Below are 57,330 nucleotides of genomic sequence, written 5' to 3'. Positions count from 1 at the left end.
CATCATGGCATTTCATAATATGCGTTAATTGTTCTTTTTTATATTCTCTGAGGGAAATATGTTCCTGGACTATTTTGCACTGGGAGTGCTTATTTTTGTATTTCTGGTGATATTCTATGGGATTATTATTTTACATGATATTCCCTACCTGATTGCTAAAAAACGTAATCATCCTCATGCCGACGCCATTCATGTTGCTGGTTGGGTGAGTCTTTTTACGCTGCATGTTATCTGGCCATTTTTGTGGATTTGGGCCACGCTTTACCGCCCGGAGCGGGGATGGGGAATGCAAAACCATGACTCCTCCGTTGTGCAACTACAACAGCGTATTGCCGGGCTGGAGAAACAGCTCGCCGACATCAAATCCTCTTCTGCCGAGTAATACTTATGGATTTACTGATTATTTTGACCTATGTGGCTTTCGCATGGGCAATGTTTAAGATCTTCAAAATTCCTGTAAATAAATGGACCATTCCCACCGCGGCCCTGGGTGGCATATTTATTGTCAGCGGTCTAATTCTGTTAATGAACTATAACCATCCGTATACCTTTAAAGCGCAAAAAGCGGTTATTTCTATTCCTGTTGTCCCGCAGGTGACAGGCGTGGTGATCGAAGTGACGGACAAGAAAAATACGCTGATTAAAAAAGGTGAGGTGCTATTTCGACTGGACCCGACGCGTTATCAGGCGCGGGTGGATCGGCTGATGGCGGATATCGTTACCGCAGAACATAAACAGCGGGCGTTGGGCGCAGAGTTAGATGAGATGGCGGCGAATACTCAGCAGGCAAAGGCCACGCGGGATAAATTCGCTAAAGAGTACCAGCGTTACGCACGCGGCAGCCAGGCGAAAGTAAACCCGTTTTCAGAACGCGATATTGATGTGGCGCGGCAAAATTATCTGGCGCAGGAAGCCTCCGTAAAGTCATCGGCGGCGGAACAAAAACAGATCCAGAGCCAGCTGGATAGCCTGGTGTTGGGTGAACATTCTCAAATCGCCAGCCTGAAAGCGCAGCTCGCGGAAGCAAAATATAACCTTGAGCAGACGATAGTGCGTGCGCCGAGCGATGGTTATGTGACCCAAGTGCTGATTCGTCCGGGTACCTATGCCGCATCGCTGCCGCTACGTCCTGTGATGGTGTTTATACCCGATCAGAAACGACAAATTGTGGCGCAGTTCCGTCAGAACTCCTTGCTGCGACTGGCTCCCGGCGATGATGCGGAAGTGGTGTTTAATGCTCTGCCAGGTAAGGTATTCAGCGGTAAGCTGGCAGCCATTAGTCCAGCTGTTCCCGGCGGAGCTTATCAGTCGACCGGCACCTTACAGACGTTAAACACAGCACCGGGTTCAGATGGCGTTATCGCGACCATTGAACTGGATGAGCACACTGAGTTGAGCGCTTTACCAGACGGTATTTACGCCCAGGTGGCGGTTTACTCTGATCATTTCAGCCATGTCTCGGTGATGCGCAAAGTGCTGTTACGCATGACCAGTTGGGTGCATTACCTTTATCTCGATCATTAATCTTCGCTTTCCGCCGCTTGTTCAGGCCGCAGTTGCTGCGACTGAGCAAGCTGGTGGCGAATTTCACGCAGCATTTCATCCAGCACATACTGGACCCGCCAGGGCTGGTATTCCCGTTTACGGAAGATAGCCACCAGATCCAGCCACCATTCATACGGTTGCTGAAAGCAGGGCACCAGCGTGCCGTCTTGCAGGTCGCTCTGCACACTTTTGTCTGGCGCAAACACAATCCCCAGGTGATTTCGTGCCAGCTCCAGCGCCGATTGCGTGTTGTCGCAAACGTAATTTCCCTTCACGCGATAATCCCGCACCTCTTTACTCCCGGCGACGTTGAAGCGCCAGATATTCGCGTCGTCGATCATCATCGAGTCGATCAAAATACAGGAGTGATGTTCGAGTTCGTCAGGACGGCTAATGGGATGTTTCTCAAGATAGCGCTGACTGGCATAAGCGGTTACGGCATATTGCGTAATAAAACTGGCAACCAGCGATTCATCTTTTGGTGGAGCATAGCTGATTAAAACATCACAATCATCGGGAAATTCGACACCTTCATAAAAGGCATTACGCTCAAGATTGCAGGTTTTTAGCGATAAGGTGATATCACCGATATCTTTAATTTTATCGATAACATGTTTGGATAAATAGGTAATTATGCCGGTTGGGGCGTAGATGGTGACCCGACCACGTTTCTCATGCTTATAATCTGCAATAAAATTATTAAGTTGCTCGTTTCTGTCCAGCATGTCGTTGATGTACGGTAACAGCGCGGTACCAAAAGGTGTGAGCATCAGCTGCCGGGTGGATCGGTCAAAGACTTTTAAACCTACTTTTGATTCAAAATCAGCAAGATATTTGCTGACGTTGGCCTGTGCGAATCCAAGTACAGTCGCGGCATGGCTGATATTTTCACTGGCAGCGATTACCGAGATAATTTTTAACTCCCGGTACTTAAGTTGTAATTTTGTCATCGCAACAGCCCAATTATATATAATTTTATATATTACTATATAAATATGAATCTTGCACCGGAGAAATTGTAAGCATTATTATGCCGACTCTTTTTTATCTTATTTTAAAATGGAATACCGGACATGTTAATTAACCGCAATATTGTGGCGTTATTTACGTTGCCTTTTATGGCAAGCGCTACTGCTTCTGAATTATCCATTGGTGCTGGTGCAGCTTATAATGAATCGCCTTATCGTGGTTATAATGAAAATACAAAGGCAATTCCGCTGATTAGTTATGAAGGTGATTCTTTTTATGTTCGTCAGACCACGTTAGGTTTTATTCTGTCGCAAAGTGAAAAAAATGAACTTAGCCTGACCGCATCCTGGATGCCGCTGGAATTTGACCCTGCAGATAATGACGATCATGCCATGCAACAGCTTGATAAGCGTGATAGTACGGCTATGGCGGGGGTTGCCTGGTATCACCACGAGCGTTGGGGAACCGTGAAAGCCTCTGCGGCTGCGGACGTTCTGGATAACAGCAACGGCTGGGTGGGGGAGCTATCGGTATTTCACAAAATGCAGATAGGTCGCCTGTCGCTGACACCTGCACTGGGCGTTCTCTATTATGACGAGAATTTCAGTGACTATTACTATGGCATTTCAGAGAGTGAGTCCCGTCGTAGCGGTCTGGCAAGTTATTCCGCGCAGGATGCCTGGGTGCCCTATGTCAGCCTGACGGCAAAATACCCGATAGGAGAGCACATCGTATTGATGGCGAGTGCCGGATACAGCGAGCTGCCGGAAGAGATTACCGACAGCCCGATGATTGATCGTAATGAGAGTTTTACCTTTGTCACCGGCGTGAGCTGGCGTTTTTAATTTACCGATGGATGTCGGTGCGGCTGGCCTACGCTCTCGCACTGACCTTCAGGCTTGATAAGACGCGTTAAGCGTCGCATCAGGCAATGTGCACCCTACGTTGGATGCGGCGCGAGCGCCTTATCCAACCTACGGATGGCAATGCTTTTCCTCATTCACCCAGATCCGCATTTCGCCTTCACCCCGGTTAGCCCAGCTAAACCACGGGATAAATGTCAGAGTTTGCGGCTGGCGTTTGGCTGGCGCGCTGTCGTAATGCCACAGCGGTTGCTGCTCTGGATAGCTCTGTTCATACCGGTAACCCGGTGCCTGGATTAAGATCTTATGGCTGAACAATCCCTTACCTTCAAATGTCGTAAATGGCGCATCGGTGGGCAGCCACAGATTATGCAGTGACTCGCCGTTGTCGGCCTGTTCCAGGCAATACACCAGCGGGCCGCGCTGAATCGCCACTTTTCCGGCGACGTGACGCACCAGCGGGTTACCGTAAACGCGACGTACCGGCATTGGCAACGTCAGATTCAGCGTGTCGCCCTCCTGCCATTCGCGGGTAATGTGCAAATACCCTTTACGAATATCCTGCTCGACCTCTTCCCCATTCAATGTAATCTGCGGCTGTGTGCACCAGTCCGGCAGACGTAAAGCCAGCGTATGACGCACCGGCTGGGGCGATTCAACCGCAATTGTCACCTGTTCCTGCCACGGATAGTTTCCGCTAACCCGCAGACGCAGCGTGCCATTTTCTACCGGCACTTCCATGCTGTTTCCTGCGTAGATGTTGATATACAACGCATCTTCACGCGGCGTGTAGAGATAATGACCAATCGAGGTTAGCACGCGGGCGATATTTGGCGGACAACAAGCGCAACCAAACCAACGCTGGCGGATCGGCTTAACGTGATCGTAGATATGGTTGAATTTCAGCGATTTTGGATGTACTTCCAGCGGATTCACATAGAAGAAATGTTTGCCATCCAGCGCCATGCCGCCGAGCACGGTGTTGTACAGTGCGCGCTCCATCACATCGGCATATTGACTGTCGCCTTCCATTTCCAGCATTCGCCGGGCGAACATCATCAGGCCGATGGAAGCACAGCTTTCGGCGTATACCGTGTCATTCGGCAGATCGTAATCGCTGCTGAACGCTTCGCCGCTGCTTTGTGAGCCAATGCCGCCGGTAATATATAACTGACGCTGGGCCATATTGTTCCACAGCCGCAGGCAGTCCTGACGCTTGCTTTCATCGTGACTTAAACGCGCGAGATGCGCGACGCCGGTCATCAGGTAGACAAAACGTACCGCGTGACCAATGGCAGTTTGCTGCTGTGCGATGGGCAAATGTGCCTGGCTGTAGGCTTTGTCTTTCACCATCCACGCCGGGCCGTAGGTGTGCCAGTGCGAGGTCTGCCCGCGCTTTTCATATTCCTGGTCGTAATAGTGCGGTTGCGCACCACGCTGTTCGACAAAATAGTTCGTCAGCGCCAGGTAGCGCGGCTCTTCGGTCACTTCATATAGGCGCATTAGTGCCAGTTCAATTTCCGGGTGACCAGGATAACCGTGTAACTTACTTTCACCTGGACCAAATACGCTGTCGATATGATCGGCCAGACGGCAAACCACTTCCAGCAAGCGCCGCTTGCCCGTGGCCTGGAAGAAGGCGACTCCGGCTTCAATCAGATGACCGGCGCAGTAAAGTTCATGACACTCCGCCAGATTGCTCCAGCGTTCTTCGGGCGCTTTTACCGTAAAGTAAGTATTGAGATAGCCATCTTCGCACTGGGCGGAAGCGACCAGTTCGATTACCTCGTCAGCAGTTTTTTCCAGTTCGGCATCCGGCTTCTGGCACAGCGACCAGGCTACCGCTTCCAGCCATTTGGCGACGTCGCTGTCCTGAAACACCATCCCGTAAAATTCACCGTCTTGCAGTCCTGCGGCAATGCGAAAGTTTTCAATCGCATGGCTGGGTTCCGCTTCTGGGATACGATCGTTCAAGGCATCCCACTGATAAGGAATCACCACGTCGCGGACCAGTTGTTGGTACTGACCGAGGAACGGATCGCTGACCGTCAGTTTATGCAGATCGACTTCCGAAATGTTCATCTTGTGCTCCTTAAGGCTGTACATGACGCTGACGCAGGTCGCTAGCAATGCGTGACATCATAGGGTTATTGAGTTTGCAAAAGCGGATCGCCATCGCCAGCAGCAGGTGGAACAGCGCAGGCAGCAATGTTTCCATCGCCGCGATCCCGCCAAGCGAACTGGCGGTCTGGTTTTCCACGCCTGGCTGGTAGGCGACAAAAATAAACAGCAGGCTGATGATCCCGGCGCTGGAGGCCCAGGCCAGCTTGATGAAAAACAGATTGAAGGCGAAGTTCATGCCGGAAGAACGTACGCGGGTTTTCCACTCGCCGTAGTCATCGGCAAAGGCCATCAATGAGAAGTGCAATGGCAATGTGAAGCCAAGAATCACGCCATTACCAAGGATCACCGCCAGCCACAGCGTTTGATAAGCCGGGCCAGAAGGCAGGAACCACATCAACACCGCCAGCGCGGCGAGGAGCAGGTTGGTGTAGTAGTAAATTTTGACGGTATCGAAACGTCGCGTTAACGGGCTGACAATCACCGAGCCGATAATGGAGGCGAAGGTGACCATAGTGAAGAACAGCGACGTGTAGCCCGTACTGCCTTGTAAGACGTAGGTAATGAAGTACATATACCCACCGCCGCGAATATTAAAGACGTTAATCAGCAGGAAAGACATGACCAGCATCAGCAGCAGTTGGTCGTTGTTTCGCAGCCCGGCAAGATGTTCGCGCAGGGTAAATTTCCCCATTGTGGAGAGTGGCACCCGTTCACGAACCCAGAAGAAACAGCACAGGAACATCACCACAGCGATGGCGCACAGCACGCCGACGCCCAGTTGATAGCCGCGTGCCGCGTTGCCCTGACCGAAGAGATCCACCATCCACGGCAAGCCAACCGAAACCAGAAATCCCGCTACGCCGCAGAGAACGAATCGCCAGGACTGGCAGGAGATCACTTCATTGTGGCGGGTGGTCATGGTGTTGATCAGCGCGCAGTACGGCACGTTGATGGCGGTATAACCGACTGAAAGGAGCAGGTAAGTGCCGAACGCCCAGGCGATTTTTACTCCCATGCTGGCATCTGGCACGGTGAACGTCAGGATGCCGATAATGCCGATGGGAATGGCAATCCACAACTGCCACGGACGAAAGCGCCCCCAGCGACTTTGCGTCCGGTCGGCAATGACGCCCATCACCGGGTCGGAGATGGCATCAAACACGCGCAGTGCAATAAACAGCGTGCCGACCAGCGCCGGAGTTAAGCCAAAAACGTCGGTGTAGAAAAAGGTGAGAAAGTTCATGATCAGGCAGGTTATGACGGTGCCGCCAGCGTCACCCAGGCCGTAGCCTATTTTTTCCCGTACAGATAACGCGTCGTCAATTTTACCTTTAGCGATATCAGCGGTGGTAATCGGTGTAGAGGTCATAGATATTCCTCGCAAATAGAGAGCATTTTTTTGTTTTATTGCAATGACCTGATTAATTTCGCCGTTATCTGGAATATCAACAAGGCGAGAAAAGAGTAAAAAAAGGTGACGATTCCGACCTGAATTTAAAAGTGTGAATTGGATCAGGTGAAATTAATGTTTTTGATTAATAATCAAAAGGTAATGTGTTTAATCATTAATGAATAAGCGGGAAATTACATATCAATGCTCGAATTATCCATGACGTTACCGATTAAAGTGCAAAATGGTGGATTATTTATTTCCCGTGGCGTAGGGAGGCATCCGGCAAGGCGGCTGGAGTCATGGGAAATTATCTTTGTCGAAAAAGGTCGATTAGCGATTCAGGAAGAAGAGCGGATATTTCTGGTCGATGCGGGAGAGAGTTTATTACTCTGGCCGAACCGACAGCATGTTGGGGTAGAGGATTTTCCCGCCGATCTCAAATTTTACTGGCTGCATTTTGAGGTTAAAGCGCCGGATAGCGACCCGCGCTGGCTCACTCATCTTAGCGTGCCGCAACAAACGAAGGTTGCCGATCCGCAGGCGCTGGTGGCCCTGTTTCGCCAGTTCTTAAGCGAACAGGAAAAGCATCAACGCACTCCGGCGCTGGAGTTTATTGTGCTGCTGATTTTGCAGCAACTCACCCGTGACGCGCGTCTTGATGAACAGGCCGATGCCGCAGGTACCACGCTTGCCTGGAAAGCGCAGAAACTGATCCGCACGCAATATCATCGCCCGCTTTCCACGGCGCTTTTAGCCCGCGAGCTGTACTGCAATGCCGATTATCTTGGGCGCGTCTATCGGCGGGTGTTTCATCTGACGTTAACAGAAGCAATCCACCGCCAGCGGGTGCGCGAAGCCGAAAAGCTGTTAATTAGCGAAGCGCGATCGCTCACGGAAGTGGCGGCGTTGTGCGGGTTTAATGACGTTGGCTATTTCCGGCAGATTTTTCGCAAACACACCGGTTTAACGCCAGCTGCGTGGAAGCGACGTTACAGCAAGGAACATATCAATTCGTAGTGCCGGGGCAATGAAGCCCCGGCGTGAGAGATTACTGCCCGTAATAGGCATTGGCCCCATGTTTACGCAGGTAGTGCTTATCCAGCAGTTCGTTTTGCATCGCAGGGAGCTGCGGCGCAAGCTGGCGCGAGAACAGGCCCATATAGGCGCACTCTTCCAGCACTACGGCATTATGCACCGCATCGGCGGCGTTTTTACCCCAAGTGAACGGGCCGTGAGAATGCACCAGCACCGCCGGGATTTGTGCCGGACTCCTGCCGCGTTCTTCGAAAGTTTCAATGATCACTTCGCCGGTCTGATATTCATATTCGCCGTTAATCTCCTCTACGGTCATCTGTCGCGTGCAGGGGATGGCACCATAGAAATAATCGGCGTGCGTGGTGCCCCAGGCGGGGAGATCCAGCCCGGCCTGCGACCAGATGGTGGCGTGGCGCGAGTGGGTATGCACAATACCGCCAATTTCTGCATAGCGACGATAAAGCGCCAGATGCGTTGGCGTATCGGACGAGGGCTTTTTGCTACCTTCCACCACCTTGCCGCTGGCTATCTCAACCACCACCATATCGTCGGCGGTCATCACGTCGTACTCGACGCCGGAAGGTTTGATTACCATCCATTGCCGCGTCTCGTCTACCGCACTGACATTGCCCCAGGTAAACGTCACCAGATGGTGAGCGGGAAGCGCCAGATTCGCCGCCAGCACGTCGGCTTTCAGTTGTTCTAACATATAAATCCGGCCTCCTGCATACGCGCTTCAATCCAGCGCCGTGCCTGAATAATCTCCAGCACCGGCTCTTTGGCTTTTTCGGTCCACATCTCAATCAGAAATGATCCGCGATAGTTCAGTTCATGCAGCGTTTTGAAGATGCCAACGAAATCGACGCAACCTTCGCCAAACGGCACGTCGCGGAACTGTCCGGGGCTATGCTCGGTCACTGGCTGGGTATCTTTCAGGTGGATGGCGGCGATACGGTCAATGCCCAGTTTCAGTTCAGCGGGAACATCATTGCCCCAGGCGCTAAGGTTGCCGACGTCCGGGTAGACGGTGAACCACGGCGAAGCGAGTATCTCGTCCCATTTTTTCCATTTGCTGATGGAGTTCATAAACGCGGTATCCATAATCTCCACCGCCAGCATCACCTGCGCGGCGGCTGCCTGTTCAACCGCCCATGCCAGCCCTTCGGCAAAACGTTGCTGCGTGCCTTCGTCATGGGCTTCGTAATAGACGTCGTAGCCCGCCAGTTGAATGGTGCGAATACCGAGATCGCGCGCCAGATGAATTGCTTTGCTCATGATCTCCCGTGCTCGCTGGCGTACCGCGTCGTCACGGCTACCAAAGGGAAAACGATGATGTGCGGACAGGCACATCGACGGGATCCCAACACCCGTTTCGATCATCGCGGCAACCAGCGAAGTCCTTTGTGCGGCGCTCCAGTCAAGGCGCGACAGACGCTCGTCAGTTTCATCCACCGACATTTCGACAAAATCAAAACCGCAGCTTTTTGCCAGCACCAGCCGCTCCGGCCAGGAGAGATCTTTCGCCAGCGCTTTTTCATAAATCCCTAACGGATGATTACGCACGTGCGCCTCCCCAGATAGCGTCGATTTGCGCATGGAAGTCGGCAGCTACCTGTGCCGGATTTGCTGCGCCTGCCAGTGCTCGTCCGGCAATAAATGCCTTCACGCGGATATCTTTAAACAGCGGCAGGTCAGCAGGCGTAATCCCGCCGGTAATGGAAAGCTCAAGGCCGATATCGGAAAGCGCCTTCATGCGTGCCAGATCGGCTTCGCCCCACTGTTGCCCGCTGGCCTGCGCGTCACGACCACGATGATAAATCGCCTGCCGCACGCCAATACGATGCCAGTCGCGGGCGTCGTCCAGCGTCCAGTTACCAAAAAGCTCTATCTGGATTTCACCACCGCAGCGTTGCGCCATCGCGTGGCCTTTTTCCACCGTCGCGAGCGGTGCGGCGCAGATGATGGTCATCCAGTTAGCGCCTGCGCCAAACGCCTGTTGCGCGAGCGTTTCACCAGCATCGGCGACCTTCCAGTCAGCAACGATGATTTTGTCCGGGCACTGTTCGCGCAAGGCTTTCACCGCGCCAAGCCCTTCGTTTAAACAGAGAATAGTGCCTGCTTCGACGATATCGACGCTGTCTTTTAACAGCGTAACGTCGCGCTGTGCGGCTTCAAGTGATGAGTGGTCGAGGGCCAGTTGCAGAAGTGGTCTGCTCATAATGTGTTCTCCTTAACGCGGGCATGAAAGCCCTGTAGTGCGGCAATGAGGTGCTGATAGCGTTGGTATTTTTGTTGGTAAAGCTGATGGGCGGTCATATCCGGTAACAGGGTACGCACCGGGTGCTGTTGATCGCGCTGGGCTTCGCTGAAATCGCGATAAACTCCGGTGCCGACGCGGGCGGCAAGCGCCGCGCCAAAACAGCCCGTTTCTTGCACCTGCGGCAGTTCGATACGCAGTCCGCTAACGTCCGCCAGCATTTGCATCCAGACATCGGAGTGCGCCGGGCCGCCAGTGACGCGCAGGGTGTGCACATCAGTAAAACGTTCGCGCATCCGGTTGAGGTGGGTCATATGGCTGAACACCACGCCTTCATAAATGGCCTGCAACAGGTGTGCGCGGGTGTGAATGGCCTGCATCCCGTAGAAACCGCTGGTCATCTCGAGTCCGGCGTTGCTGCCGTACAGGAACGGCAGGAAAAAGAGATCGCCACCGGCTTTCGGTAAGCTGGCAACAGCCTGGTTGATCTCTGCAAACGAGATTTCTCCCCACTGCGCGGTAAACCATTCGAGATTGCCGGAAGAGGTAGGGCTGGCTTCGTGAACGATAAATTCACCGTCGTTAACGTAGCGGCCATAGACATACGGATGCGCTTCACCGTCACCTAAACCGCGGGTTATGCCGCTGGTCACCGCCCAGGTGCCCATTACCGCATTGAGGGTAAATTCGTCTTCGATTCCGGCGCAGAGTGCGGTAGAAACCACATCAAACAGGCCGCCGACAACGGGCGTACCCGCTTGCAGACCGGTCAGTGCGGCTGTCTGAGCGGTGATTTCCCCGCAGATTTCGGCAGATCCAACAACAGGCGGCAGGGCGTGATTGATTTCACTGATCCCCAGCCAGTCGGTGAGGCACGGGTCATATTCCCCGCGACTCATGTTGTAGAGATTGGATTCGGAAATATTGCTCTCTTCACAGCCTTTGACGCCGGTTAAACACCAACGCAGGTAGTCGTGCGTCATCATCACGCAGCCAATTTGCGCGTAGCGTTCTGGTTCGTGTTCTTTCAGCCAGCGTAACAGCGACACCGGATGCCCGGTCCACAAGGTTTGTCGGGTCAGCGGGTAGAGTTTTTCCGGGATGCTATCTTCCTGCCAGCGACGAACGATTTCCATCGCCCGGCGATCCGAGGACAAAATGGCGTTACCGAGCGGCTTGTCGTTTTTATCCAGCAAAAACAAGCCCTTTCCCTGTGCGGAGATACCGATGCCGACAATTTGCTCCCCGCTAACGCTGGAATGGGTAAGCAGGGAGCGAATGACAGCCATGCAGCATTGCCACAGTTCTGCCATATCGCGCTCTGCCCAGCCTGGCTGCGGGCTTAATGCGCACAGCGGCAGGCGCTGCACGCCTGCCTCCCGGCCTTCGCGGTCATACAGGCCGGCTTTTAGCCAGCTTCCGCCACAATCTAACCCCAGCCAGTATTGCGTCATGATTTATTGCACCTCATCCACGGCTTTCAGCAGGTCAGCGCCCTGCGGAACATCTTTTACAAACATGTCGCGGACCTGAGTACCCAGTGCGTCGCTAAAGACTTTGCGATCAAGTTCGGTGATGACTTCTACGCCCGCGTCTTTCATGCCATCGATGATTTTTTGCTGATTTTCGGCGACCAATTTGCGCTGGTAATTACCCGCTTCTTGCGCAGATGAAATTAGCGCTTGCTGGAACTCCGGGCTTAAGCCATCAAACTTCGCTTTGTTGATCACCACCAAAAGCGGGGAATAGGCATGGTGCGTCAGAGAAAGGTACTTCTGCACTTCATAAAATTTGGCTGACCAGACGACGTTGATCGGGTGTTCCTGAGCGTCGATAGTGCGCGTTTCCAGCCCGGTATAGACTTCGGCAAACGGCATCGGAATCGGGTTAGCGCCAAAGACTTTGAATGCGGCGATATTCATCGGGCTATTGTTGGTGCGTATTTTCAGCCCTTTCAGGTCGGCAGGTGTTTTAACTGGCTGGCGTGAGTTGGTGACATCGCGCCAGCCATTTTCCCAGTAGGCCAGCACTTTCAGTCCCTTACCTTCAAGGGAGGCCTTCAGTTCATCGCCGACTTTGCCGTCGAGTGTTTTATGCGCGTGGGCGGTATCGCGGAACAGGAAAGGAACATCAAGCAGGTTCATCACTGGTGATAACCCGGCAAAGTTATTCGAGCCAGACATCTCCATATCAATAGTGCCGCCACGCACGCCGCTGATCATCGCTTGTGCGTTGCCGAGAGTACTGTCCGGGAACAGTTTTAATTTCAGCTCGCCTTTGGTTCTCTCCTGTAATAATTCATTAAATTTTTTCGCTGCAATATGTTGTGAGTCGGTTTGTGAGGTTTCATAACCGAAACGTAATGATTGTGCCGCCAGAGAAGATGTGCTGAACGCCGCCACTCCGGCAATTAATAAAGCGTAGGTTACAGAGCGTAATTTCATTATATTTTCCTTTTAATTAATCCATTTCAACGGGAGGATGATGAGATCGGGAATAAAAACAAATAAGGCTAATAAGGAATATAAAACCAGGACGTAAGGGAAAACGCCTCTGACTGCATCATCGAATTTGAGTTTAGCCACCCCTGAAATAACGTTAAGCACATTACCGATAGGCGGTGTAATTAAGCCGATTGAGCAGTTGATGATAAACATGACTCCGAAGTAAATCGGATCGATTCCTGCCTCTTTAACTAAAGGCATTAATACCGGGGTAAGAATTAACACCGTCGGCGTTAAATCCATGACCATACCGACTATCAAAATCGCCAGCATAATAACGATAAACAGCAGACGCGGTGATTCCACTAACGGTTGCAGTAAATCAGAAACCATCATTGGCAGTTCAGCAATGGTAATTAGCCAGGCGGAAACTTGTGCCGAAGCTACCAGAAACATTACCACTGAGGTGGTTTTCGCCGCGCCAATAAGTACATGCCAAAGTGTGGCGAAGGTCATTTCACGGTAAATAACCGTGGCGACAAACAACGCATAGAAAGCAGCAACGGCCCCGGCTTCGGTAGGGGTAAACAGACCGGAGCGAAAGCCGCCAATAATAATGACCGGAAGAAATAGCGCCCAGATACCGGAAACAAAAGAGTGCCAGATTTCTCGTTTCGTTGCTTTTTGCTGACGGGGTAAATTAAGACGACTGGCCTGCCACCACCAGGTGAGCATCAGCGTTGCGCCCATCATAATGCCTGGGGCAATACCCGCCATAAACAACTTACTGATGGATAATCCGCTGGAAACACCGAAGATAATAAATGGAATGGAAGGGGGAATAATTGGCGCGATAATCCCGCCAGAGGCAATCAGCCCCGCAGCACGGTTGACCGGGTAGTTAGCGCTGCGCATCATCGGCACCAGTAGCGCGGCAACGGCGGCGGTATCCGCAACAGCAGAACCGGAAAGGCTCGCCATAATCATTGCCGCCAGCACGCCTACGTAGCCCAACCCGCCTGGTTTATGCCCGACCAGTTTCATCGGCAGGTCAACAATGCGTTTTGATAAGCCGCCCGCATTCATGATTTCACCCGCCAGTACAAAGAACGGAATCGCCAGCAGGGAGAAGCTGTCAGCACCGTTTACCAGCGTTTGCGCCATGATCTGGACATCAAACATATCCAGCCAGAACATAAGCGCCGCCCCGCACAACAGTAGCGACCAGGCAATAGGCAAACCGATAGCAATGCCACCCAACAGGCAGCCCAGAAAAATCAGCACAGCCATGATTAAGCTCCTTGCGGTGGCGGCGTTAGAGAATTGCTACGCGTGATGAGTTGATATAAAAGGCGCAGCTCAAAGAATGCGATAACGAGGCTGGTGGGCAGACAAGCGGCATACATCAGGCCGATGGGCAAGCCGAGGATCGGTGAATAATCGCTCCAGTCCTGAATTGTTTTTAGCGTTGCGCCCCAGGCCAGAGCGCCACAAATAAATAAGATTAAGGAATGGGTAACCAGAGCGACTCGCCGCTGCCACGCGGGGGAGAGTTTCTCCACCAGAAAGGTAACCTGAACGTGGGCGTTATCCATAAAAGCCACAATCGCGCCAATAAAGGTTAACCAGACAAATAAATAACGCGACAATTCATCTACAGATAAAATACTTGTCTGAAAACCATATCTTAAAATAATGTTTATAAACACAATACAGGAAAGTACGGCGAGATTAATCGCCAGTATTGCTTCAAGTATTTTTTTCATAGCTATTCCTTGAGGCTATGTTTGTCATAATTCAAATTGCATGTGCAGCAACCTGAATTATTAATATAGTTAGAGCAATAACATTACCCAGGCATTCTGGCGTAGACGATTATTCGATTAATTTAGCGCCGTTAATGCGACTTTAACCACAACTTTTCGTATCTCAGAGGCTGTTTGCAGAATACAGCCTGGTCGATGAACATCCTGAGGAAAGAAAATAGCGTAGCTACCCGGTATCATTTCTATAAATGATTCATGTTCATTATCGTGATAAAAAATAATATCGCGCAGCTCTAATAGTGATTCGCTGATTTTATTATTTCCTGTATCAGTAGCAATGCCGATTTTCTCTTTGCCCCACGCCAGAAATTGAATATCGATATACCGACGATGCACTTCCGGACGGTTTTCCTCTACTGCACGCGTCGTTAAGTCGATAATTTGTGCGTAAATATTTTTGCCGTCGATTTCGACAACGCCCGGCTCCAGGGCGTTGAAATCGGTAGCGCGCAGAAAATCGAGCGCCTTTTCAATGGCGGCGGGAAAACGGCACGGGTTAGGCTGCGCGATATGTCCAAAAATCATGGCTTATCTCCTTATAACGCCTGAATTTTTGCCCATACGCTGTCATCAACGGTAATACCGTTACGGCGGTTTTCTGCCAGCAGGGTGGTAAATTCGTGGCCGGGTAAGCGAATGGCCTGGTTTTCATCGGCGCGTTCAGCGGTAGTAACATAATCCATGATGCGTTGCAGCTTGGCATCGCGGGTGGGGCCGTCGATCAATTTATCCACTTCGATGGCGATAAAGATTTGCGAAACACCGTATTCGTCGCTGTTATCCTGGGTGACTTCAGCAACTGACGCGCCGTCAGAAAGGAGAGTGGCGATCATATCCAGCACAATCGACATGCCCGAACCTTTCCAATAGCCCATCGGCAAAATTCGACGATTTTTCTCGATAACGCCAGGTTCTTTGGTCAAATTGCCCTCATCATCAAAGCCACCATCGACCGGGAGCTGACGACCTGCAAGGCGGTTAACTTCTAACATGCCGTAGGAAAACATCGACATCGACATATCGACCATGGTGATTGGGGTAGAAGGAATGGCGACGATCAGCGGGTTAGTGCCGATGCGACACTCTTTTGCGCCCCACGGTGGCATTACGGCGATGGAGTTGGTCCAGCAAATGCCAATATAGCCTTTTTCCGCCGCCTGCCAGCCGTAGCTGCCGCCGCGCATCCAGTGGTTGGCATTACGCAACGCCACCAGACCAATACCGTGATCGGCAGCCAGTTCAATGGCGCGATCCATCATCTTTTTCGCTGTCAGATTGCCGATCGAACGCTGGGCGTCCCACTGTTCAATTGCGCCGAGGCTGGTTATACGTTTGGGTTGGGCATCAGGAATGATATCGCCGTTTTCCAGTTGTTGAATGAAACGAGGGAAACGGTTGACGCCGTGAGAATAAACGCCGGATTCGGTAGTGCGGGCGAACATTTCGGCACAGGCATCAGCCGTTTCGCTGTCAACGCCGCGTGAAATTAAGACTCGATTAAAGGCTGCTTTTAACTGCTCAAATGTCACTTTCATCCCTGGCTTCCTTGTTTTTTTGATCGCTTTTTTGGCTTAAAATTTCAATATGCGAAATCTGATTTCAAATATATCGATCGCTTTTTAACAAAGCAATCTGATTGATGAATTTCAAAAAACTTAAAAATCAATTGGTTATAAATTATCTGTCGAGATCGTGAACTACGACACACTTTGCGCTACCATCAGGACGCGACAAAATGGGGAAAGAAGTGATGGGAAAAAAAGAGAACGAGATGGCGCAGGAAAAAGAGCGTCCAGCCGGAAGCCAGAGTCTGTTTCGCGGGTTGATGCTGATTGAGATTTTGAGCAACTATCCAAACGGTTGTCCGTTGGCGCATCTTTCGGAGCTGGCTGGTTTAAATAAGAGTACCGTCCATCGCTTATTGCAGGGATTACAATCCTGCGGCTATGTGACCACCGCGCCCGCCGCAGGGAGTTACCGCCTGACTACCAAATTTATTGCCGTCGGGCAGAAGGCGCTGTCTTCGCTGAATATCATTCATATCGCCGCTCCGCATCTTGAGGCACTGAACATCGCCACTGGTGAAACCATTAACTTCTCCAGCCGCGAAGACGATCACGCTATTTTGATTTATAAGCTGGAACCCACAACCGGGATGCTGCGAACCCGTGCCTATATAGGCCAGCATATGCCGCTCTACTGTTCCGCAATGGGCAAGATCTACATGGCGTTTGGTCACCCGGACTACGTGAAGTCATACTGGGAAAGCCATCAGCATGAGATCCAGCCGTTAACCCGCAATACCATTACCGAGCTGCCCGCGATGTTCGATGAACTGGCGCACATTCGTGAAAGCGGAGCGGCGATGGACAGAGAAGAAAACGAACTCGGCGTCTCCTGTATTGCTGTTCCGGTGTTTGATATTCATGGGCGGGTGCCGTACGCCGTGTCGATTTCGCTTTCGACATCACGTCTGAAACAGGTGGGGGAGAAAAATCTCCTGAAACCACTGCGTGAAACCGCGCAGGCTATTTCTAATGAACTGGGATTTACTGTCAGGGACGACCAGGGCGCGATCACATAACGCTCTGGACAAGTGCCAAAACTTTAACATTTCCTTCGTTGGATCAAAGCAGTAGAGACGCGCTCTCTGGCACTCTGCTGTTTTAGTGCAAAGGAGTGATCATGAACCGGTTTATTATTGCGGATGCGACGAAATGTATCGGTTGCCGTACCTGTGAAGTGGCTTGCGCAGTGTCGCATCAGGAGAATCAGGATTGCGCTGCGTTGTCACCAGACGAGTTTATTTCCCGTATTCGTGTCATTAAAGATCATACTTACACCACGGCTGTAGCCTGTCATCAGTGTGAAGATGCACCGTGCGCAAATGTGTGCCCTGTTGACGCGATAAGTCGCGAACATGGGCATATTTTCGTTGAACAATCACGTTGCATTGGCTGTAAAAGCTGTATGCTGGCTTGCCCGTTTGGTGCGATGGAGGTCGTTTCTTCGCGCAAAAAGGCGAGGGCGATTAAGTGCGATCTGTGCTGGCATCGGGCGACGGGACCGGCCTGTGTTGAAGCCTGCCCGACAAAGGCGTTGCAGTGCATGGATGTCGAGAAAGTGCAGCGGCATCGGCTACGGCAGCAGTCTGTTTGAAACGTTTTTCCGACGTTTTTTAACGCAGGAATAATGCGCTTTGTTTATGCCGGATGCGGCTAAAACGCCTTATCCGGCCTACAAATTCTACCAAATTCAATATATTGCAGAAATGATGTAGGCCTGATAAGCGTAGCGCATCAGGCAATTTTTAATGACTTTCAGCCCAGGCGCGTTCAATCTCTTCCGCCAGAATCTTCACCCCCGCTTCAATTTTATCCGGCTCCGGCACGTAGTTCATACGCATACATTGATGTGTATGTGGCCACGGTTTATCCAGCCCTGGGAAGAAGTTGTGCCCCGGCACCATCAGCACGCCGCGCGATTTCAGGCGCTGGTAGAGCTGCTCGGTCGTAATTGGCAAATCCTTAAACCATAGCCAGAGAAAAATGGCTCCTTCCGGTTTATGAATCAGGCAGCGATCTTCCGGTAAATAGCGGCGAATGATGGCGATAGTTTCCTGAACACGCTGGTAGTAAAACGGTTTGATGACTGTTTCAGACAGGCGCAGCAGATCGTTACGCTTAATCATTTCACACATCATCGCTGGACCAATACCGCCAGGTGCCAGGCTGATAATGCCGTTCATATTGGTGATGGCGGTGATGATTTTTTCATTGGCGATGATAATGCCGCAGCGGGAGCCTGGTAGACCCAGCTTGGAAAGACTCATGCACAGTACGATATTCGGATTCCACAGCGGGCGCGCTTCGCTGAAGATGATACCCGGGAACGGGACGCCATAAGCGTTATCAATCACCAGCGGAATGCCGTGTTGATTCGCCAGCGCGTCAAGCTTCAGCAACTCTTCGTCAGTAATCACATTGCCTGTTGGATTCGTCGGCCGGGAGACGCAAATCATCCCGGTTTCTTCGCCAATATGCAGATGCTCAAAATCGACGTGGTATTTAAACTGGCCTTCCGGCAGCAGTTCAATATTCGGACGCGCAGAGACAAACAGATCTTCTTCCAGTCCGGCGTCAGCGTAGCCAATGTATTCCGGTGCCAGCGGAAACAGCACTTTTTTGATCCGACCATCGGCACGGCGTCCGGCGAACAGATTAAATAAGTAGAAAAACGCGCTCTGGCTGCCGTTTGTTAGTGCAATATTCTGTGGTTCGATATCCCAACCCAACTTCTCGCGTAGCATTCCGGCAAGCAGTGTGAGTAGCTCCGTTTTCCCCTGTGGACCGTCGTAATTGCACAGTGCATCAGTCGCTTTGCCACTTTCCAGCATGTCGGTCAGTAGCGTCTGGAAGTAGTCCTGCATTTCCGGGATCTGCGCTGGATTACCGCCGCCGAGCATAATCGCGCCAGGCGTGCGTAAACCGTCGTTCAGATCTTCCATCAGCAGCGTAATGCCGGAGTGGCGGGTAAATTTGTCACCAAAAAGGGAGAATGTCATAGCGGGATATCTGTCGAACTCTGTAGCAAGGAAGGTAACAATAACGCTACATTTGCTGGGGTGCAAATCGCTCTGTTGAAGTGGGAGCGGTGCTTTATCCTGCAACTCTGATTAGGGCTGACATTTTATCCTGGTTGGCGGCTTCCCGAGGTACTGACGAACGGGAAGCCGAAAACGTTACTGTTGCCCCGCCCAGACGACCAGCACTTTATCGTCGTCATGCTCACGAACAAAGCCGTAGCCCTGCTTCAGCGAAAGTGTCGTTTGTTTGCCCGCGCCAATTGCGGGATGGCGGGCGCGGAACTGGCTGATTTTCTGCCAGTGCGCGACGCTAGCGGCAGATTTACCGTTAACATCCTGCCAGTTCATATCCGAACGCGTGCCTTGCAGCGGATCAGAACCGGTAGGACCGAACGGACGAGAGGATTCATCACCATAAAAGATTTGTACTGCACCTGGCGCTAATAACAATAACTCTGCTGCTTTGTCGCCCCCTTCACGGAACAGGCGGGTATCATGCGACGAAAGATAGCTCAACACGTTGAAATCCTGCAATTTCTCTGCCATTTGCTGCCAGGTCGTATCCATCTGCGCCAGACAATCGACCGCTTTCGCCGCCTGCTCCTGATAATCGAAATTGATCATCGCATCGAAGCCGTGGTGATAGTAGTCACTTTGCATCACGCCGTGGCCCCAGGCTTCACCGGTCATCCAGAAAGGTTTGTCATCTAATGCTTTGTCGGGATTCGCTTTTTTCCATTCGCGAAGTGCGGCGCTGGCTTCGGTTTTCAGTTGCTGCCAGGCGGGCAACTCAACATGCTTGGCGGTATCGACCCGAAAACCATCAATTCCGTAGTCACGGACCCACTGGCTTAACCAATGGGTTAAGTAATCTCGAGGGGTAAAGCCGTCAATGGCTTTAGCGTGGGTATCCGTTTTGTTGTTATAGAACACTGGCAGGCCAGAAGCGGTAGTTGATTCGGTTTTGATATCCGGTAAAAAGGCCAGCGACATGGTGAGATCGTCAAATCCAGGATTGTCGTAGTCGCCGATATCCGTTCTGATCCAGTTTTTTCCCCACCATTTATCCCAGCCTGTTTTGTCGCTGAAATTAATGTAATCGTTAAAGCTATGCCAGGTTTGCCCGGCGGCAGGTTTCCAGTCGCTCCAGCGTTCACCCAACGTTTTTTTCACTTCGTCACCAGAAAGATATAACGCGCCAAACTGATACTCCTGCATATCCGCCAGTGTGGCATAGCCGGTGTGGTTCATCACGACATCAAAGAGAATACGAATACCGCGCTGATGCGCGCTATCAACCAGCGTCCGTAGATCGGCTTCGCTGCCCATATTGGCATCAAGATTCGTCCAGTCCTGTGTGTAATAACCGTGGTAGGCATAATGCGGGAAATCGCCTTTTGTACCGCCGCCGACCCAGCCGTGAATTTGCTCAAATGGGGCGCTTATCCATAAAGCATTGACGCCCAGCTGCTGGAGATAATCCAGTTTGTTGGTCAGGCCGCGTAAATCGCCGCCGTGAAAAGTGCCAATTTCTGCCATACCGTCTTTATGACGTCCGTAACTCTGGTCATTACTGGGATCGCCGTTTTCGAAACGATCTGTCAGCACAAAGTAAACTGTGGCGTTATGCCAGTCGAAAGGGGCGGATGTGTCAGTTTCTGCCCGTTCCAGCAGGAGTAAACCGTTGCTGGTGGCAGCGGGTTGTAACGTTATTTGACCGTTCTTCACTATCGCAATTTGCTGGCTGTAATAATCCCGGACTGCGGCTCCCTCCGGAAAAGTGGCGCTGACATCCAGAGTGAGCGGTAATCCATCCCATTTCGGGCATTCACGGACCAGGTTTGCTACCGGTTCGACGGCGTTCTGGATGGAAATCATCAATGTTGGTGTACCGGAGCGGGTGTCTAGTTGCAGCGTATATTCGCCGTCCCTGAACAATCGCCATTGAGGTGGCGTGTTGCTACAAGGTTGCAGGGAAAGCATCTGATTGAGTTTTATCGCATCCGCAGGCTGCCAGCACTGTTGGTCAAAATTTAGCGTGAGTGGGCGCGTACCTTTGGGCAACTGCGCGTGGCTGACAAATGTTCCCGTTCCCTGTTCGCTAAAGGCAGGGAACCCCGGAGAAGTCCAGCTGGCGGCAACGGCGAAGCCAGGAAGGAGTGTCAGAAAACAGGCGGCGAGTTTCATGGCGGATGAGTCCTTATTGCTGCGATTTCAGACAGTTTGCCAGCGATAAGCCAGACAAAACTCATCCCTGAGCGGTAAGTCCACAGGATGAGAAGCAAGGGTGAGCGATCGCGCGCAAAAAACGGCTGAATTTTGCGATAAACCCCACATTTTCTGCGATTTAGCGCCAATCTGAATCGTTAACTCGTGACATAGTTTCAGATTTGGACTATTCCTTGGGGTGCTCTTGACAGCTATTTTTGATATGATTTGAGATTCAACTCTCAAATTTGTGAAAAATATAAGGTGTTGGAATGATTAAATCCGACCAGGAGACCTGATGATTTTGACTCCCATACGACGATATGGGGCGATGATTCTTATGTTACTCACTCTGGTGTTTTCGAGTGAGGTGTTAGCGAAGACGCACACAACAACAGCGAGTCAAAAGTCCCACTTAATTAAAGCTAGTAATAAACAGGTAAGCAGTAAACAAGAGTATTCTCGCAATAGTGCAAAGAGTAGTTCACTTCCTGATTTGCGAAAATACCCTTCCGGAACACCAAGGAAAAAAGCGTTTCTCCGGACCGTAATGCCTTACATTACCAGCCAAAATGCGGCCATTACTGCGGAACGTAACTGGCTCATTTCAAAACAGTATCAGGGCCAATGGTCACCTGCTGAGCGTGCGCGTCTGAAAGACATCGCCAAACGCTACAAGGTGAAGTGGTCTGGTAATACGCGAAAAATCCCGTGGAATACCTTGCTGGAACGCGTAGACATTATCCCCACTAGTATGGTAGCGACGATGGCTGCAGCAGAAAGCGGTTGGGGAACGTCGAAGCTGGCGCGTAGCAACAACAACCTATTCGGCATGAAGTGCATGAAAGGACGTTGTACCAATGCGCCGGGTAAAGTGAAGGGGTACTCACAGTTCAGTTCTGTCAAAGAATCGGTGAGCGCCTATGTCACTAACCTGAATACTCACCCGGCTTACTCTTCGTTCCGTAAATCGCGTGCACAACTGCGTAAAGCGGATCAGGAAGTGACTGCCACAGCGATGATTCACAAGCTGAAGGGCTACTCGACCAAAGGGAAGAGTTATAACAACTACCTGTTCGCAATGTACCAGGATAACCAACGGTTAATCGCGGCGCATATGTAATTGCATTTCCTCGAGCCTTATCCGACTTGCCAGTCGGATAAGGCTTTTGCTCGCATCAGGTGGTTGTGCTGAGTTACCTGATGCGACGCCGACAATTCTCATCATCGCTACAACATGACCTCGCTATTTACATCGCGATACTCTTTTGGCGTCGTGTCATATGCTTTTTTAAAAACAGAGTAGAAATATTGCAGCGATGGATAACCGCACATTTGCGATATCTCATTGATCGATAAGGTGGTTGAAATCAGCAGACTGCGCGCTTTCTCCAGCTTCTCGGCATGAATCATGGCATGGATGGTTTCACCCACCTCCTCTTTAAAACGCTTCTCAAGATTGGAGCGCGAGATCCCGACGGCATCGAGTACCTGATCCACTTTAATCCCTTTACAGGCGTGATTACGAATGTAATGCATGGCCTGAATAACGGCGGGATCGGTCAGCGAACGGTAATCTGTTGAGCGCCGTTCAATGACGCGAACTGGTGGGACCAAAATCCGCTGTAGCGGCATTTCTTCTTTATCTAATAATCGATGCAACAGTTTTGCCGCCTGATATCCCATTTGCCGTGCGCCCTGAGCGACCGAAGAAAGGGCGACACGCGACAGATAGCGGGTCAGTTCTTCGTTATCGATGCCAATCACACATAATTTTTCCGGTACGGGAATATGTAGATGTTCACATACTTGCAGAATATGCCGCGCCCGGGCGTCGGTAACGGCAATGATCCCGGTTTGCGGCGGCAGCGTTTGTAGCCAGTCTGCCAGCCGATTTTGCGCGTGTTGCCAGTTCTCTGGCGCTGTTTCTAACCCCTGATAAACCACTCCGCGATACTTTTCTTCGGCGACAAGCTGACGAAATGCATATTCGCGTTCAGTGGCCCAACGTTTGCCGCTGGATTCCGGAAGACCATAAAAAGCAAAGCGGTTAACGCCTTTCTCTTTTAAATGCAAAAATGCGCTTTCAACCAGTGCATAGTTATCGGTGGCAATGTAATGAACGGGTGGGTAACTTTCGGCAAGGTGATACGAACCACCAACCCCAACAATGGGGACGTCGACATCAGCTAGCGCTTGCTCGATTTGTTTGTCGTCGAAGTCGGCAATGACGCCATCTCCTAACCAGTCCTTGATTTTATCAATGCGGGCGCGGAAATCTTCTTCAATGAAAATATCCCATTCCGATTGTGACGCCTGTAAATATTCCCCTACGCCTTCTACTACCTGACGGTCATAGGCTTTATTAGCATTGAACAGCAATGTGATGCGGTGACGTTTAGTAAACATGGTTCTTTTCCTGCTGAATCATGCAAAAACTCAAAACCGGTAATAAGTTACCGGTTTTGAGAAAATTTTTATCAAAATCAAGAACGGCGTTTGGTTGCGGAGTCCATCCATACTGCCAGCAACAGAATCGCACCTTTAACGATATACTGCCAGAAGGTCGGTACATCCATCATACTCATGCCGTTATCCAGTGAAGCCATGATGAATGCCCCCATTACCGCTCCAGCCACGCTCCCGACGCCGCCTGCCAGACTGGTGCCGCCAATCACACATGCTGCAATTGCGTCCAGCTCGGCGATATTTCCCGCAGAAGGTGAACCAGCGCCAAGTCGAGAACTGAGGATTAATCCGGCGATGGCTACCATTAATCCGTTAATAGCGAACACGGCAAGTTTGGTGCGTTCAACGTTAATCCCGGAGAGCCGTGCTGCTTCCAGATTGCCGCCGATGGCATAAATGCGTCTTCCAAATGCCGTCCGCGTTGCCATAAACATTCCGCCGAGTAACAGCAACGTCAGCAGCAGAACAGGAGTGGGAACGCCACGGTAATCGTTCAACAGCCAGATTGCGCCTAAGACGATAATCGCCGTTAATGCCTGGCGACCGACAACTGCGGTAGAGGCCGGAGACTGCAAACCCAAAGCCTGACGGCGCATTCTTCCGCGCCATTGCCAGCCAACAAAAGCCATTAAGCCAAGCGCGCCAATGATGAAGCCGGTGCTGGCGGGTAGATAGCTTTGCCCGATTTGTGACATCGCGGCGCTGGTGGGGGATACAGTCGTGCCGTTGGTGATGCCAATGAGTATGCCACGAAATGCCAACATGCCCGCGAGGGTGACAATAAATGAAGGGACTTTGCGGTACGCGACCCACCATCCGTTCCAGGCACCGAGAAGCAGTCCCAGAACCAACGTCACAATGATGGTAAGTGGCAAAGGCCAGCCTAGCCAGACGTCACAAATCGCCGCGACGCCACCTAATAGCCCCATCATTGAGCCGACGGAAAGGTCGATTTCAGCAGAAATTATGACGAACACCATTCCTACCGCGAGGATGCCGGTAATCGCGGTCTGGCGTAACAGGTTGGAGACGTTACGGGCGCTTAAGTAGGCACCATCGGTGGTCCAGGTAAAGAACAGCATGATTGCGATGATAGCTGCAATCATCACGAAGACCTGCAAATTCAGTGACTTCAGCCCGGAAAAGCCACCGGATGTCGGTACGGCCAATTTCACTTCAGACGGATTGCTTTTCGACATGATGTTCGCTCCTCAATGCGGCTTCCATCACCTGCTCCTGAGTCAGGTTATGATTTATCAGGTTGGCTTTTAGTTTCCCTTCATGCATCACCAGTACACGATCGCTAAGGCCGAGCACTTCAGGTAATTCGGAAGAGATGACAATAACGGCAATACCCTGCTGGACGAGTTGGTTAATTAATTTGTAGATCTCGTATTTCGCGCCAATATCGATACCCCTGGTAGGTTCATCAAGAATGAGAATGCGCGGGTTGAGTAACAGACAGCGAGCGAGGATCGCTTTTTGCTGATTGCCGCCGCTCAAACGTCCAATAGCAAGGTCGGGGGACGACGTTTTAACTTTGAGTTGCTGGATTGATTCCAGAATACATTTTTGCTCTGCCGCGTCATCAAGCTGGCTAATACCGCCGGTAAATTTATTGAGTGCGGCGAGGGTAATATTTTTACCAACCGCCATTACCGGAACGATGCCGTCGCGCTTTCTGTCTTCGGGTACCATCGCAATCCCCTGGGCGATGGCTTGCTGACAGTTACGAATATCTACCTGTTTGCCATCAATATAAATTTTTCCTTCCCATTGTCCGGGCCACACGCCAAACAGGCACTGAATGGTCTCGGTACGTCCGGCACCAACGAGTCCGGCAATACCCAGTATTTCGCCACGTTTCAGGGAAAACGAGACATCATTAACTCGTTTAATATGACGATTAACCGGATGCCATGCCGTCAGATGTTCAATACGTAATATTTCATCTCCGGTGGTATGTGGTTCATTAGGGTAAAGCGCGGTTAACTCTCGCCCGACCATCATGGTGATAATATCGTCTTCACTCATTCCGGCAGCATCACGCGTACCAATGTGCTGACCGTCGCGAATAACGCAAATCGTATCGGAAATCGCTTTGACTTCGTTGAGTTTGTGCGAAATATAAATACAGGCGATACCGTGCTGTTGTAGATCGCGAATAATATCCAGTAAAACCGACGTTTCCTGCTCAGTTAATGAGGCTGTCGGTTCATCGAGAATTAACAAGCGCACCTGTTTATTAAGTGCCTTAGCAATTTCAACCAGTTGTTGTTGCCCTAGCCCTAAATCGCCAACGCGGGTATCTGGTGAAATAAGTAAACTGACCTGTGCGAGCAGCTTCTGACAGCGTAGCGTCATCAGATCATAATCCATAATGCCATTATGGGTTATTTCGTTACCCAGGAAAATATTTTCCAGTACGGTCAATTCTTTCACCAGGGCCAATTCCTGGTGAATGATAGCGATACCTTTGCGTTCGGTATCGCGGATGTGACTCGCCTGAATCTCTTCTCCCGCAAAAATAATGTCGCCTTCGTAGGAGCCATGGGGATAAATACCACACAGCACTTTCATCAGCGTTGATTTACCAGACCCATTTTCCCCGCAGAGTGAGACGATTTCGCCGGCATTCAACCGCAAGCTAACGTTATCAATCGCCTTCACACTGCCGAAGGTTTTGGTAATGTTCTTCATTTCAAGTAGATAAGGCATAACGACTCCACCTAAGCCAATTAATTTACACGGCATGGAGAGAAATCACGCCCCCGCTCTGTGCCGGGGCGTAACGCTTACAGCTCGCTCTCTTTGTGGAATCCGTCTTTAACTACCGTATCTTTGATGTTGTTTTTATTCACATCGATCGGTGTCAGCAGGCGGGAGGGAACATCTTTCAGACCATTATTCAGTGTGGTATCTGCTTTTGGTTCCTGACCATTGCCCAACTCAACGGCAATTTCTGCGGCAGTATTTGCCAACAATGTAATAGGTTTATACACCGTCATAGTTTGCGTACCGGCAGCAATACGTTTAATACCTGCGAGATCCGCATCCTGGCCGGATATTGCTACTTTCCCTGATAAACCTTGCGCGCTTAATGCCTGAATTGCCCCGCCTGCGGTGGCATCGTTTGAGGCAACCACGGCATCAATTTTGTTATTATTGGCGGTCAGCGCGTTTTCCATAATTTTCAGTGCGTTTTCCGGTAACCAGCCATCAACCCATTGGTCACCAACGACTTTAATTTTTCCGGAATCAACGTAAGGTTTTAACACTTTCATTTGTCCGGCGCGGAACAGCTTAGCGTTGTTATCTACCGGCGAACCGCCCATCAGGAAGTAATTACCTTGCGGAACAATATCGACCAGGGCTTTTGCCTGCAGTTCACCGACTTTTTCGTTATCGAAAGAAATATAAAAATCGATATCCGCATCGTTAATCATACGGTCGTAAGCTAATACTTTAATACCTTCTTGTTTGGCTTCTTTTACAACGTTACTTAATACCTGACCGTTATACGGAATAATGACAAGAACATCGACACCCCGGTTAATCATGTTTTCAATCTGCGACATTTGTGTTTCTTCATTGCCATTTGCAGACTGTACAAATACTTTCGCGCCGAGAGATTCTGCCTTTTTCACAAAGATATCTCGATCTTTTTGCCAGCGTTCAAGACGGAGATCATCAATCGCCATACCTATTTTGACTTCTTTGGCGTGAGCCGCAACGTTGGTAAGCAGAAGTGAGGTGCAAAGGGTGAGTAGAATGTTCTTTATTTTCATGGTGTAGGGCCTTCTGTAGTTAGAGGACAGCTTTAATAAGTAACAATCACCGCGATAAACGTAACCAATTTTTAGCAACTAAACAGGGGAAAACAATTACAGATTTTTATCTTTCGATTACGATTTTTGGTTTATTTCTTGATTTATGACAGAGATCTTACTTTTGTTGCGCAATTGTACTTATTGCATTTTTCTCTTCGAGGAATTACCCAGTTTCATCATTCCATTTTATTTTGCGAGCGAGCGCACACTTGTGAATTATCTCAATAGCAGTGTGAAATAACATAATTGAGCAACTGAAAGGGAGTGCCCAATATTACGACATCATCCATCACCCGCGGCATTACCTGATTATGGAGTTCAATATGCAAGCCTATTTTGACCAGCTCGATCGCGTTCGTTATGAAGGCTCAAAATCCTCTAACCCGTTAGCATTCCATCACTATAATCCCGACGAACTGGTGTTGGGCAAGCGTATGGAAGAGCACTTGCGTTTTGCCGCCTGCTACTGGCACACCTTCTGCTGGAACGGGGCGGACATGTTTGGTGTGGGGGCGTTTAATCGTCCGTGGCAGCAGCCTGGTGAGGCACTGGCGTTGGCGAAGCGTAAAGCAGATGTCGCATTTGAGTTTTTCCACAAGTTACATGTGCCATTTTATTGCTTCCACGATGTGGATGTTTCCCCTGAGGGCGCGTCGTTAAAAGAGTACATCAATAATTTTGCGCAAATGGTTGATGTCCTGGCAGGCAAGCAAGAAGAGAGCGGCGTGAAGCTGCTGTGGGGAACCGCTAACTGCTTTACAAACCCTCGCTACGGTGCGGGTGCGGCGACGAACCCAGATCCAGAAGTCTTTAGTTGGGCGGCGACGCAAGTTGTTACAGCGATGGAAGCAACCCATAAATTGGGCGGTGAAAACTATGTTCTGTGGGGCGGTCGTGAAGGTTACGAAACGCTGTTAAATACCGACTTGCGTCAGGAGCGTGAACAACTGGGCCGCTTTATGCAGATGGTGGTTGAGCATAAACATAAAATCGGTTTCCAGGGTACGTTGCTTATCGAACCGAAACCGCAAGAACCGACTAAACATCAATATGATTACGATGCCGCGACGGTGTATGGCTTCCTGAAACAGTTTGGTCTGGAAAAAGAGATTAAACTGAACATTGAAGCTAACCACGCGACGCTGGCAGGTCACTCTTTCCATCATGAAATAGCCACCGCCATTGCGCTTGGCCTGTTCGGTTCTGTCGACGCCAACCGTGGCGATGCACAACTGGGCTGGGACACCGACCAGTTCCCGAACAGTGTGGAAGAGAATGCGCTGGTGATGTATGAAATTCTCAAAGCAGGCGGTTTCACCACCGGCGGTCTGAACTTCGATGCCAAAGTCCGTCGTCAAAGTACTGATAAATATGATCTGTTTTACGGTCATATCGGCGCGATGGATACGATGGCGTTGGCGCTGAAAATTGCAGCACGCATGATTGAAGATGGCGAGCTGGATAAACGCATCGCGCAGCGTTATTCCGGCTGGAATAGCGAATTAGGCCAGCAAATCCTGAAAGGCCAAATGTCACTGGCAGATTTAGCCAAATATGCTCAGGAACATAATTTGTCTCCGGTGCATCAGAGTGGTCGCCAGGAGCAACTGGAAAATCTGGTAAACCATTATCTGTTCGACAAATAACGGCTAACTGTGCAGTCCGTTGGCCCGGTTATCGGTAGCGATACCGGGCATTTTTTTAAGGAACGATCGATATGTATATCGGGATAGATCTTGGCACCTCGGGCGTAAAAGTTATTTTGCTCAACGAGCAGGGTGAGGTGGTTGCTTCGCAAACGGAAAAGCTGACCGTTTCGCGCCCGCATCCACTCTGGTCGGAACAAGACCCGGAACAGTGGTGGCAGGCAACTGATCGCGCAATGAAAGCTCTGGGCGATCAGCATTCTCTGCAGGACGTTAAAGCATTGGGTATTGCCGGCCAGATGCACGGTGCAACCTTACTGGATGCCCAGCAACGGGTATTACGCCCTGCCATTTTGTGGAACGACGGGCGCTGTGCGCAAGAGTGCACTTTGCTGGAAGCGCGAGTTCCGCAATCACGGGTGATTACCGGTAACCTGATGATGCCCGGATTTACTGCGCCTAAATTGCTATGGGTTCAGCGGCATGAGCCGGAGATATTCCGTCAAATCGACAAAGTATTATTACCGAAAGATTACTTGCGTCTGCGTATGACGGGGGAGTTTGCCAGCGATATGTCTGACGCAGCTGGCACCATGTGGCTGGATGTCGCAAAGCGTGACTGGAGTGACGTCATGCTGCAGGCTTGCCACTTATCTCGTGACCAGATGCCCGCATTATACGAAGGCAGCGAAATTACTGGTGCTTTGCTACCTGAAGTTGCGAAAGCATGGGGTATGGCGGCAGTGCCAGTTGTCGCAGGCGGTGGTGATAATGCAGCTGGTGCGGTTGGTGTAGGAATGGTTGATGCTAATCAGGCAATGTTATCGCTGGGGACGTCGGGGGTCTATTTTGCTGTCAGCGAAGGGTTCTTAAGCAAGCCAGAAAGCGCCGTACACAGCTTTTGCCATGCGCTCCCGCAGCGTTGGCATTTAATGTCTGTGATGCTGAGTGCAGCGTCGTGTCTGGATTGGGCCGCGAAATTAACGGGCCTGAACAATGTCCCAGCTTTAATCGCGGCTGCTCAACAGGCTGATGAAAGTGCCGAGCCAGTTTGGTTTCTGCCTTATCTTTCCGGCGAGCGTACACCACACAATAATCCCCAGGCGAAGGGGGTTTTCTTTGGTTTGACCCATCAACATGGTGCTAATGAACTGGCGCGAGCAGTGCTGGAAGGCGTGGGTTATGCGCTGGCAGATGGCATGGATGTCGTACATGCCTGCGGCATTAAACCGCAAAGTGTTACGTTGATTGGTGGCGGGGCGCGTAGTGAGTACTGGCGTCAGATGCTGGCGGATATCAGCGGTCAGCAACTCGATTACCGCACGGGGGGGGATGTGGGGCCAGCACTGGGCGCAGCAAGGCTGGCGCAGATTGCGGCGAATCCAGAGAAATCGCTCATTGAGTTGTTGCCACAACTGCCGTTAGAACAGTCGCATTTACCAGATGCGCAGCGTTATGCCACTTATCAGCCACGACGTGAAACGTTCCGTCGCCTCTATCAGCAACTTCTGCCATTAATGGCGTAAACGTTATCCCCTGCCTGACCGGGTGGGGGATAATTCACATCTATATATATCAGTAATTAATTAATATTTAGTATGAATTTATTCTGAAATCATTTGTTAATGGCATTTTTCAGTTTTGTCTTTCGTTGGTTACTCGTAATGTATCGCTGGTAGATATGGAGATCGTTATGAAAACCTCAAAGACTGTGGCAAAACTATTATTTGTTGTCGGGGCGCTGGTTTATCTGCTTGGGCTATGGATCTCATGCCCATTGTTAAGTGGAAAAGGCTATTTTCTTGGCGTGTTAATGACGGCAACTTTTGGCAACTATGCATATCTTCGCGCAGAAAAACTCGGGCAACTGGATGATTTTTTTATCCATGTCTGCCAGTTAGTTGCGTTAATCACTATCGGTCTCTTGTTTATCGGTGTTTTAAATGCGCCTATCAATGCTTATGAAATGGTGATTTATCCCATCGCCTTTTTTGTTTGCTTGTTTGGTCAAATGCGTTTGTTTCGCTCGGCATGAGCAACATAAAGCTCTTACACATTCAGGAATGAAAGGAATACTGTGATGGACAACAAAATATCAACCTATTCTCCGGCATTTAGTATTGTGTCATGGATAGCTCTTGTTGGTGGTATCGTTACCTATCTGTTAGGGCTATGGAATGCAGAGATGCAGTTAAATGAAAAAGGATATTATTTTGCCGTGCTGGTGCTAGGACTGTTTTCTGCGGCATCTTATCAAAAGACCGTTCGGGACAAGTATGAAGGCATACCGACCACCTCCATTTATTATATGACCTGCCTGACTGTCTTTATTATCTCTGTTGCGTTATTGATGGTAGGTCTGTGGAATGCGACGTTATTACTCAGCGAAAAAGGTTTTTATGGGCTGGCTTTCTTCTTAAGCTTGTTTGGTGCAGTAGCGGTGCAGAAGAATATTCGTGATGCCGGAATAAACCCACCAAAAGAAACACAGGTTACCCAGGAAGAATACAGCGAATAATTCACATAAGCCCGGTCAGTCCAATGTGACCGGGCTTTTATTTAACTCACTAGTCTGTTTCTGTCGATTCGTTGTACCAGCATAGAAAGTAACAAACTCGCTGCCAACGTCGCGCAAAAGATCCAAATAATATCCAGTATTGGCCAGTTTTTAAGCTCAATCCCCCGGGTACGCAGCGCATGGATAATCAATGCGTGGAACCCGTATATACCTAAAGAATGGCGTGATATCAGCCCAAGCCCGGGAACAGTGTGTGTATCCAGCGTATTTTTAACCAGAGTCAATAGTGCGATTGCGCAGATAAAAACCATCGGCCCACAGTAAAGATACCAGGTATCGGCAAAATTTCCGCGCCACTGCAATTCATATAATGTCCCGCGAGAGATAATAAAAACCCCCGTCGCAAACAGTGCGGCGCACACCCACGACAGTGCTTTATGCTGTGTGTCCATCATCCCTATAGCGCGGCCCAACATGCCATACAGGATGTAGTAAAAAGTATCGCCATTGACATATAAGTTAATTGGCAGCCATTCAAAACCGTCAATTTTCTGCGGCACTGTGTTTGGGTTAGCGATAATACCAATCACCACCATTAGTACCAGCAACATTTTTCCGCCGACGTTCTTCACCTGAATCAGCGGTGAAACCAGATAAATCACCGCAATCGCGAAGAAAAACCATAAGTGGTAAAACACTGGCTTTTGCAGCAGGTTTTTCAGCGCTATCTCTACATTGATGGAGGTAAATAGCGCAATGTAGAGCAGTGCGATTGCGCTATAAAAAAGCAGACATAAGCCGATACGTAAGAAATGGCGCGGCTGGGCGCTGCGTTCGCCAAAAAAGAGATAGCCGGAAATCATGAAAAATAGCGGCACGCTGACACGAGAGGCAGAATTCAGAACATTGGCGATATCCCAGGTGACGGGGCTAACACTATGAGCATTGGTCACATACCAGGTAGTGGTGTGAATCATCACCACCATTAAACACGCTATCCCTCGCAGGTTATCAATCCAGTAAATTTTGGGCTGCATCTGTGTCTCTGTATCTGGTTAAAAAAAGTCTGACCGATAAATCATTCGGTTGGCGCACTGGAATAATCTGAGTTTTATCACTACAGCTTATAGAGGCTTGAGGAAATTCGTAAGATATCAACCACTATACCGATATAAATAATAAGACTCACCTGCAAACCAGACGGTAATTTAATGATGATGAACTCTTTCTTTCCGGCAATGGCGCTTATGGTGCTTATGGCGCTAGTGGGTTGTTCTACACCGCCACCCGTGCAGAAAGCACAACGGGTAAAGGTTGATCCTCTGCGTTCGTTGAATATGGAAGCGTTATGCAAGGATCAGGCGGCAAAACGTTATAACACCGGCGAGCAAAAAATCGACGTCACCGCCTTCGAACAGTTCCAGGGAAGCTACGAAATGCGTGGTTATACCTTCCGGAAAGAGCAGTTTGTCTGTTCTTTTGACGCGGATGGCCATTTTTTGCATCTTTCCATGCGTTAAGCCCTGCTTTTTCCCGTTTCGTACTGTATATCTTCCATCCAGCGGGTATACTGATCCCTTCCTTTAAATCCACACGTATCCAGCACGAAATAATATGCAAAAGTTTGATACCAGGACCTTCCAGGGCTTGATCCTGACCTTACAGGATTACTGGGCTCGCCAGGGCTGCACCATTGTTCAACCATTGGACATGGAAGTCGGCGCGGGAACCTCTCACCCAATGACCTGTCTGCGCGCGCTGGGGCCAGAACCGATGGCGGCTGCTTATGTTCAGCCTTCTCGTCGCCCGACCGATGGTCGCTACGGCGAAAACCCCAACCGTTTACAGCACTACTATCAGTTCCAGGTGGTCATTAAGCCATCGCCGGACAATATTCAGGAGCTGTACCTTGGTTCTCTGAAAGAGCTGGGCATGGACCCGACTATCCACGATATCCGTTTCGTGGAAGATAACTGGGAAAACCCGACTTTGGGTGCCTGGGGGCTGGGCTGGGAAGTGTGGCTGAACGGCATGGAAGTGACGCAGTTCACTTACTTCCAGCAGGTTGGTGGTCTGGAGTGTAAACCGGTTACCGGCGAGATCACCTACGGTCTGGAACGTCTGGCAATGTACATTCAGGGCGTAGACAGCGTTTACGACCTGGTCTGGAGCGACGGCCCGCTGGGTAAAACCACCTACGGCGACGTGTTCCATCAGAACGAAGTGGAGCAGTCCACTTACAACTTCGAATACGCGGATGTGGACTTCCTGTTCACCTGCTTCGAGCAATACGAGAAAGAAGCGCAGCAGCTGCTGGCGCTGGAAAATCCGCTGCCGTTGCCAGCCTACGAGCGTATTCTGAAAGCCGCCCACAGCTTCAACCTGCTGGATGCGCGTAAAGCCATCTCCGTCACTGAGCGTCAGCGCTATATTCTGCGCATTCGCACCCTGACCAAAGCAGTGGCAGAAGCATACTACGCTTCCCGTGAAGCCCTCGGCTTCCCGATGTGCAACAAAGATAAGTAAGAGGCGGCTATGTCTGAGAAAACTTTTCTGGTGGAAATCGGCACTGAAGAGCTGCCACCAAAAGCACTGCGCAGCCTGGCTGAGTCCTTTGCTGCGAACTTTACTGCGGAGCTGGATAACGCTGGCCTCGCACATGGCACCGTTCAATGGTTTGCTGCTCCGCGTCGTCTGGCGCTGAAAGTAGCTAACCTGGCGGAAGCACAACCGGATCGTGAAATCGAAAAACGCGGCCCGGCGATTGCCCAGGCGTTCGACGCTGAAGGCAAACCGAGCAAAGCGGCAGAAGGCTGGGCGCGTGGTTGCGGTATTACCGTTGACCAGGCTGAGCGTCTGACTACCGATAAAGGCGAATGGCTGCTGTATCGCGCCCACGTGAAGGGCGAAAGTACTGAAGCACTGTTGCCGAATATGGTTGCGACTTCGCTGGCGAAACTGCCGATCCCGAAACTGATGCGTTGGGGTGCAAGCGACGTGCACTTCGTGCGTCCGGTGCACACCGTGACCCTGCTGCTGGGCGACAAAGTCATTCCGGCAACCATTCTGGGCATTCAGTCCGATCGCGTGATTCGCGGCCACCGCTTTATGGGCGAGCCGGAATTCACTATCGACAATGCTGATCAGTATCCGGAAATTCTGCGTGAGCGCGGGAAAGTCATCGCCGATTACGAAGAACGTAAGGCGAAGATTAAAGCCGATGCCGAAGAAGCGGCGCGTAAGATTGGCGGTAACGCTGACTTAAGCGAAAGCCTGTTGGAAGAAGTCGCTTCGCTGGTGGAATGGCCGGTTGTGCTGACCGCAAAATTCGAAGAGAAATTCCTCGCGGTGCCGTCTGAAGCGCTGGTTTACACCATGAAAGGTGACCAGAAATACTTCCCGGTGTATGCGAACGACGGCAAACTGCTGCCGAACTTTATCTTCGTTGCCAATATCGAATCGAAAGATCCGCAGCAAATTATCTCTGGTAACGAGAAAGTCGTTCGTCCACGTCTGGCGGATGCCGAGTTCTTCTTCAATACCGACCGTAAAAAACGTCTGGAAGATAACCTGCCGCGCCTGCAAACCGTGCTGTTCCAGCAACAACTGGGTACGCTGCGCGACAAAACTGACCGCATTCAGGCGCTGGCTGGCTGGATTGCTGAACAGATTGGCGCTGACGTGAATCATGCCACCCGTGCGGGCCTGCTGTCTAAGTGTGACCTGATGACTAACATGGTCTTCGAGTTCACCGACACTCAGGGCGTTATGGGTATGCACTACGCGCGTCACGATGGTGAAGCGGAAGATGTCGCAGTGGCGCTGAACGAGCAGTATCAGCCGCGCTTTGCCGGTGATGACCTGCCGTCTAACCCGGTAGCCTGTGCGCTGGCGATAGCTGACAAGATGGATACTCTGGCGGGTATCTTCGGTATCGGCCAGCATCCGAAAGGCGACAAAGACCCGTTTGCGTTGCGTCGTGCCGCACTTGGCGTGCTGCGTATTATCGTTGAGAAGAACCTCAATCTTGACCTGCAAACCCTGACCGAAGAAGCAGTGCGTCTGTATGGCGATAAGCTGACTAATGCCAACGTGGTTGATGATGTTATCGACTTTATGCTCGGTCGCTTCCGCGCCTGGTATCAGGACGAAGGTTACACCGTTGACACCATCCAGGCGGTACTGGCGCGTCGTCCGACTCGTCCGGCTGATTTCGATGCCCGAATGAAAGCGGTATCGCACTTCCGTACCCTGGATGCAGCTGCAGCACTGGCGGCGGCGAACAAGCGTGTATCTAACATTCTGGCGAAATCTGACGAAGTGCTGAGCGACCGCGTGAATGCCTCTACTCTGAAAGAGCCGGAAGAAATTAAACTGGCGATGCAGGTTGTGGTGCTACGTGACAAGCTAGAGCCGTACTTTGCTGAAGGTCGTTACCAGGATGCGCTGGTCGAACTGGCTGAGCTGCGTGAACCGGTTGATGCCTTCTTCGATAAAGTGATGGTCATGGTTGATGACAAAGAATTGCGAATCAACCGTCTTACCATGCTGGAGAAACTGCGCGAATTATTCCTGCGAGTTGCGGATATTTCGCTGTTGCAGTAATAACGTCGTTATTAAAAAGCCTGCCATCTGGCAGGCTTTTTTATCGCTAAATAATAGAGCAACCTTTAATAATCTTCTGATGAATAAAGATTGTCTCATATATTAATTTTATGAGATTTTTTTAGGATTATATCAAGGAGAAGAAACGAACTTATTAAGCTAGAATAGCTGCGGGTGCTTGAGACTGTTTGTCTCAGGTATTCACCGAAAGGCAGACAGAGAAAAGCCCCACCTGACTATAAATCAAAGTGAGGCTACCCTATGCCTGAACACCATAAGGTTAGCCTCTTACTCGTTGGAAATCAACACAGGAGGCTGGGAATGCCGCAGAAATATAGATTACTTTCTTTAATAGTGATTTGTTGCACGCTTTTATTTTTCACCTGGATGATAAGAGATTCACTGTGTGAATTGCATATTAAACAGGGGAGTTATGAGCTGGCGGCATTTTTAGCCTGCAATTTGAAAGAGTAAGAGTCTTCGGCGGGAAGTTATTCCCGCCTTTCTTACGGCGTTGCGCATTCTCATTGCACCCAAATTTATTCTTCACAAAAATAATAATAGATTTTATTACGCGAACGATTATTTATTTCCTGAATAAACAAATAAAAAAATCCCCGCCATTTGGCAGGGATCTTAGATTCTGTGCTTTTAAGCAGAGATTACAGGCTGGTTACGTTACCAGCTGCCGGGCCTTTAGCGCCGCTTTCGATGGTGAAGGACACTTTCTGACCTTCGTCCAGAGATTTGTAACCATCGTTCTGGATAGCAGAGAAGTGTACGAACACGTCTTTAGAGCCATCGTCAGGAGTGATGAAGCCGAAGCCTTTGTCAGCGTTGAACCATTTTACGATACCAGTCATTTTACCGGACATAGTGTATTACCTTTAATAATTAAGTGTGCCTTTCGGCGATATGGCGTGCTTTACAGATTTTGAAGCGTTAAAGGAATGTGCACTACGAGGGGTATCAACGATAACTCTTGAAGGGACTTGCCTTACTACACTGCTTTAATGGTCTGTACGTCAAACCGTTGATGTGCATTAAGCCACGCATTGGCGGGTGATGCAACAATTATTTTTCATATTTATGATTAATCGGTTGGAAAACGGTCCTGTCATCAGGACCGTAAACAGCAATAAAGTGGATAAAAGTCTATTCCATCAACTGCTTACTTAATGCCGGGTTGGCTTGAATCAAACGCATCAATTTTAGTTCGGCACTTGAAGGCTTCACGCGTCTGGATTCCCATTCCTTTACCATGGCGACTGATACGCCCAAAACCCGGGCGAAATCATCGATTTTTAACCCTGTCCCTTTTCGTAACTGCTCAATTTCGGTACAGGACGTTGTTCTGTGCGTCAGGGTAATTTTCTGCGTTTCATCTTTAAAAACAATCTGTTCCAGGCTGCTCAACAGCTCATGCATGGGATCTTTATATTCCATTGAAAACTCCTCAAATCACACTGCGGGATCGTGAATTGCATCGAAGCTCATTAAGAATAGTCGGGAAAAACAGACACAGCGGGGTGTAGCCAGGGCATGCTCTGGCTATGATTCGATTCAGCCAGTCATTTAGCGTGACTTATAGCCACCTAACGATCTGATAAATGCCGATATATCTCTTACCACTCCCGGTTTGTAAAGATTTCGAAAATCTAACGTTCTGAGAAAGCGTAAATCTCTGGCTACAAAAAAAGCAACGGCACTATCATTTTTTAACAATGAAACAACAAATTAACCTTGTTTCATTTTCTCCATGATTTTACCAGGAAGATTACGTAGAAAGGGTATCCTGCAAGCCTGTCCTGGACTATCCTTGTCACGTCAGACACGCGTGTGTCGTTGTGCGCTTTTTTTGGGTGAAAGGAGTAAGAAAATGGCGACAGGAAAGTCCTGCTCTCGCTGGTTTGCGCCTCTTGCGGCGTTATTAATGGTAGTTAGCCTGAGTGGGTGTTTTGATAAAGAAGGCGATCAGCGTAAAGCGTTTATCGACTTCCTGCAGAATACAGTGATGCGTAGCGGTGAACGTCTACCAACCCTGACTGCCGATCAGAAAAAACAGTTTGGTCCTTTTGTCTCTGATTACGCGATTCTGTATGGTTATTCACAGCAGGTGAATCAGGCGATGGATTCCGGTCTGCGCCCGGTTGTAGACAGCGTTAACGCAATTCGCGTACCGCAGGATTACGTTACGCAAAGCGGCCCACTGCGTGAAATGAACGGTTCTCTGGGCGTACTGGCGCAACAGTTGCAAAATGCGAAGTTGCAGGCCGATGCTGCGCACTCTGCGCTAAAACAGACCGATGATTTGAAACCGGTCTTTGATCAGGCATTCACCAAAGTGGTAACGACGCCAGCTGATGCTTTGCAACCGTTGATTCCGGCGGCACAAACTTTCACGCAACAACTGGTGATGGTTGGAGACTACATTGCTCAGCAAGGTACTCAGGTGAGCTTTGTCGCAAATGGCATCCAGTTCCCGACTTCGCAGCAGGCAAGTGAATATAACAAACTGATTGCGCCATTACCGGCACAGCATCAGGCGTTTAATCAGGCCTGGACTACAGCAGTTACTGCAACCCAATAAAGAGTAAAAGCCCGGGCGATTATCGGGCTTTACTCCACGCAGTCGCGGCTTAGTCCGCGACGTGCGGATTTACACAGTTCTTCTCAACCTTTCCTTGTAACGCATCAATCAAGTTATCCACGGCGCAGGCGGCCATGCCATAACGCGTCTCATGGGTGGCAGAACCAATATGCGGTACGGCGACGACGTTGGCCATTGAGAGCAACGGCGAATCTACGGACAGTGGCTCTTGTTCGAAGACATCCAGCCCGGCGGCGTGAATTTCCCCTTTCTGCAATGCAGCAATCAGTGCATTTTCATCAACCACCGGGCCACGTCCGGCATTAATGAAAATGGCGGAGGATTTCATTTTGGCGAATTGTTCTGCGCCAAACAGATGATGCGTCTCATCCGTTAACGGCAGGATCAGGCAAACGAAATCTGACTCTTGTAACAGAGTATCCAAATCGCAGTAGCGGGCGTTGAAGCGTTCTTCTGCTTCTTTATGGTGGCGACGCGCGTTATAGAGGATGGGCATGTTGAAGCCAAGGTGCGCACGTTGTGCCAGCGCCATGCCGATCCGTCCCATCCCGACAATGCCCAGTGTTTTATGGTGAACGTCAGTGCCGTACCAGTCCGGGCCTATGCTCGCGGTCCATTCGCCTGCTTTTACCCGTTCTGCTACCTCCACAACCCGACGAGCGGTAGACAACACCAGCGCCATCAGCGTATCGGCGACGGTTTCTGTTAATACGGTTGGTGTGTGCATCAGCAGAATTTTTCGGGCGGTAAGCGCATCGACATCAAAATTGTCATAGCCGACGGAGATCGTTGATGTGGCACGCAGTTTCGGCATTTTTTCCAGCAATGCGGCATCAACATTCTCGTTTGAACCCAGTAAACCTTCAGCTTCGGCAAAAATTGCTGCATTTTGTTCGATGGTTTGTGGGCTGAGGTTTGCCACCTGATGAACGGTGAAATGCTCTTGCAGGCGTTGCAGTAAATCATCAGGTAAGGCTTTGTAGAGGATAACGGACGGCTTCATTCTTCTCTCCATTCACTGATAAGGCGATCACCTTAGCCTGAAATATGATGAAGGAAAACTGAAGAATGCCAGGTGATTTTTGCATCACCTGGCATGAAAGGGATTACAGCGGGCTTAAGGTAATTTCTACACGGCGGTTTTGCGCCTTACCTTCTGCGGTGCTGTTGCTGGCGATTGGGTTAGCCGGGCCAAGGCCCTGAGTACGGATGCGGCTGGCGTCCACGCCCTGGGTGATCAACGCGCTGGCAACGGAATCCGCACGCTGCTGGGAGAGACGCATGTTCAGGTCGTGACCACCCGTGCTGTCGGTATAACCAATCACGTTAACCGCCGTTTTCGGATACTCTTTCAGCACCATTGCCACGCCGGTTAGGGTGTTAGCGCCTGCCGGTTTCAGGGTCGCGCTGCTGCTGTCGAAGGTTACATTGTTCGGCATATTGAGGATAATGTTATCCCCGCTGCGGGTTACGCTAACACCAGTGCCGCGCATTTTGTCACGCAGCTTCGCTTCCTGCACATCCATGTAATAACCAACGCCGCCGCCCAGAGCTGCGCCTGCTGCTGCACCAATCAGCGCGCCTTTACCGCGATCTTTCTTCGAAGAAGAGAGCGCACCAATACCCGCGCCAACGAGAGAGCCCAGACCTGCACCGATAGCAGATTTACCTGCTTCGCGTTCACCTGTGTAAGGGTTAGTGGTGCAGCCAGATACCGCCAGAGCGCCACTCACTACGGCGGCAATAAGATAAACACGTTTCTTCATTGTTAATCCTTAATAACCTTTTTATTCTTTGCCACGGGTTCCGTGGCGGGAGATTATGCCGCGTGAACATGAAGATTATTCCTGGGAATACTCGGAAATTTGTAAGTAATATTTAACTGCTCAATACATCTAACCTTTCAGGAGCCTTCGGTTTGGCCAACTCATCCTCACGATATTCCGTTCTGACTGCCGCCCACTGGGGGCCCATGCTGGTTGAAACCGACGGCGAAACCGTGCTTAGCTCGCGTGGCGCGTTAGCCACAGGAATGGAAAACTCCTTGCAGAGCGCGGTTCGCGACCAGGTTCACAGTAATACACGGGTACGATTTCCAATGGTGCGCAAAGGCTTTCTTGCGTCACCGGAAAACCCGCAAGGCATTCGTGGGCAGGATGAATTTGTTCGCGTGAGTTGGGATGAGGCGCTGGATCTCATCCATCATCAACATAAACGCATTCGTGAGGCTTATGGTCCGGCGTCGATTTTTGCGGGTTCCTACGGCTGGCGTTCAAACGGCGTACTGCATAAGGCCTCGACATTATTGCAACGTTATATGGCACTGGCAGGCGGTTATACCGGGCATCTGGGGGATTATTCGACCGGCGCGGCACAGGCGATCATGCCGTATGTCGTGGGGGGCAGCGAAGTTTATCAACAGCAGACCAGTTGGCCGCTGGTGCTGGAACATAGCGATGTCGTGGTGTTGTGGAGCGCTAACCCACTCAATACGCTGAAAATTGCGTGGAATGCATCCGATGAGCAGGGGCTTTCTTACTTTTCCGCACTGCGTGACAGCGGGAAAAAGCTGATCTGCATTGATCCAATGCGATCGGAAACCGTCGATTTCTTTGGCGATAAAATGGAGTGGGTGGCACCGCACATGGGCACCGATGTTGCGCTGATGCTGGGGATCGCCCATACGCTGGTGGAAAATGGCTGGCACGACGAAGCGTTTCTGGCGCGTTGCACCACAGGTTATGACGTCTTCGCCTCTTATTTGCTGGGCGAGAGTGACGGAATAGCGAAAAATGCCGAATGGGCGGCAGAGATTTGTGGGATTAACGCAGAGAAAATCCGCGAACTGGCGGCTATTTTTCATCAAAATACCACCATGCTGATGGCTGGCTGGGGAATGCAGCGCCAGCAGTTTGGTGAGCAAAAACACTGGATGATCGTCACCCTGGCAGCAATGTTAGGGCAAATCGGCACGCCTGGCGGGGGCTTTGGTCTTTCTTACCATTTTGCCAATGGTGGTAACCCTACGCGCCGCGCTGCGGTGCTTTCATCTATGCAGGGCAGCTTGCCAGGTGGCACCGATGCGGTAGATAAAATCCCCGTAGCCCGTATTGTTGAAGCTCTGGAAAACCCTGGCGGTGCATACCAACACAATGGCATGAACCGTCACTTCCCGGATATTCGTTTTATCTGGTGGGCGGGCGGCGCCAACTTTACTCATCATCAGGATACCAATCGCCTGATTCGTGCCTGGCAAAAACCGGAGCTGGTGGTGATCTCCGAATGCTTCTGGACGGCAGCGGCGAAACACGCCGATATCGTCCTCCCTGCAACCACCTCGTTTGAGCGTAATGACCTCACCATGACCGGCGATTACAGTAATCAGCATCTGGTGCCGATGAAGCAAGTGGTGCCTCCACGTTATGAAGCGCGTAATGATTTTGATGTCTTTGCCGAGTTGAGTGAACGTTGGGAGAAGGGCGGCTATGCGCGGTTTACGGAAGGAAAAAGTGAGCTGCAATGGCTGGAAACGTTTTATAACGTTGCACGGCAGCGCGGGGCAAGCCAGCAGGTTGAATTGCCGCCATTTGCTGAGTTCTGGGAAGCCAACCAGTTAATTGAGATGCCGGAAAACCCGGACAGCGAGCGGTTTATTCGCTTCGCCGATTTTCGCCGCGATCCGCACGCGCATCCATTAAAAACCGCCAGCGGCAAGATTGAAATCTTCTCGCAGCGTATTGCCGATTACGCTTATTCGGATTGCCCTGGGCATCCAATGTGGCTGGAGCCGGACGAATGGCAGGGCAATGCCGAACCGGAACAGTTGCAGGTACTTTCTGCTCATCCGGCACATCGTCTGCACAGCCAGCTGAATTACAGTTCTCTGCGCGAATTGTACGCGGTGGCAAATCGTGAGCCTGTCACCATTCATCCTGACGATGCCCAGGCGCGCGGCATACAAGATGGCGATATTGTTCGGTTGTGGAACGCACGCGGGCAAATTCTTGCCGGAGCGGTCATTAGCGAGGGAATTAAACCTGGCGTGATTTGCATTCATGAAGGGGCATGGCCGGATCTGGATTTAACCGCTGACGGTATTTGTAAAAACGGCGCGGTGAACGTTCTGACCAAAGATCTCCCCAGCTCGCGGCTGGGGAATGGCTGTGCGGGTAATACGGCGCTGGCATGGCTGGAAAAATACAACGGTCCGGAACTAACACTTACAGCGTTTGAACCACCGGCCAGCTCATAATCCAGGTGGGTAGTTGGGTTTCATCCTGCCATGCGCAGTCGACAATGTGAAAACCCTGCGCATGGTAAAAATCTATCGCCGGTTGATTTTTTTGATAAACCTCCAGCATCAGATGGGGATGGCGCTGCTGCACATACTGCATTAGCGCCTTACCAATACCGCGTCTGACGGCCTTCGGTGCGACAAACATTGCAGCCAGAAATCGGCCTTCCATAATGCTGACAAAACCGAGAAGCTTACCGTCTTCTTCCCAGACCCAGTTTTGCGCGTTGGCAAGATAGGCATCCCGCACCAGCGGAATGCAATCACGCCAGTAATTCGCTTTTATAAAGGGATGCCCCCAGGTTGTACTTTCCAGCCACAATTCGAGGATCGCGGGGAGTTCTGAACGTTGCGCTTCCCGAATCATGGTTTATTTCCCGGATAGCAACAGCAGCCAACCACATGATCATTCACCAGCCCACATGCCTGCATAAAGGAGTAACAGATTGTGGTACCAACAAACTTAAAACCACGCTTTTTCAGGGCTTTAGATAGAGCGTCGGAGGCGGGCGTAGATGTAGGGATTTCGCTCAACGTTGTGGCTTGTGTCACCTGTGGTTGATGATTGACAAACGACCAGACAAAGTCGGCAAACGGTTCGCCGTTCTGTTCCATTTGCAGGTACGCCCGCGCATTACCAATAATTGCCTGAATTTTCCCGCGATGGCGGATAATCCCGGCGTCCTGTACCAGTCTTTCGACATCCTCTTCCTGCATTGCAGCCACCTTCACCGGATCGAACTGATGAAAGCTGGCGCGATAGTTTTCGCGTTTTTTGAGGACGGTGATCCACGATAACCCTGCTTGTTGCCCTTCAAGGCAGATCATTTCGAACAGTTTTTTACTGTCAGTTTCAGGCACGCCCCACTCATTATCATGGTAGGCAATATAAAGCGGGTCCTGACTCACCCAGCCGCAACGTTCCATACTTTCCCTCGCTATGTACCCGATCGTAAAAATTTCAGCCGCTTTTCTTGACGCATCGGTGAAAAAGTCAATATTTAATACAGGGCTACTATGCCCGATATCCTTCATACAATGACAATAATATTGCCGAATTCGGCTCTTCCCTGGAGTCGTGTTAATGATCATAAAAAAAAGCGGTGGTCGCTGGCAGTTAAGCCTGCTGGCGAGCGTGGTAATCAGTGCCTTTTTTCTCAACACAGCTTACGCCTGGCAACAAGAATATATCGTTGATACGCAACCCGGACATTCCACAGAGCGCTACACCTGGGATAGCGATCATCAACCTGATTACAACGATATTCTGTCGCAACGTATTCAAAGTAGCCAAAGGGCGCTGGGACTGGAAGTCAATCTGGCGGAAGAAACCCCTGTGGATGTGACCAGCAGTATGAGTATGGGCTGGAATTTTCCTTTATATGAACAGGTTACAACCGGTCCGGTCGCGGCATTACATTACGATGGTACAACCACCTCGATGTATAACGAGTTTGGCGACAGTACTACTACACTGACCGATCCGTTATGGCATGCCAGCGTGAGTACCTTAGGCTGGCGTGTTGACTCCCGGCTTGGCGATCTCCGACCCTGGGCGCAAATCAGCTATAACCAGCAATTTGGCGAGAATATCTGGAAGGCGCAATCAGGCTTAAGCCGGATGACGGCGACAAACCAGAACGGCAACTGGCTGGATGTCACGGTAGGTGCTGATATGTTGCTCAATCAAAATATTGCCGCCTACGCTGCGTTATCTCAGGCAGAAAATACCACGAACAATAATGACTATCTGTATACGATGGGGGTTAGCGCCAGATTTTAACGTTATAGATACAATTGAAACCCATAAATAACAACTAATGTGGCGATAGTGGGGACTAACTTACTAAATAATAAATTTGGTGAATAATTGTCGAGTCATTCATTCCTGAACTAATGCATTTCATTCCGTTCTGATGGCATTTCATGCCGTTTTTCCCCAGGCATAAAGTGCACTTCGTTATGGTTGTCAGCAGAGATTTTTCCTTTTTATTACTGCAGGAATACTGCCATGACACCTTCAAATTATCAGCGTACTCGCTGGCTGACACTCATCGGTACTATCATTACCCAGTTTGCCCTGGGGTCGGTTTATACCTGGAGTCTGTTTAACGGCGCGCTTTCTGCCAAGCTGGGGGCTCCGGTAAGCCAGGTTGCTTTCTCTTTCGGCTTGTTAAGTCTGGGGCTGGCAATTTCGTCTTCTGTTGCGGGCAAATTGCAAGAACGTTTTGGTGTTAAACGCGTCACTATGGCTTCCGGCATTTTGCTGGGATTAGGTTTCTTCCTGACAGCACATTCCAACAACCTGATGATGCTGTGGTTAAGCGCCGGTGTGTTGGTTGGTCTGGCGGATGGTGCGGGCTACCTGCTGACGCTCTCAAACTGCGTGAAGTGGTTCCCGGAGCGTAAGGGACTCATCTCTGCTTTCGCTATTGGTTCTTATGGACTTGGTAGTCTGGGTTTCAAATTTATCGATACGCAACTGTTGGAAACGGTCGGTCTGGAAAAAACCTTTGTTATTTGGGGCGCGATTGTACTGGTGATGATTGTCTTTGGCGCAACGTTAATGAAAGATGCGCCGAAACAGGAAGTGAAAACCAGCAATGGTGTGGTGGAGAAGGATTACACGCTGGCAGAGTCGATGCGTAAACCGCAGTACTGGATGTTAGCAGTTATGTTCCTGACCGCCTGCATGAGTGGCCTGTATGTGATTGGCGTGGCGAAAGATATCGCTCAAAGTCTGGCGCATCTTGATGCAATTTCCGCAGCCAATGCTGTGACGGTTATTTCCATCGCCAACCTTTCTGGTCGTCTGGTGCTGGGCATTCTGTCTGACAAAATCGCCCGTATCCGTGTTATCACCATTGGTCAGGTCATTTCGCTGGTGGGCATGGCGGCCCTGCTGTTTGCACCATTGAATGCAGTGACGTTCTTTGCAGCGATTGCCTGCGTGGCATTTAACTTCGGCGGCACTATCACGGTGTTCCCGTCACTGGTCAGTGAGTTCTTCGGCCTAAATAATCTGGCAAAAAACTACGGTGTGATTTACCTCGGTTTCGGAATCGGCAGCATTTGTGGTTCGATTATCGCTTCACTGTTTGGCGGATTCTATGTGACTTTCTACGTGATTTTCGCCCTGCTGATTCTGTCACTGGCGCTTTCTACGACGATTCGCCAGCCAGAGCAGAAAATGTTGCGTGAGGCGCATGGCTCCCTTTAATGACCTGCCGCGAGCTACTGGGCTTTAGCCTTAGTGTGAATCAAACGCTTCAACGCAATGTATAAACAATGACGCGTAAAATTTGGGCCAGTGAACTGGCCCTTTTTACTGCTTTTTGTAACGCTAAAGTCTCTTTTCAAACTTGCATTTTTGTAAATTTGTGCTTCATGCACACTCTTTCCCCACACTTTTTCCCTTTGCTGTGGTCTACTTATTCGCGCGTGTAGATTTTACTTATCTGACTACCTCCGCACTTTTCCCCTGCCGGGCCTGAAAAGCCACTAAGCAGGGTGTTATCACCTGTTTGTCCAGGGTTTGTTTGCATGAGATACATCAAATCGATTACACAGCAGAAGCTGAGCTTTTTGCTTGCAATCTATATTGGCCTTTTTATGAATGGCGCGGTTTTTTACCGCCGCTTCGGCAGCTATGCGCACGATTTTACCGTCTGGAAAGGCGTTTCTGCTGTTGTTGAACTGGTCGCTACCGTACTGGTGACCTTCTTTTTACTGCGTCTGCTTTCGCTGTTTGGCCGCCGCAGCTGGCGAATTCTGGCATCGCTGGTGGTGCTCTTTTCTGCAGGTGCCAGCTATTACATGACTTTCCTTAATGTGGTCATTGGTTATGGCATCATCGCATCCGTCATGACCACCGATATCGATCTGTCAAAAGAAGTTGTTGGTCTGAACTTTATTCTCTGGTTAATCGCCGTAAGCGCATTACCTCTTATCCTTATCTGGAATAACCGCTGTCGCTACACCTTGCTCCGACAACTGCGAACCCCAGGGCAACGTATTCGCAGCCTGGCGGTCGTCGTACTGGCAGGTATTATGGTTTGGGCACCGATTCGTTTGCTGGATATCCAGCAGAAGAAAGTGGAGAGGGCGACAGGTGTTGATTTGCCGAGTTATGGTGGCGTTGTCGCGAACTCTTATCTGCCATCAAACTGGCTTTCGGCGTTAGGTCTTTATGCCTGGGCGCGGGTCGATGAATCTTCCGATAACAATTCTCTCCTTAACCCTGCGAAGAAGTTTACGTACCAGGCTCCACAAAACGTTGATGATACATATGTCGTTTTCATTATTGGTGAAACCACGCGCTGGGATCATATGGGCATTTTCGGCTATGAACGCAATACCACACCGAAACTGGCTCAGGAGAAAAATCTGGCGGCGTTTCGTGGCTATTCTTGTGACACGGCGACCAAACTTTCTCTGCGTTGCATGTTTGTGCGTCAGGGTGGAGCAGAAGATAATCCGCAGCGCACATTAAAAGAACAGAACATTTTCGCGGTATTGAAGCAGTTAGGATTCAGTTCTGATCTCTACGCTATGCAAAGCGAAATGTGGTTCTACAGCAATACGATGGCGGACAATATTGCTTATCGTGAGCAGATTGGTGCGGAACCGCGTAACCGCGGCAAGCCGGTAGATGATATGTTGCTGGTAGACGAAATGCAGCAATCGCTGGGGCGCAACCCGGATGGTAAGCATCTGATCATTCTGCATACCAAGGGGTCGCACTTTAACTACACCCAGCGTTACCCGCGCAGCTTTGCGCAGTGGAAGCCAGAATGTATTGGTGTTGATAGCGGCTGTACCAAAGCGCAGATGATCAACTCCTACGACAACTCGGTGACCTATGTGGATCACTTTATTTCCAGCGTGATTGATCAGGTTCGCGATAAGAAAGCGATTGTGTTCTACGCAGCTGACCACGGTGAGTCAATTAACGAACGCGAGCACCTGCACGGCACACCGCGTGAACTGGCACCGCCGGAGCAGTTCCGCGTACCGATGATGGTCTGGATGTCGGATAAATATCTGGAAAATCCAGCCAACGCGCAGGCATTTGCGCAGTTGAAAAAAGAAGCTGATATGAAAGTGCCACGCCGTCACGTAGAGCTGTACGACACCATCATGGGTTGTCTTGGCTATACTTCACCGGACGGTGGTATTAACGAAAACAACAACTGGTGTCACATCCCGCAGGCGAAAGAGGTCGTGGCTAACTAAGAGGCCTGCTGACTTTCTCGCCGATCAAAAGGCATTTTGCTATTAAGGGATTGACGAGGGCGTATCTGCGCAGTAAGATGCGCCCCGCATTCGGTGATTGGCGCAGCCTGGTAGCGCACTTCGTTCGGGACGAAGGGGTCGGAGGTTCGAATCCTCTATCACCGACCAAATTCGAAAAGCCTGCTCAGCGAGCAGGCTTTTTTGCATTTGAAGCCCACGAGGATGAGAACCTCCGGGGGCGGGGAGGTTCGACTCGAGCGAAGCGAGAGAACGTTGCGCCAGCAACGGCCCGCAGGGCGAGCCACGAAGTGGCGAGTAATCCTCTATCACCGACCAATTTAGAAAAACCAGCCTACGGGCTGGTTTTTTGCTTTCTGCGACCTGAAGAGGATAAGAACCTCCGGGGGCAGAGAGGTTCGACTCAAGCAAAGCGAGAGAACGTTGCGTCAGCAACGGCCCGCAGGGCGAGCCACGCAGTGGCGAGTAATCCTCTGGCACCGACCAAATCTGAACGTAGGCCTGATAAGACGCGTCAGCGCCGCATCAGGCAACGGCACCGCACTTATTGTCGGATGCGGCGTGAACGCCTTATCTGACCGACACACCACATATTTCCCTGCCAAATTTGCGCCCCACATCTCACTATCCATTAACGGATTTGTGACAGAATCCATTGTCTTTTTTTATATTTGCTTAAATCTTTTTTTGCGTTACTTATGGCTGGCGCTGGCATTTTCCGCTGTGCGTTTTAGCGTTCATGGTATTAATCGCTCAGATATCCATCTTTTCCTCAGATTTTTTTCATTAAATGCATAAAACTTAATCACCAAATGTTGCTAAATATTAAGCTGATTGTTCTGGTTATGTTGGCGTAGCACAAATTTCTCTGCTGCAAATAGCTGTTTGAAGTTTTTTTAATCTTTGTTTGTGGATTCTCACCGTTGGTGTAAATCCCGGTTGGCTGTATTGACGTTTTCACATTCTGTTGACAGATTGTAGGTCACGAGGGGCATTTTATGGAGGATCCGCACTGTTACACTGATGTTAATTAGTACGGCATCCCCACCTCATAACGTTGACCCGACCGGGTAAAAAACAAAAAAGGTCAGGCAGCGACAACCCACTGCAAAGGGTTAAAACAACAAACATCACAATTGGAGCAGAATAATGCGTATTTCCTTGAAAAAGTCAGGGATGCTGAAGCTTGGTCTCAGCCTGGTGGCTATGACCGTCGCAGCAAGTGTTCAGGCTAAAACTCTGGTTTATTGCTCAGAAGGCTCTCCGGAAGGGTTTAACCCGCAGCTGTTTACCTCCGGTACTACCTATGACGCCTCTTCCGTACCGCTTTATAACCGCCTGGTTGAATTTAAAATCGGCACCACTGAAGTGATTCCGGGCCTCGCTGAAAAGTGGGAAGTCAGCGAAGACGGTAAAACCTATACCTTCCATCTGCGTAAAGGTGTGAAGTGGCATAACAACAAAGAATTCAAACCGACGCGCGAACTGAATGCCGATGACGTGGTGTTCTCGTTCGATCGTCAGAAAAACGCACAAAACCCGTACCATAAAGTTTCTGGCGGCAGCTACGAATACTTCGAAGGTATGGGCTTGCCGGAGCTGATCAGCGAAGTGAAAAAGGTGGACGACAACACCGTTCAGTTTGTGCTGACTCGCCCGGAAGCGCCGTTCCTTGCTGACCTGGCAATGGACTTCGCCTCTATTCTGTCAAAAGAATATGCTGACGCGATGATGAAAGCCGGTACTCCGGAAAAACTGGACCTCAACCCAATCGGCACCGGCCCGTTCCAGTTACAGCAGTATCAAAAAGATTCCCGTATTCGCTACAAAGCGTTTGATGGCTACTGGGGCACCAAACCACAGATCGATACGCTGGTCTTCTCTATTACCCCTGACGCTTCCGTGCGTTACGCTAAATTGCAGAAAAATGAATGCCAGGTGATGCCGTACCCGAACCCGGCAGACATCGCCCGCATGAAGCAGGATAAATCCATCAACCTGATGGAAATGCCGGGGCTGAACGTCGGCTATCTCTCGTATAACGTGCAGAAAAAACCACTGGATGACGTGAAAGTTCGCCAGGCACTGACCTATGCGGTGAACAAAGACGCGATTATCAAAGCAGTGTATCAGGGCGCGGGCGTATCAGCGAAAAACCTGATCCCACCAACCATGTGGGGCTATAACGACGACGTTCAGGACTACACCTACGATCCTGAAAAAGCGAAAGCCTTGCTGAAAGAAGCGGGCCTGGAAAAAGGCTTCTCCATCGACCTGTGGGCAATGCCGGTACAACGTCCGTATAACCCGAACGCTCGTCGCATGGCAGAGATGATTCAGGCAGACTGGGCGAAAGTCGGCGTACAAGCGAAAATCGTTACCTACGAATGGGGTGAGTACCTCAAGCGTGCAAAAGATGGCGAGCACCAGACGGTAATGATGGGCTGGACTGGCGACAACGGGGATCCGGATAACTTCTTCGCTACCCTGTTCAGCTGCGCTGCCTCTGAACAAGGCTCCAACTACTCAAAATGGTGCTACAAACCGTTTGAAGATCTGATTCAACCGGCGCGTGCTACCGACGACCACAACAAGCGTGTTGAACTGTACAAACAAGCACAGGTCGTGATGCACGATCAGGCTCCGGCACTGATCATCGCTCACTCCACCGTGTTTGAACCGGTACGCAAAGAAGTTAAAGGCTATGTGGTTGATCCATTAGGCAAACATCACTTCGAAAACGTCTCTATCGAATAATTAAAAGCCATACAAGGTTGATGGCAAACGCAAAACTGCCGGATGCGCTCCGCTTATCAGGCCTACGAGAGTTCTGCAATGTATTGAGTTTGCACGATTTTGTAGGTCGGATAAGGCGTTCACGCCGCATCCGGCATGACCAAAGCGTACTTTGTCAACAATCTGCATACCCGGTGGTGCTGTGCCTTTAAGTGCAGCGCCATCCGGCAGCAATACTTAATTCCTTGTCCTATAAGGGCGGGAATTGATTTGTGAGCAATACAGACTCGCAGTTCCAGGCTGCGGGTCACTACAGAGAATCCGGGTTATGTTGCAGTTTATTCTCCGACGTTTGGGACTCGTCATCCCCACGTTTATCGGTATTACCCTTCTCACATTTGCCTTTGTCCACATGATCCCGGGCGATCCGGTGATGATCATGGCGGGTGAACGTGGGATCTCCCCAGAGCGTCACGCACAATTGCTGGCAGAACTCGGCTTGGATAAACCGATGTGGCAGCAGTATCTCCATTACATTTGGGGTGTAATGCACGGTGATTTAGGCATTTCGATGAAAAGCCGCATCCCGGTTTGGGAAGAGTTCGTGCCGCGCTTCCAGGCCACGCTGGAACTTGGCGTCTGCGCGATGATTTTTGCGACCGCGGTCGGCATTCCGGTTGGTGTGCTGGCTGCGGTTAAACGCGGTTCTATTTTCGATCATACAGCCGTTGGCCTGGCGCTGACCGGCTACTCGATGCCGATCTTCTGGTGGGGCATGATGCTGATCATGCTGGTTTCGGTGCACTGGAACCTGACCCCTGTCTCCGGTCGCGTGAGCGACATGGTATTCCTCGATGATTCCAATCCGTTAACCGGTTTTATGCTGATCGACACCGCCATCTGGGGTGAAGACGGTAACTTTATCGATGCCGTCGCCCATATGATCCTGCCCGCCATTGTGCTGGGTACTATCCCGCTGGCGGTCATTGTACGTATGACGCGCTCCTCGATGCTGGAAGTGCTGGGCGAGGATTACATCCGCACCGCGCGTGCCAAAGGGCTAACCCGCCTTAGGGTGATTATCGTCCATGCGCTGCGTAATGCCATGCTGCCGGTGGTGACCGTTATCGGCCTGCAGGTGGGAACATTGCTGGCAGGCGCGATTCTGACCGAAACCATCTTCTCGTGGCCCGGTCTGGGGCGCTGGTTGATTGACGCGCTGCAACGCCGCGATTATCCGGTAGTGCAGGGTGGCGTATTGCTGGTGGCGACGATGATTATCCTCGTCAACCTGCTGGTCGATCTGCTGTACGGCGTGGTGAACCCGCGTATTCGTCATAAGAAGTAAGGGGACATCATGTCACAGGTTACTGAAAATAAAGTGATTAGCGCACCGGTGCCGATGACCCCGTTACAGGAGTTCTGGCACTATTTTAAACGCAACAAAGGCGCGGTCGTCGGGCTGGTTTACGTCGTCATCGTGTTGTTTATCGCGATCTTTGCCAACTGGATTGCGCCGTATAACCCGGCGGAACAGTTCCGCGATGCACTGCTCGCCCCGCCAGCCTGGCAGGAAGGCGGCAGTATGGCGCACTTGCTGGGCACCGATGACGTAGGTCGTGATGTGCTGTCGCGGCTGATGTACGGCGCGCGCTTGTCGCTGCTGGTTGGCTGTCTGGTAGTGGTGTTATCGCTGATTATGGGCGTTATTCTCGGCCTGATCGCTGGTTACTTTGGCGGCCTGGTCGATAACATCATCATGCGCGTGGTCGATATCATGCTGGCGCTGCCAAGTCTGCTGTTGGCACTGGTGCTGGTGGCGATTTTCGGCCCGTCGATTGGTAACGCCGCGCTGGCACTGACCTTCGTTGCCTTGCCGCACTATGTGCGCTTAACCCGCGCCGCCGTGCTGGTGGAAGTTAACCGCGATTACGTTACCGCGTCTCGCGTGGCAGGTGCCGGGGCGATGCGTCAGATGTTTATTAACATCTTCCCGAACTGCCTTGCGCCGCTGATTGTTCAGGCGTCGCTCGGTTTCTCTAACGCCATTCTCGATATGGCTGCTCTTGGTTTCCTCGGCATGGGAGCGCAGCCGCCAACACCGGAGTGGGGCACCATGCTCTCCGATGTGTTGCAGTTCGCGCAAAGCGCCTGGTGGGTCGTAACCTTCCCCGGTCTGGCGATCCTGCTGACGGTGCTGGCATTTAACCTGATGGGTGACGGTCTGCGTGACGCGCTCGATCCCAAACTGAAGCAGTAAGAGGTTCGAGATGGCGTTATTAAATGTAGATAAATTATCGGTGCATTTCGGCGACGAAAGCGCACCGTTCCGCGCCGTAGACCGTATCAGCTACAGCGTGAAACAAGGCGAAGTGGTCGGAATTGTGGGTGAGTCTGGCTCCGGTAAGTCGGTCAGTTCACTGGCGATTATGGGGCTGATTGATTATCCGGGCCGCGTGATGGCAGAAAAGCTGGAGTTTAACGGCCAGGATTTGCAGCGTATCTCGGAAAAAGAGCGCCGCAACCTGGTGGGTGCCGAAGTGGCGATGATCTTTCAGGACCCGATGACCAGCCTTAACCCGTGTTACACCGTAGGTTTCCAGATTATGGAAGCAATTAAGGTGCATCAGGGCGGTAATAAGAGCACTCGCCGTCAGCGGGCGATTGACCTGCTGAATCAGGTCGGTATTCCCGATCCGGCTTCGCGTCTGGATGTTTACCCGCATCAGCTTTCTGGCGGCATGAGCCAGCGTGTGATGATCGCCATGGCGATTGCCTGTCGACCAAAACTGCTGATTGCCGATGAGCCGACCACCGCGCTGGACGTGACCATTCAGGCACAAATCATCGAACTGCTGCTGGAGTTGCAGCAGAAAGAGAACATGGCGCTGGTATTGATTACCCATGACCTGGCGCTGGTGGCGGAAGCGGCGCATAAAATCATCGTCATGTATGCAGGCCAGGTGGTGGAAACGGGCGATGCGCACGCCATCTTCCATGCACCGCGTCATCCGTATACTCAGGCATTGCTGCGTGCGCTGCCGGAATTTGCTCAGGACAAAGAACGTCTGGCGTCGTTGCCTGGCGTCGTTCCTGGCAAATACGACCGTCCGAATGGCTGCCTGCTTAACCCGCGTTGCCCCTATGCCACTGACAGATGCCGCGCTGAAGAACCGGCGCTGAATATGCTCGCTGACGGGCGTCAGTCCAAATGCCATTACCCACTTGATGATGCCGGGAGGCCGACACTATGAGTACGCATGAGGCCACCTCGCAACAACCGCTGTTGCAGGCTATCGACCTGAAAAAACATTATCCGGTGAAGAAAGGCATGTTCGCGCCGGAACGTCTGGTGAAGGCGCTGGACGGCGTTTCGTTTAACCTTGAACGTGGCAAAACGCTGGCAGTAGTGGGTGAATCTGGCTGCGGTAAGTCGACCCTCGGTCGGTTGCTGACGATGATCGAAACGCCCACCGGTGGTGAGCTGTATTACCAGGGGCAGGATCTGCTCAAGCACGATCCGCAGGCGCAGAAGTTGCGTCGGCAGAAAATCCAGATCGTCTTTCAGAATCCCTATGGTTCGCTAAATCCGCGTAAAAAAGTTGGGCAAATTCTTGAAGAGCCGCTGCTTATTAACACCAGTTTAAGCAAAGAACAGCGTCGGGAAAAAGCGTTGTCGATGATGGCAAAAGTTGGCCTGAAAACCGAGCATTACGACCGCTACCCGCATATGTTCTCCGGCGGTCAGCGTCAGCGTATCGCCATTGCCCGTGGTCTGATGCTCGATCCGGATGTGGTGATTGCCGATGAACCGGTTTCCGCGCTGGACGTTTCAGTGCGTGCGCAGGTGCTGAATCTGATGATGGATTTGCAGCAGGAGTTGGGGCTGTCTTATGTCTTTATCTCGCACGACCTGTCGGTGGTGGAGCACATTGCTGATGAAGTGATGGTGATGTACCTGGGCCGCTGCGTGGAGAAGGGAACGAAGGACCAAATCTTCAATAACCCGCGTCATCCGTACACCCAGGCGCTACTCTCCGCAACGCCGCGCCTGAACCCGGACGATCGCCGCGAGCGCATCAAGCTCACCGGTGAACTGCCAAGCCCGCTCAATCCACCGCCGGGCTGCGCGTTTAACGCCCGCTGTCGTCGGCGCTTCGGCCCCTGCACCCAGTTGCAGCCGCAGCTAAAAGACTACGGCGGTCAACTGGTAGCTTGTTTTGCTGTTGATCAGGATGAAAATCCGCAGCGGTAACTCACAAAACCGGGGCCATGCGCTCCGGTTTACTCAATCAGCTTCAACAGTGGCGACAAGCATAACAAAATGCCGTACAGCAGAATCATCCAGGCTTTAAACCCGCGAAGTTTTTCCAGTTGTGAGACTTTATAGATCAGGAAAAATGGAATGAGGCACGACACAATGCCATATAACGGGCTTCCCAACTGAAAGAACACCAGCACCGATACACGAAACGAAACCCAAATCGTCAACGTAATGACGATAAAAGCGCAGATCGCCAGAGTCAGCATGCGTGAGTTAATTTTCTTGGTATCAATAATTCGGCTTAACAGATTGAGAATAATGCCTTTAATGGCTTCGTGGAAACCGAGATAAATGCCAAAGAATGCGGTCAGTACGGCAAAGATATTCAGCACCGTAGAGGTGATATGAATGATATGCCCAGGGATCACCTGCGCGGCCAGTGCCAGTGCCGAGATATTTTGTTCAAAGGCAGAAACGGCTTCTTCGTGGCTAATTGAGAAGGTAAACGAAAAGGCAAAAAACAGGATCACCGCGATGAGCGTGACATAACTAATTCGGTGGGTACGCAGCGCGAGCCGGGTTGCCAGTACTTTATCCGCTTCCCGTTTACGATAGGCAATATTCATCGGGTTTAGCACCTGAATAAATACCGCAGAAAAGAAGCAAAAAGGAATAGTAAGCAGGACGTCGCGGAAGAAGATGGTGGCTTGCGGGAAGGCGGTTATATTGGCGAAATTCCAGTGCGGGATCATCGCAAAACCGAAGACGACAATAATCCCTACTTTGACCACCACCATTGGCCCGGAAATCTTAAACAGTAATCGTTCACCACCAGACGCAATTGCCACCAGTACGGCGAAAATGGCGACTTTATAAAGTAGAGATTGTGAAAGATCGGCATCGGTTAAACCGAAGGTTTTCAGGTACGAGGCGCTGTCGAAAACCACGGAGAGAGAGTAGATAAAAATTCCGTGGATAATCATCAAAAAGTAGATAACCCCGAGGAAAATTCCCCAGTTCTTCCCCAGGTAATGGCTGATAATATCGGTGTAGTCATTACAGGAATCGCTTTCAGAGAGGGTTTTTAAATAAATGTCCTGCACTACCCAGGTGGCAGGATAAGCAATGATCGCTGCGGTAATAAATACCCAAATTCCCTTCAAGCCAATTTGAACTGGCATCAGCACGGTTCCGGCACCAATCGCCATGCCTATGCATAATAAAACCCAGCCAAAGTCGTAGCGTGTAAACGGCAATTTCTGATCGTGTATCGGTAGTGTGTTGTGCTGCATAAAGTCCTGTCCAGAAAGAAGTCGGCCTCGCAAAAATGAATAAACCCAGTTTCTCTTGCGCAACAGGTGGAGAAGTCGAATACGCAGTATGTAAAAAATGAGGCAACAGATTCACTGGGGAGGTCGCGAGGAGGCGCAATTCTACAAAATTGCGCATTTCACTACCAGTCTGGAGTCAGCTCGGATATGAACTGCAACTATTGCAAATAAAGAAATTAAGCTGGAAGGCATCACGCAATGAGGAAGATTGCCGGGTGCTGACGGTAAAAAGCAATCGTAAAATCAGCGGCAAGCCGGAAAGGTTCCGGTGAGGCGCAATGTTGCGGGGGCTTAATCCCTGGTGGCATTGGTTGCTGGAGAGAGAAAACCCCCGCACGTTGCAGGTATGCACCTGACAACATCACGGGGGCTAATCTTGAACCCAAACAACTCAAGAATAGCCGCGAAACGTTGTCATTACAACAGAGGCGGCTATATGACGCTCGCAGAACTGGGCATGGCCTTCTGGCATGATTTAGCGGCTCCGGTCATTGCTGGCATTCTTGCCAGTCTGATCGTGAACT

The 57,330-nt window shown here is 50.7% G+C and carries 53 protein-coding genes, 1 tRNA gene and 2 other RNA genes; 29 read left to right on the top strand and 27 right to left on the bottom strand.

Annotated elements, in window-relative coordinates:
* Nucleotides 1-58 precede the first annotated feature (58 nt).
* Complete coding sequence (locus BEB54_RS15160; RefSeq protein WP_000478193.1) at nt 59-382, top strand: DUF3302 domain-containing protein; 324 nt, start codon at nt 59-61, stop codon at nt 380-382.
* A gap of 5 nt (nt 383-387) precedes the next feature.
* Complete coding sequence (locus tag BEB54_RS15155) at nt 388-1,524, top strand: HlyD family secretion protein (RefSeq protein WP_000364885.1); 1,137 nt, start codon at nt 388-390, stop codon at nt 1,522-1,524.
* On the opposite strand, the gene BEB54_RS15150 is transcribed toward BEB54_RS15155, so the two are convergent.
* A complete protein-coding gene (locus BEB54_RS15150; protein WP_105282226.1) occupies nt 1,521-2,495 on the bottom strand; it encodes a LysR family transcriptional regulator in 975 nt (324 codons plus the stop codon). The genes BEB54_RS15155 and BEB54_RS15150 overlap by 4 nt on opposite strands.
* A 123-nt stretch (nt 2,496-2,618) precedes the next feature.
* Here BEB54_RS15150 and BEB54_RS15145 point away from each other — a divergent pair, with 123 nt between their 5' ends.
* Nucleotides 2,619-3,359, top strand: a complete 741-nt coding sequence (locus BEB54_RS15145; protein ID WP_000906829.1) for a MipA/OmpV family protein — start codon at nt 2,619-2,621, stop codon at nt 3,357-3,359.
* Nucleotides 3,360-3,488: 129 nt separating this feature from the next.
* Here BEB54_RS15145 and BEB54_RS15140 read toward each other — a convergent pair whose 3' ends face one another.
* Nucleotides 3,489-5,459, bottom strand: a complete 1,971-nt coding sequence (locus tag BEB54_RS15140) for a glycoside hydrolase family 127 protein (RefSeq protein WP_105277705.1) — start codon at nt 5,457-5,459, stop codon at nt 3,489-3,491.
* 10 nt (nt 5,460-5,469) lie between these two features.
* On the bottom strand, nt 5,470-6,870 hold the full coding sequence (locus BEB54_RS15135; protein WP_000204811.1) for an MFS transporter: 1,401 nt from the start codon (nt 6,868-6,870) through the stop codon (nt 5,470-5,472).
* A 225-nt stretch (nt 6,871-7,095) separates the two neighbouring features.
* On the opposite strand from BEB54_RS15135, the gene BEB54_RS15130 reads away from it, so the two are divergent.
* On the top strand, nt 7,096-7,911 hold the full coding sequence (locus BEB54_RS15130) for an AraC family transcriptional regulator (protein WP_000891823.1): 816 nt from the start codon (nt 7,096-7,098) through the stop codon (nt 7,909-7,911).
* A gap of 31 nt (nt 7,912-7,942) precedes the next feature.
* On the opposite strand, the gene araD is transcribed toward BEB54_RS15130, so the two are convergent.
* From araD to yiaK, 9 genes are all read right to left on the bottom strand, one after another.
* Nucleotides 7,943-8,638, bottom strand: coding sequence for an L-ribulose-5-phosphate 4-epimerase (araD, locus tag BEB54_RS15125; RefSeq protein ID WP_105277706.1), 696 nt, complete (start codon nt 8,636-8,638; stop codon nt 7,943-7,945).
* Nucleotides 8,632-9,492, bottom strand: coding sequence for an L-ribulose-5-phosphate 3-epimerase (locus BEB54_RS15120; RefSeq protein ID WP_105282225.1), 861 nt, complete (start codon nt 9,490-9,492; stop codon nt 8,632-8,634). Before BEB54_RS15120 ends, araD begins: the two co-directional genes overlap by 7 nt.
* Nucleotides 9,485-10,147, bottom strand: coding sequence for a 3-keto-L-gulonate-6-phosphate decarboxylase UlaD (ulaD, locus tag BEB54_RS15115; RefSeq protein WP_000089480.1), 663 nt, complete (start codon nt 10,145-10,147; stop codon nt 9,485-9,487). The genes BEB54_RS15120 and ulaD overlap by 8 nt, the downstream gene beginning before the upstream one ends.
* Nucleotides 10,144-11,640 carry an L-xylulokinase gene (gene lyxK / locus BEB54_RS15110; protein ID WP_105277708.1) on the bottom strand — a complete coding sequence of 499 codons (1,497 nt, stop codon included), beginning with the start codon at nt 11,638-11,640 and terminating at the stop codon, nt 10,144-10,146. Before lyxK ends, ulaD begins: the two co-directional genes overlap by 4 nt.
* Nucleotides 11,641-11,643: 3 nt before the next feature.
* Nucleotides 11,644-12,630, bottom strand: coding sequence for a 2,3-diketo-L-gulonate TRAP transporter substrate-binding protein YiaO (yiaO, locus tag BEB54_RS15105; protein WP_105282224.1), 987 nt, complete (start codon nt 12,628-12,630; stop codon nt 11,644-11,646).
* A gap of 12 nt (nt 12,631-12,642) precedes the next feature.
* A complete protein-coding gene (gene yiaN, locus BEB54_RS15100) occupies nt 12,643-13,920 on the bottom strand; it encodes a 2,3-diketo-L-gulonate TRAP transporter large permease YiaN (protein ID WP_000279616.1) in 1,278 nt (425 codons plus the stop codon).
* Between the two features lie 2 nt (nt 13,921-13,922).
* The gene (gene yiaM, locus BEB54_RS15095; RefSeq protein WP_000721665.1) at nt 13,923-14,396 is read right to left on the bottom strand and encodes a 2,3-diketo-L-gulonate TRAP transporter small permease YiaM; all 474 of its coding nucleotides are present in this window, start codon (nt 14,394-14,396) and stop codon (nt 13,923-13,925) included.
* A gap of 117 nt (nt 14,397-14,513) precedes the next feature.
* Complete coding sequence (locus BEB54_RS15090; RefSeq protein WP_105277710.1) at nt 14,514-14,981, bottom strand: YhcH/YjgK/YiaL family protein; 468 nt, start codon at nt 14,979-14,981, stop codon at nt 14,514-14,516.
* Nucleotides 14,982-14,992: 11 nt separating this feature from the next.
* Entirely contained in the window at nt 14,993-15,991 is a 999-nt protein-coding gene (gene yiaK, locus BEB54_RS15085; RefSeq protein WP_000869042.1) for a 3-dehydro-L-gulonate 2-dehydrogenase, read from the bottom strand.
* Nucleotides 15,992-16,191: 200 nt separating this feature from the next.
* On the opposite strand from yiaK, the gene yiaJ reads away from it, so the two are divergent.
* On the top strand, nt 16,192-17,040 hold the full coding sequence (gene yiaJ, locus BEB54_RS15080) for an IclR family transcriptional regulator YiaJ (protein WP_000514241.1): 849 nt from the start codon (nt 16,192-16,194) through the stop codon (nt 17,038-17,040).
* A 101-nt stretch (nt 17,041-17,141) separates the two neighbouring features.
* Nucleotides 17,142-17,615: a 4Fe-4S binding protein gene (locus BEB54_RS15075; protein WP_105277711.1), complete on the top strand. Its 474-nt coding sequence runs from the start codon at nt 17,142-17,144 to the stop codon at nt 17,613-17,615.
* 151 nt (nt 17,616-17,766) lie between these two features.
* On the opposite strand, the gene avtA is transcribed toward BEB54_RS15075, so the two are convergent.
* Both avtA and malS read right to left on the bottom strand, forming a co-directional pair.
* On the bottom strand, nt 17,767-19,020 hold the full coding sequence (avtA, locus tag BEB54_RS15070; RefSeq protein WP_105277712.1) for a valine--pyruvate transaminase: 1,254 nt from the start codon (nt 19,018-19,020) through the stop codon (nt 17,767-17,769).
* A gap of 177 nt (nt 19,021-19,197) precedes the next feature.
* A complete protein-coding gene (malS, locus tag BEB54_RS15065; protein ID WP_105277713.1) occupies nt 19,198-21,228 on the bottom strand; it encodes an alpha-amylase in 2,031 nt (676 codons plus the stop codon).
* Between the two features lie 319 nt (nt 21,229-21,547).
* Between malS and BEB54_RS15060 the strand changes: the two genes are divergently transcribed.
* Nucleotides 21,548-22,372: a protein bax gene (locus BEB54_RS15060; protein ID WP_105277714.1), complete on the top strand. Its 825-nt coding sequence runs from the start codon at nt 21,548-21,550 to the stop codon at nt 22,370-22,372.
* Between the two features lie 107 nt (nt 22,373-22,479).
* Here BEB54_RS15060 and xylR read toward each other — a convergent pair whose 3' ends face one another.
* From xylR to xylF, 4 genes are all read right to left on the bottom strand, one after another.
* Complete coding sequence (gene xylR / locus BEB54_RS15055; protein ID WP_000494484.1) at nt 22,480-23,658, bottom strand: D-xylose utilization transcriptional activator XylR; 1,179 nt, start codon at nt 23,656-23,658, stop codon at nt 22,480-22,482.
* A 77-nt stretch (nt 23,659-23,735) separates the two neighbouring features.
* A complete protein-coding gene (gene xylH / locus BEB54_RS15050; protein ID WP_000045978.1) occupies nt 23,736-24,917 on the bottom strand; it encodes a xylose ABC transporter permease XylH in 1,182 nt (393 codons plus the stop codon).
* Nucleotides 24,895-26,436 (bottom strand): D-xylose ABC transporter ATP-binding protein, encoded by a 1,542-nt coding sequence (xylG, locus tag BEB54_RS15045; RefSeq protein ID WP_001146488.1) that lies wholly within the window; start codon nt 26,434-26,436, stop codon nt 24,895-24,897. The genes xylH and xylG overlap by 23 nt, the downstream gene beginning before the upstream one ends.
* Before the next feature lie 77 nt (nt 26,437-26,513).
* Entirely contained in the window at nt 26,514-27,506 is a 993-nt protein-coding gene (gene xylF / locus BEB54_RS15040) for a D-xylose ABC transporter substrate-binding protein (RefSeq protein WP_001296518.1), read from the bottom strand.
* A gap of 365 nt (nt 27,507-27,871) precedes the next feature.
* On the opposite strand from xylF, the gene xylA reads away from it, so the two are divergent.
* From xylA to yiaA, 4 genes are all read left to right on the top strand, one after another.
* Nucleotides 27,872-29,194, top strand: a complete 1,323-nt coding sequence (gene xylA / locus BEB54_RS15035; RefSeq protein WP_001149573.1) for a xylose isomerase — start codon at nt 27,872-27,874, stop codon at nt 29,192-29,194.
* A 71-nt stretch (nt 29,195-29,265) separates the two neighbouring features.
* Nucleotides 29,266-30,720, top strand: a complete 1,455-nt coding sequence (xylB, locus tag BEB54_RS15030) for a xylulokinase (RefSeq protein ID WP_000275397.1) — start codon at nt 29,266-29,268, stop codon at nt 30,718-30,720.
* A gap of 167 nt (nt 30,721-30,887) precedes the next feature.
* Nucleotides 30,888-31,229, top strand: coding sequence for an inner membrane protein YiaB (yiaB, locus tag BEB54_RS15025; protein WP_010360977.1), 342 nt, complete (start codon nt 30,888-30,890; stop codon nt 31,227-31,229).
* 45 nt (nt 31,230-31,274) lie between these two features.
* Nucleotides 31,275-31,712 (top strand): inner membrane protein YiaA, encoded by a 438-nt coding sequence (gene yiaA / locus BEB54_RS15020; protein WP_001296808.1) that lies wholly within the window; start codon nt 31,275-31,277, stop codon nt 31,710-31,712.
* Nucleotides 31,713-31,753: 41 nt separating this feature from the next.
* Here yiaA and wecH read toward each other — a convergent pair whose 3' ends face one another.
* Nucleotides 31,754-32,749, bottom strand: coding sequence for an O-acetyltransferase WecH (gene wecH, locus BEB54_RS15015; protein ID WP_105277715.1), 996 nt, complete (start codon nt 32,747-32,749; stop codon nt 31,754-31,756).
* A gap of 174 nt (nt 32,750-32,923) precedes the next feature.
* On the opposite strand from wecH, the gene BEB54_RS15010 reads away from it, so the two are divergent.
* The 4 genes from BEB54_RS15010 (at nt 32,924) to hokA (ending at nt 36,791) form a co-directional block, all read left to right on the top strand.
* Complete coding sequence (locus BEB54_RS15010; RefSeq protein ID WP_000980157.1) at nt 32,924-33,232, top strand: YsaB family lipoprotein; 309 nt, start codon at nt 32,924-32,926, stop codon at nt 33,230-33,232.
* A gap of 94 nt (nt 33,233-33,326) precedes the next feature.
* Entirely contained in the window at nt 33,327-34,238 is a 912-nt protein-coding gene (gene glyQ / locus BEB54_RS15005; RefSeq protein WP_001168544.1) for a glycine--tRNA ligase subunit alpha, read from the top strand.
* Nucleotides 34,239-34,247: 9 nt separating this feature from the next.
* Nucleotides 34,248-36,317, top strand: a complete 2,070-nt coding sequence (glyS, locus tag BEB54_RS15000) for a glycine--tRNA ligase subunit beta (RefSeq protein WP_001291786.1) — start codon at nt 34,248-34,250, stop codon at nt 36,315-36,317.
* Between the two features lie 321 nt (nt 36,318-36,638).
* The gene (gene hokA / locus BEB54_RS14995) at nt 36,639-36,791 is read left to right on the top strand and encodes a type I toxin-antitoxin system toxin HokA (RefSeq protein ID WP_001135727.1); all 153 of its coding nucleotides are present in this window, start codon (nt 36,639-36,641) and stop codon (nt 36,789-36,791) included.
* Here hokA and BEB54_RS29335 read toward each other — a convergent pair.
* The 3 genes from BEB54_RS29335 to BEB54_RS14985 all read right to left on the bottom strand — a co-directional run bounded on the left by BEB54_RS29335 (nt 36,768) and on the right by BEB54_RS14985 (nt 37,763).
* Nucleotides 36,768-36,839 (bottom strand): hypothetical protein, encoded by a 72-nt coding sequence (locus tag BEB54_RS29335; protein ID WP_212734940.1) that lies wholly within the window; start codon nt 36,837-36,839, stop codon nt 36,768-36,770. The genes hokA and BEB54_RS29335 overlap by 24 nt on opposite strands.
* Before the next feature lie 140 nt (nt 36,840-36,979).
* Nucleotides 36,980-37,192 (bottom strand): transcription antiterminator/RNA stability regulator CspE, encoded by a 213-nt coding sequence (cspE, locus tag BEB54_RS14990; RefSeq protein WP_000014594.1) that lies wholly within the window; start codon nt 37,190-37,192, stop codon nt 36,980-36,982.
* Between the two features lie 280 nt (nt 37,193-37,472).
* Entirely contained in the window at nt 37,473-37,763 is a 291-nt protein-coding gene (locus tag BEB54_RS14985; protein WP_000455798.1) for an HTH-type transcriptional regulator, read from the bottom strand.
* A 433-nt stretch (nt 37,764-38,196) separates the two neighbouring features.
* Between BEB54_RS14985 and BEB54_RS14980 the strand changes: the two genes are divergently transcribed.
* On the top strand, nt 38,197-38,907 hold the full coding sequence (locus BEB54_RS14980) for a DUF3053 domain-containing protein (protein ID WP_000190517.1): 711 nt from the start codon (nt 38,197-38,199) through the stop codon (nt 38,905-38,907).
* Nucleotides 38,908-38,956: 49 nt separating this feature from the next.
* Here BEB54_RS14980 and ghrB read toward each other — a convergent pair whose 3' ends face one another.
* Both ghrB and BEB54_RS14970 read right to left on the bottom strand, forming a co-directional pair.
* A complete protein-coding gene (gene ghrB, locus BEB54_RS14975; RefSeq protein ID WP_105272153.1) occupies nt 38,957-39,931 on the bottom strand; it encodes a glyoxylate/hydroxypyruvate reductase GhrB in 975 nt (324 codons plus the stop codon).
* A gap of 103 nt (nt 39,932-40,034) precedes the next feature.
* Nucleotides 40,035-40,694, bottom strand: coding sequence for an OmpA family lipoprotein (locus BEB54_RS14970; RefSeq protein WP_000747625.1), 660 nt, complete (start codon nt 40,692-40,694; stop codon nt 40,035-40,037).
* A 152-nt stretch (nt 40,695-40,846) separates the two neighbouring features.
* Between BEB54_RS14970 and bisC the strand changes: the two genes are divergently transcribed.
* Nucleotides 40,847-43,180: a biotin sulfoxide reductase gene (bisC, locus tag BEB54_RS14965; RefSeq protein ID WP_105282223.1), complete on the top strand. Its 2,334-nt coding sequence runs from the start codon at nt 40,847-40,849 to the stop codon at nt 43,178-43,180.
* On the opposite strand, the gene BEB54_RS14960 is transcribed toward bisC, so the two are convergent.
* Together BEB54_RS14960 and tag are read right to left on the bottom strand one after the other, a co-directional pair.
* The gene (locus BEB54_RS14960; RefSeq protein ID WP_000617470.1) at nt 43,149-43,589 is read right to left on the bottom strand and encodes an N-acetyltransferase; all 441 of its coding nucleotides are present in this window, start codon (nt 43,587-43,589) and stop codon (nt 43,149-43,151) included. The two genes, bisC and BEB54_RS14960, sit on opposite strands and share 32 nt — an antisense overlap.
* Nucleotides 43,586-44,149: a DNA-3-methyladenine glycosylase I gene (gene tag, locus BEB54_RS14955; RefSeq protein ID WP_000438962.1), complete on the bottom strand. Its 564-nt coding sequence runs from the start codon at nt 44,147-44,149 to the stop codon at nt 43,586-43,588. Before tag ends, BEB54_RS14960 begins: the two co-directional genes overlap by 4 nt.
* 157 nt (nt 44,150-44,306) lie before the next feature.
* Here tag and BEB54_RS14950 point away from each other — a divergent pair, with 157 nt between their 5' ends.
* The 11 genes from BEB54_RS14950 to dppF all read left to right on the top strand — a co-directional run bounded on the left by BEB54_RS14950 (nt 44,307) and on the right by dppF (nt 55,466).
* Nucleotides 44,307-45,005: an autotransporter outer membrane beta-barrel domain-containing protein gene (locus BEB54_RS14950; RefSeq protein ID WP_000584470.1), complete on the top strand. Its 699-nt coding sequence runs from the start codon at nt 44,307-44,309 to the stop codon at nt 45,003-45,005.
* Nucleotides 45,006-45,233: 228 nt separating this feature from the next.
* Nucleotides 45,234-46,442 (top strand): L-lactate MFS transporter, encoded by a 1,209-nt coding sequence (locus BEB54_RS14940; protein ID WP_000189051.1) that lies wholly within the window; start codon nt 45,234-45,236, stop codon nt 46,440-46,442.
* Between the two features lie 323 nt (nt 46,443-46,765).
* Nucleotides 46,766-48,457, top strand: a complete 1,692-nt coding sequence (gene eptB / locus BEB54_RS14935; RefSeq protein ID WP_001269242.1) for a kdo(2)-lipid A phosphoethanolamine 7''-transferase — start codon at nt 46,766-46,768, stop codon at nt 48,455-48,457.
* 91 nt (nt 48,458-48,548) lie between these two features.
* Nucleotides 48,549-48,625 (top strand) — tRNA-Pro (locus tag BEB54_RS14930).
* A 34-nt stretch (nt 48,626-48,659) separates the two neighbouring features.
* A non-coding RNA gene (locus tag BEB54_RS14925) (RtT sRNA) lies at nt 48,660-48,793 on the top strand.
* 33 nt (nt 48,794-48,826) lie between these two features.
* Nucleotides 48,827-48,961: non-coding RNA, RtT sRNA (locus BEB54_RS14920), on the top strand.
* 663 nt (nt 48,962-49,624) lie between these two features.
* Complete coding sequence (dppA, locus tag BEB54_RS14915) at nt 49,625-51,232, top strand: dipeptide ABC transporter substrate-binding protein DppA (protein ID WP_001222892.1); 1,608 nt, start codon at nt 49,625-49,627, stop codon at nt 51,230-51,232.
* 307 nt (nt 51,233-51,539) lie between these two features.
* A complete protein-coding gene (gene dppB, locus BEB54_RS14910; protein ID WP_000938853.1) occupies nt 51,540-52,559 on the top strand; it encodes a dipeptide ABC transporter permease DppB in 1,020 nt (339 codons plus the stop codon).
* 9 nt (nt 52,560-52,568) lie between these two features.
* Complete coding sequence (gene dppC / locus BEB54_RS14905) at nt 52,569-53,471, top strand: dipeptide ABC transporter permease DppC (protein ID WP_000084677.1); 903 nt, start codon at nt 52,569-52,571, stop codon at nt 53,469-53,471.
* Nucleotides 53,472-53,481: 10 nt separating this feature from the next.
* On the top strand, nt 53,482-54,465 hold the full coding sequence (gene dppD, locus BEB54_RS14900) for a dipeptide ABC transporter ATP-binding protein (RefSeq protein ID WP_001196486.1): 984 nt from the start codon (nt 53,482-53,484) through the stop codon (nt 54,463-54,465).
* Nucleotides 54,462-55,466 carry a dipeptide ABC transporter ATP-binding subunit DppF gene (gene dppF / locus BEB54_RS14895; RefSeq protein ID WP_000103580.1) on the top strand — a complete coding sequence of 335 codons (1,005 nt, stop codon included), beginning with the start codon at nt 54,462-54,464 and terminating at the stop codon, nt 55,464-55,466. The genes dppD and dppF overlap by 4 nt, the downstream gene beginning before the upstream one ends.
* Before the next feature lie 29 nt (nt 55,467-55,495).
* On the opposite strand, the gene BEB54_RS14890 is transcribed toward dppF, so the two are convergent.
* Nucleotides 55,496-56,767 carry an aromatic amino acid transport family protein gene (locus BEB54_RS14890; protein WP_105272155.1) on the bottom strand — a complete coding sequence of 424 codons (1,272 nt, stop codon included), beginning with the start codon at nt 56,765-56,767 and terminating at the stop codon, nt 55,496-55,498.
* A 475-nt stretch (nt 56,768-57,242) separates the two neighbouring features.
* Between BEB54_RS14890 and BEB54_RS14875 the strand changes: the two genes are divergently transcribed.
* On the top strand, nt 57,243-57,330 hold an 88-nt coding region (locus BEB54_RS14875; RefSeq protein ID WP_113078591.1), incomplete at its 3' end, for a type I toxin-antitoxin system toxin Ldr family protein.

Source organism: Escherichia sp. MOD1-EC6021, assembly GCF_002965245.1.
Classification (GTDB): Bacteria; Pseudomonadota; Gammaproteobacteria; order Enterobacterales; family Enterobacteriaceae; genus Escherichia; species Escherichia coli_F.
This window is presented reverse-complemented; position numbering and strand designations above follow the sequence as displayed.

Excerpts from the sequence above, each read along its gene's own strand:
- BEB54_RS15160 (WP_000478193.1), top strand. The coding sequence starts at position 59 with ATGTTCCTGGACTATTTTGCACTGGGAGTGCTTATTTTTGTATTTCTG.
- BEB54_RS15155 (WP_000364885.1), top strand. The coding sequence starts at position 388 with ATGGATTTACTGATTATTTTGACCTATGTGGCTTTCGCATGGGCAATG.
- BEB54_RS15150 (WP_105282226.1), bottom strand. The coding sequence starts at position 2,495 with ATGACAAAATTACAACTTAAGTACCGGGAGTTAAAAATTATCTCGGTA.
- BEB54_RS15145 (WP_000906829.1), top strand. The coding sequence starts at position 2,619 with ATGTTAATTAACCGCAATATTGTGGCGTTATTTACGTTGCCTTTTATG.
- BEB54_RS15140 (WP_105277705.1), bottom strand. The coding sequence starts at position 5,459 with ATGAACATTTCGGAAGTCGATCTGCATAAACTGACGGTCAGCGATCCG.
- BEB54_RS15135 (WP_000204811.1), bottom strand. The coding sequence starts at position 6,870 with ATGACCTCTACACCGATTACCACCGCTGATATCGCTAAAGGTAAAATT.
- BEB54_RS15130 (WP_000891823.1), top strand. The coding sequence starts at position 7,096 with ATGCTCGAATTATCCATGACGTTACCGATTAAAGTGCAAAATGGTGGA.
- araD (WP_105277706.1), bottom strand. The coding sequence starts at position 8,638 with ATGTTAGAACAACTGAAAGCCGACGTGCTGGCGGCGAATCTGGCGCTT.
- ulaD (WP_000089480.1), bottom strand. The coding sequence starts at position 10,147 with ATGAGCAGACCACTTCTGCAACTGGCCCTCGACCACTCATCACTTGAA.
- lyxK (WP_105277708.1), bottom strand. The coding sequence starts at position 11,640 with ATGACGCAATACTGGCTGGGGTTAGATTGTGGCGGAAGCTGGCTAAAA.
- yiaO (WP_105282224.1), bottom strand. The coding sequence starts at position 12,630 with ATGAAATTACGCTCTGTAACCTACGCTTTATTAATTGCCGGAGTGGCG.
- yiaN (WP_000279616.1), bottom strand. The coding sequence starts at position 13,920 with ATGGCTGTGCTGATTTTTCTGGGCTGCCTGTTGGGTGGCATTGCTATC.
- yiaM (WP_000721665.1), bottom strand. The coding sequence starts at position 14,396 with ATGAAAAAAATACTTGAAGCAATACTGGCGATTAATCTCGCCGTACTT.
- BEB54_RS15090 (WP_105277710.1), bottom strand. The coding sequence starts at position 14,981 with ATGATTTTTGGACATATCGCGCAGCCTAACCCGTGCCGTTTTCCCGCC.
- yiaK (WP_000869042.1), bottom strand. The coding sequence starts at position 15,991 with ATGAAAGTGACATTTGAGCAGTTAAAAGCAGCCTTTAATCGAGTCTTA.
- yiaJ (WP_000514241.1), top strand. The coding sequence starts at position 16,192 with ATGGGGAAAGAAGTGATGGGAAAAAAAGAGAACGAGATGGCGCAGGAA.
- BEB54_RS15075 (WP_105277711.1), top strand. The coding sequence starts at position 17,142 with ATGAACCGGTTTATTATTGCGGATGCGACGAAATGTATCGGTTGCCGT.
- avtA (WP_105277712.1), bottom strand. The coding sequence starts at position 19,020 with ATGACATTCTCCCTTTTTGGTGACAAATTTACCCGCCACTCCGGCATT.
- malS (WP_105277713.1), bottom strand. The coding sequence starts at position 21,228 with ATGAAACTCGCCGCCTGTTTTCTGACACTCCTTCCTGGCTTCGCCGTT.
- BEB54_RS15060 (WP_105277714.1), top strand. The coding sequence starts at position 21,548 with ATGATTTTGACTCCCATACGACGATATGGGGCGATGATTCTTATGTTA.
- xylR (WP_000494484.1), bottom strand. The coding sequence starts at position 23,658 with ATGTTTACTAAACGTCACCGCATCACATTGCTGTTCAATGCTAATAAA.
- xylH (WP_000045978.1), bottom strand. The coding sequence starts at position 24,917 with ATGTCGAAAAGCAATCCGTCTGAAGTGAAATTGGCCGTACCGACATCC.
- xylG (WP_001146488.1), bottom strand. The coding sequence starts at position 26,436 with ATGCCTTATCTACTTGAAATGAAGAACATTACCAAAACCTTCGGCAGT.
- xylF (WP_001296518.1), bottom strand. The coding sequence starts at position 27,506 with ATGAAAATAAAGAACATTCTACTCACCCTTTGCACCTCACTTCTGCTT.
- xylA (WP_001149573.1), top strand. The coding sequence starts at position 27,872 with ATGCAAGCCTATTTTGACCAGCTCGATCGCGTTCGTTATGAAGGCTCA.
- xylB (WP_000275397.1), top strand. The coding sequence starts at position 29,266 with ATGTATATCGGGATAGATCTTGGCACCTCGGGCGTAAAAGTTATTTTG.
- yiaB (WP_010360977.1), top strand. The coding sequence starts at position 30,888 with ATGAAAACCTCAAAGACTGTGGCAAAACTATTATTTGTTGTCGGGGCG.
- yiaA (WP_001296808.1), top strand. The coding sequence starts at position 31,275 with ATGGACAACAAAATATCAACCTATTCTCCGGCATTTAGTATTGTGTCA.
- wecH (WP_105277715.1), bottom strand. The coding sequence starts at position 32,749 with ATGCAGCCCAAAATTTACTGGATTGATAACCTGCGAGGGATAGCGTGT.
- BEB54_RS15010 (WP_000980157.1), top strand. The coding sequence starts at position 32,924 with ATGATGATGAACTCTTTCTTTCCGGCAATGGCGCTTATGGTGCTTATG.
- glyQ (WP_001168544.1), top strand. The coding sequence starts at position 33,327 with ATGCAAAAGTTTGATACCAGGACCTTCCAGGGCTTGATCCTGACCTTA.
- glyS (WP_001291786.1), top strand. The coding sequence starts at position 34,248 with ATGTCTGAGAAAACTTTTCTGGTGGAAATCGGCACTGAAGAGCTGCCA.
- hokA (WP_001135727.1), top strand. The coding sequence starts at position 36,639 with ATGCCGCAGAAATATAGATTACTTTCTTTAATAGTGATTTGTTGCACG.
- cspE (WP_000014594.1), bottom strand. The coding sequence starts at position 37,192 with ATGTCCGGTAAAATGACTGGTATCGTAAAATGGTTCAACGCTGACAAA.
- BEB54_RS14985 (WP_000455798.1), bottom strand. The coding sequence starts at position 37,763 with ATGGAATATAAAGATCCCATGCATGAGCTGTTGAGCAGCCTGGAACAG.
- BEB54_RS14980 (WP_000190517.1), top strand. The coding sequence starts at position 38,197 with ATGGCGACAGGAAAGTCCTGCTCTCGCTGGTTTGCGCCTCTTGCGGCG.
- ghrB (WP_105272153.1), bottom strand. The coding sequence starts at position 39,931 with ATGAAGCCGTCCGTTATCCTCTACAAAGCCTTACCTGATGATTTACTG.
- BEB54_RS14970 (WP_000747625.1), bottom strand. The coding sequence starts at position 40,694 with ATGAAGAAACGTGTTTATCTTATTGCCGCCGTAGTGAGTGGCGCTCTG.
- BEB54_RS14960 (WP_000617470.1), bottom strand. The coding sequence starts at position 43,589 with ATGATTCGGGAAGCGCAACGTTCAGAACTCCCCGCGATCCTCGAATTG.
- tag (WP_000438962.1), bottom strand. The coding sequence starts at position 44,149 with ATGGAACGTTGCGGCTGGGTGAGTCAGGACCCGCTTTATATTGCCTAC.
- BEB54_RS14950 (WP_000584470.1), top strand. The coding sequence starts at position 44,307 with ATGATCATAAAAAAAAGCGGTGGTCGCTGGCAGTTAAGCCTGCTGGCG.
- BEB54_RS14940 (WP_000189051.1), top strand. The coding sequence starts at position 45,234 with ATGACACCTTCAAATTATCAGCGTACTCGCTGGCTGACACTCATCGGT.
- eptB (WP_001269242.1), top strand. The coding sequence starts at position 46,766 with ATGAGATACATCAAATCGATTACACAGCAGAAGCTGAGCTTTTTGCTT.
- dppA (WP_001222892.1), top strand. The coding sequence starts at position 49,625 with ATGCGTATTTCCTTGAAAAAGTCAGGGATGCTGAAGCTTGGTCTCAGC.
- dppB (WP_000938853.1), top strand. The coding sequence starts at position 51,540 with ATGTTGCAGTTTATTCTCCGACGTTTGGGACTCGTCATCCCCACGTTT.
- dppC (WP_000084677.1), top strand. The coding sequence starts at position 52,569 with ATGTCACAGGTTACTGAAAATAAAGTGATTAGCGCACCGGTGCCGATG.
- dppD (WP_001196486.1), top strand. The coding sequence starts at position 53,482 with ATGGCGTTATTAAATGTAGATAAATTATCGGTGCATTTCGGCGACGAA.
- dppF (WP_000103580.1), top strand. The coding sequence starts at position 54,462 with ATGAGTACGCATGAGGCCACCTCGCAACAACCGCTGTTGCAGGCTATC.
- BEB54_RS14890 (WP_105272155.1), bottom strand. The coding sequence starts at position 56,767 with ATGCAGCACAACACACTACCGATACACGATCAGAAATTGCCGTTTACA.